This is a genomic window from Paenibacillus xylanivorans (assembly GCF_001280595.1).
Taxonomy (GTDB): Bacteria; Bacillota; Bacilli; order Paenibacillales; family Paenibacillaceae; genus Paenibacillus; species Paenibacillus xylanivorans.
This window is the reverse complement of sequence record NZ_LITU01000056.1, coordinates 17,742-75,412: the sequence shown is the minus strand read 5'-3', so window position 1 is coordinate 75,412 and position 57,671 is coordinate 17,742. Positions and strand designations below refer to the sequence as shown.

At 47.4% G+C, this 57,671-nt stretch carries 53 protein-coding genes and 1 riboswitch (1 of these 54 only partly in view); of the genes, 44 read left to right on the top strand and 9 right to left on the bottom strand.

Features of this window, described 5'->3' with window-relative positions:
- From AMS66_RS12965 to purF, 12 genes are all read left to right on the top strand, one after another.
- A protein-coding gene (locus AMS66_RS12965) for a DNA topoisomerase III (RefSeq protein ID WP_053781203.1) crosses the window boundary here: on the top strand, positions 1-1,048 show its 3' end. The gene continues 1,082 nt to the left of window position 1, outside the view; the window shows 1,048 of its 2,130 coding nt (coding positions 1,083-2,130); the start codon falls outside the window, past its left edge; it ends in the stop codon at positions 1,046-1,048.
- Between the two features lie 147 nt (positions 1,049-1,195).
- On the top strand, positions 1,196-1,333 hold the full coding sequence (locus AMS66_RS32965) for a hypothetical protein (protein WP_173405256.1): 138 nt from the start codon (positions 1,196-1,198) through the stop codon (positions 1,331-1,333).
- A 130-nt stretch (positions 1,334-1,463) separates the two neighbouring features.
- Positions 1,464-1,727 carry a DUF1294 domain-containing protein gene (locus tag AMS66_RS12960; protein ID WP_024633550.1) on the top strand — a complete coding sequence of 88 codons (264 nt, stop codon included), beginning with the start codon at positions 1,464-1,466 and terminating at the stop codon, positions 1,725-1,727.
- A 197-nt stretch (positions 1,728-1,924) separates the two neighbouring features.
- Positions 1,925-2,359, top strand: coding sequence for a universal stress protein (locus AMS66_RS12955; RefSeq protein ID WP_024633549.1), 435 nt, complete (start codon positions 1,925-1,927; stop codon positions 2,357-2,359).
- Positions 2,360-2,630: 271 nt separating this feature from the next.
- Positions 2,631-2,732: riboswitch (purine riboswitch) on the top strand.
- A gap of 188 nt (positions 2,733-2,920) precedes the next feature.
- Positions 2,921-3,406 (top strand): 5-(carboxyamino)imidazole ribonucleotide mutase, encoded by a 486-nt coding sequence (purE, locus tag AMS66_RS12950; RefSeq protein ID WP_053781202.1) that lies wholly within the window; start codon positions 2,921-2,923, stop codon positions 3,404-3,406.
- The gene (purK, locus tag AMS66_RS12945) at positions 3,403-4,605 is read left to right on the top strand and encodes a 5-(carboxyamino)imidazole ribonucleotide synthase (RefSeq protein ID WP_053781201.1); all 1,203 of its coding nucleotides are present in this window, start codon (positions 3,403-3,405) and stop codon (positions 4,603-4,605) included. The genes purE and purK overlap by 4 nt, the downstream gene beginning before the upstream one ends.
- Complete coding sequence (purB, locus tag AMS66_RS12940; RefSeq protein WP_053781200.1) at positions 4,602-5,900, top strand: adenylosuccinate lyase; 1,299 nt, start codon at positions 4,602-4,604, stop codon at positions 5,898-5,900. Before purK ends, purB begins: the two co-directional genes overlap by 4 nt.
- 231 nt (positions 5,901-6,131) lie before the next feature.
- On the top strand, positions 6,132-7,004 hold the full coding sequence (locus AMS66_RS12935) for a phosphoribosylaminoimidazolesuccinocarboxamide synthase (RefSeq protein ID WP_053781199.1): 873 nt from the start codon (positions 6,132-6,134) through the stop codon (positions 7,002-7,004).
- 598 nt (positions 7,005-7,602) lie between these two features.
- The gene (purS, locus tag AMS66_RS12930) at positions 7,603-7,848 is read left to right on the top strand and encodes a phosphoribosylformylglycinamidine synthase subunit PurS (RefSeq protein WP_053781198.1); all 246 of its coding nucleotides are present in this window, start codon (positions 7,603-7,605) and stop codon (positions 7,846-7,848) included.
- Between the two features lie 4 nt (positions 7,849-7,852).
- Positions 7,853-8,542 carry a phosphoribosylformylglycinamidine synthase subunit PurQ gene (gene purQ / locus AMS66_RS12925; protein ID WP_053781197.1) on the top strand — a complete coding sequence of 230 codons (690 nt, stop codon included), beginning with the start codon at positions 7,853-7,855 and terminating at the stop codon, positions 8,540-8,542.
- A complete protein-coding gene (gene purL, locus AMS66_RS12920; RefSeq protein WP_053781196.1) occupies positions 8,520-10,763 on the top strand; it encodes a phosphoribosylformylglycinamidine synthase subunit PurL in 2,244 nt (747 codons plus the stop codon). Before purQ ends, purL begins: the two co-directional genes overlap by 23 nt.
- Complete coding sequence (gene purF, locus AMS66_RS12915) at positions 10,748-12,226, top strand: amidophosphoribosyltransferase (RefSeq protein WP_053781195.1); 1,479 nt, start codon at positions 10,748-10,750, stop codon at positions 12,224-12,226. Before purL ends, purF begins: the two co-directional genes overlap by 16 nt.
- A gap of 232 nt (positions 12,227-12,458) precedes the next feature.
- Here the strand turns inward: purF and AMS66_RS34345 are convergent, their stop codons facing one another.
- A complete protein-coding gene (locus tag AMS66_RS34345; RefSeq protein ID WP_269084543.1) occupies positions 12,459-12,581 on the bottom strand; it encodes a hypothetical protein in 123 nt (40 codons plus the stop codon).
- 59 nt (positions 12,582-12,640) lie between these two features.
- On the opposite strand from AMS66_RS34345, the gene purM reads away from it, so the two are divergent.
- The 11 genes from purM to AMS66_RS12860 all read left to right on the top strand — a co-directional run bounded on the left by purM (position 12,641) and on the right by AMS66_RS12860 (position 25,556).
- A complete protein-coding gene (purM, locus tag AMS66_RS12910) occupies positions 12,641-13,681 on the top strand; it encodes a phosphoribosylformylglycinamidine cyclo-ligase (protein WP_053781194.1) in 1,041 nt (346 codons plus the stop codon).
- Positions 13,681-14,298, top strand: a complete 618-nt coding sequence (gene purN, locus AMS66_RS12905) for a phosphoribosylglycinamide formyltransferase (RefSeq protein WP_053781193.1) — start codon at positions 13,681-13,683, stop codon at positions 14,296-14,298. The genes purM and purN overlap by 1 nt, the downstream gene beginning before the upstream one ends.
- A gap of 143 nt (positions 14,299-14,441) precedes the next feature.
- On the top strand, positions 14,442-15,989 hold the full coding sequence (gene purH / locus AMS66_RS12900) for a bifunctional phosphoribosylaminoimidazolecarboxamide formyltransferase/IMP cyclohydrolase (RefSeq protein WP_053781192.1): 1,548 nt from the start codon (positions 14,442-14,444) through the stop codon (positions 15,987-15,989).
- Between the two features lie 119 nt (positions 15,990-16,108).
- Positions 16,109-17,380 carry a phosphoribosylamine--glycine ligase gene (gene purD / locus AMS66_RS12895; protein ID WP_053781191.1) on the top strand — a complete coding sequence of 424 codons (1,272 nt, stop codon included), beginning with the start codon at positions 16,109-16,111 and terminating at the stop codon, positions 17,378-17,380.
- Between the two features lie 612 nt (positions 17,381-17,992).
- Positions 17,993-19,330, top strand: a complete 1,338-nt coding sequence (locus tag AMS66_RS12890) for a hemolysin family protein (protein ID WP_053781190.1) — start codon at positions 17,993-17,995, stop codon at positions 19,328-19,330.
- An 82-nt stretch (positions 19,331-19,412) separates the two neighbouring features.
- On the top strand, positions 19,413-20,495 hold the full coding sequence (locus tag AMS66_RS12885; RefSeq protein WP_053781189.1) for a hemolysin family protein: 1,083 nt from the start codon (positions 19,413-19,415) through the stop codon (positions 20,493-20,495).
- Between the two features lie 295 nt (positions 20,496-20,790).
- Positions 20,791-21,741, top strand: a complete 951-nt coding sequence (locus AMS66_RS12880) for a ring-cleaving dioxygenase (protein WP_053781188.1) — start codon at positions 20,791-20,793, stop codon at positions 21,739-21,741.
- Between the two features lie 14 nt (positions 21,742-21,755).
- Complete coding sequence (locus AMS66_RS12875; protein WP_053781211.1) at positions 21,756-22,361, top strand: alpha/beta hydrolase; 606 nt, start codon at positions 21,756-21,758, stop codon at positions 22,359-22,361.
- Between the two features lie 343 nt (positions 22,362-22,704).
- On the top strand, positions 22,705-23,595 hold the full coding sequence (locus tag AMS66_RS12870; RefSeq protein WP_053781187.1) for an alpha/beta fold hydrolase: 891 nt from the start codon (positions 22,705-22,707) through the stop codon (positions 23,593-23,595).
- Between the two features lie 66 nt (positions 23,596-23,661).
- The gene (ilvA, locus tag AMS66_RS12865; RefSeq protein ID WP_053781186.1) at positions 23,662-24,954 is read left to right on the top strand and encodes a threonine ammonia-lyase IlvA; all 1,293 of its coding nucleotides are present in this window, start codon (positions 23,662-23,664) and stop codon (positions 24,952-24,954) included.
- Positions 24,951-25,556, top strand: coding sequence for a GNAT family N-acetyltransferase (locus AMS66_RS12860; protein ID WP_236703371.1), 606 nt, complete (start codon positions 24,951-24,953; stop codon positions 25,554-25,556). Before ilvA ends, AMS66_RS12860 begins: the two co-directional genes overlap by 4 nt.
- 132 nt (positions 25,557-25,688) lie before the next feature.
- On the opposite strand, the gene AMS66_RS12855 is transcribed toward AMS66_RS12860, so the two are convergent.
- Positions 25,689-26,657 carry a hypothetical protein gene (locus tag AMS66_RS12855; protein ID WP_053781185.1) on the bottom strand — a complete coding sequence of 323 codons (969 nt, stop codon included), beginning with the start codon at positions 26,655-26,657 and terminating at the stop codon, positions 25,689-25,691.
- A 286-nt stretch (positions 26,658-26,943) separates the two neighbouring features.
- Between AMS66_RS12855 and AMS66_RS12850 the strand changes: the two genes are divergently transcribed.
- Together AMS66_RS12850 and AMS66_RS12840 are read left to right on the top strand one after the other, a co-directional pair.
- The gene (locus AMS66_RS12850) at positions 26,944-30,096 is read left to right on the top strand and encodes a copper amine oxidase N-terminal domain-containing protein (RefSeq protein WP_053781184.1); all 3,153 of its coding nucleotides are present in this window, start codon (positions 26,944-26,946) and stop codon (positions 30,094-30,096) included.
- Positions 30,097-30,529: 433 nt separating this feature from the next.
- Entirely contained in the window at positions 30,530-31,447 is a 918-nt protein-coding gene (locus AMS66_RS12840) for an AraC family transcriptional regulator (protein ID WP_053781182.1), read from the top strand.
- 317 nt (positions 31,448-31,764) lie between these two features.
- Here AMS66_RS12840 and AMS66_RS12835 read toward each other — a convergent pair whose 3' ends face one another.
- Positions 31,765-32,601: a DUF1129 family protein gene (locus tag AMS66_RS12835; protein ID WP_053781181.1), complete on the bottom strand. Its 837-nt coding sequence runs from the start codon at positions 32,599-32,601 to the stop codon at positions 31,765-31,767.
- Between the two features lie 413 nt (positions 32,602-33,014).
- Between AMS66_RS12835 and AMS66_RS12830 the strand changes: the two genes are divergently transcribed.
- The 3 genes from AMS66_RS12830 (at position 33,015) to AMS66_RS12820 (ending at position 35,286) form a co-directional block, all read left to right on the top strand.
- Positions 33,015-33,251: a hypothetical protein gene (locus AMS66_RS12830; RefSeq protein ID WP_053781180.1), complete on the top strand. Its 237-nt coding sequence runs from the start codon at positions 33,015-33,017 to the stop codon at positions 33,249-33,251.
- Between the two features lie 239 nt (positions 33,252-33,490).
- Positions 33,491-34,321, top strand: a complete 831-nt coding sequence (locus tag AMS66_RS12825) for an alpha/beta hydrolase (RefSeq protein WP_053781179.1) — start codon at positions 33,491-33,493, stop codon at positions 34,319-34,321.
- Between the two features lie 179 nt (positions 34,322-34,500).
- Complete coding sequence (locus tag AMS66_RS12820; protein ID WP_053781178.1) at positions 34,501-35,286, top strand: DODA-type extradiol aromatic ring-opening family dioxygenase; 786 nt, start codon at positions 34,501-34,503, stop codon at positions 35,284-35,286.
- A gap of 180 nt (positions 35,287-35,466) precedes the next feature.
- Here AMS66_RS12820 and AMS66_RS12815 read toward each other — a convergent pair whose 3' ends face one another.
- Both AMS66_RS12815 and AMS66_RS12810 read right to left on the bottom strand, forming a co-directional pair.
- The gene (locus AMS66_RS12815; RefSeq protein ID WP_053781177.1) at positions 35,467-35,679 is read right to left on the bottom strand and encodes a hypothetical protein; all 213 of its coding nucleotides are present in this window, start codon (positions 35,677-35,679) and stop codon (positions 35,467-35,469) included.
- A gap of 157 nt (positions 35,680-35,836) precedes the next feature.
- Entirely contained in the window at positions 35,837-36,376 is a 540-nt protein-coding gene (locus AMS66_RS12810) for a DoxX family protein (RefSeq protein ID WP_053781176.1), read from the bottom strand.
- A gap of 338 nt (positions 36,377-36,714) precedes the next feature.
- Here AMS66_RS12810 and AMS66_RS12805 point away from each other — a divergent pair, with 338 nt between their 5' ends.
- The 4 genes from AMS66_RS12805 to corA all read left to right on the top strand — a co-directional run bounded on the left by AMS66_RS12805 (position 36,715) and on the right by corA (position 40,932).
- A complete protein-coding gene (locus AMS66_RS12805) occupies positions 36,715-37,782 on the top strand; it encodes a DUF3048 domain-containing protein (RefSeq protein ID WP_053781175.1) in 1,068 nt (355 codons plus the stop codon).
- 216 nt (positions 37,783-37,998) lie between these two features.
- Complete coding sequence (locus AMS66_RS12800) at positions 37,999-38,616, top strand: DUF47 domain-containing protein (RefSeq protein WP_053781174.1); 618 nt, start codon at positions 37,999-38,001, stop codon at positions 38,614-38,616.
- A 14-nt stretch (positions 38,617-38,630) separates the two neighbouring features.
- Complete coding sequence (locus AMS66_RS12795; protein WP_053781173.1) at positions 38,631-39,620, top strand: inorganic phosphate transporter; 990 nt, start codon at positions 38,631-38,633, stop codon at positions 39,618-39,620.
- 352 nt (positions 39,621-39,972) lie between these two features.
- Positions 39,973-40,932, top strand: coding sequence for a magnesium/cobalt transporter CorA (gene corA, locus AMS66_RS12785; RefSeq protein WP_053781171.1), 960 nt, complete (start codon positions 39,973-39,975; stop codon positions 40,930-40,932).
- A gap of 377 nt (positions 40,933-41,309) precedes the next feature.
- Here the strand turns inward: corA and AMS66_RS12780 are convergent, their stop codons facing one another.
- Positions 41,310-42,401, bottom strand: coding sequence for a DNA alkylation repair protein (locus AMS66_RS12780; RefSeq protein WP_053781170.1), 1,092 nt, complete (start codon positions 42,399-42,401; stop codon positions 41,310-41,312).
- 180 nt (positions 42,402-42,581) lie between these two features.
- On the bottom strand, positions 42,582-43,226 hold the full coding sequence (locus AMS66_RS12775) for a hypothetical protein (protein ID WP_053781169.1): 645 nt from the start codon (positions 43,224-43,226) through the stop codon (positions 42,582-42,584).
- Between the two features lie 449 nt (positions 43,227-43,675).
- Between AMS66_RS12775 and AMS66_RS12770 the strand changes: the two genes are divergently transcribed.
- The 8 genes from AMS66_RS12770 (at position 43,676) to bioC (ending at position 51,131) form a co-directional block, all read left to right on the top strand.
- Entirely contained in the window at positions 43,676-43,966 is a 291-nt protein-coding gene (locus tag AMS66_RS12770; protein WP_017690665.1) for a YerC/YecD family TrpR-related protein, read from the top strand.
- A gap of 2 nt (positions 43,967-43,968) precedes the next feature.
- Complete coding sequence (locus tag AMS66_RS12765) at positions 43,969-44,748, top strand: sirohydrochlorin chelatase (protein ID WP_053781168.1); 780 nt, start codon at positions 43,969-43,971, stop codon at positions 44,746-44,748.
- A gap of 462 nt (positions 44,749-45,210) precedes the next feature.
- Entirely contained in the window at positions 45,211-46,569 is a 1,359-nt protein-coding gene (gene bioA, locus AMS66_RS12760) for an adenosylmethionine--8-amino-7-oxononanoate transaminase (protein ID WP_053781167.1), read from the top strand.
- The gene (gene bioD, locus AMS66_RS12755; protein WP_053781166.1) at positions 46,566-47,300 is read left to right on the top strand and encodes a dethiobiotin synthase; all 735 of its coding nucleotides are present in this window, start codon (positions 46,566-46,568) and stop codon (positions 47,298-47,300) included. The genes bioA and bioD overlap by 4 nt, the downstream gene beginning before the upstream one ends.
- Positions 47,301-47,302: 2 nt before the next feature.
- Complete coding sequence (bioB, locus tag AMS66_RS12750; protein ID WP_053781165.1) at positions 47,303-48,301, top strand: biotin synthase BioB; 999 nt, start codon at positions 47,303-47,305, stop codon at positions 48,299-48,301.
- Between the two features lie 13 nt (positions 48,302-48,314).
- A complete protein-coding gene (gene bioF / locus AMS66_RS12745; RefSeq protein ID WP_082350678.1) occupies positions 48,315-49,493 on the top strand; it encodes an 8-amino-7-oxononanoate synthase in 1,179 nt (392 codons plus the stop codon).
- Complete coding sequence (locus AMS66_RS12740; protein WP_053781163.1) at positions 49,490-50,281, top strand: alpha/beta fold hydrolase; 792 nt, start codon at positions 49,490-49,492, stop codon at positions 50,279-50,281. The genes bioF and AMS66_RS12740 overlap by 4 nt, the downstream gene beginning before the upstream one ends.
- Positions 50,268-51,131, top strand: a complete 864-nt coding sequence (gene bioC / locus AMS66_RS12735; protein ID WP_053781162.1) for a malonyl-ACP O-methyltransferase BioC — start codon at positions 50,268-50,270, stop codon at positions 51,129-51,131. Before AMS66_RS12740 ends, bioC begins: the two co-directional genes overlap by 14 nt.
- 24 nt (positions 51,132-51,155) lie before the next feature.
- On the opposite strand, the gene AMS66_RS12730 is transcribed toward bioC, so the two are convergent.
- Positions 51,156-51,716: a TetR/AcrR family transcriptional regulator gene (locus tag AMS66_RS12730; RefSeq protein ID WP_053781161.1), complete on the bottom strand. Its 561-nt coding sequence runs from the start codon at positions 51,714-51,716 to the stop codon at positions 51,156-51,158.
- Between the two features lie 168 nt (positions 51,717-51,884).
- Between AMS66_RS12730 and AMS66_RS12725 the strand changes: the two genes are divergently transcribed.
- Together AMS66_RS12725 and AMS66_RS12720 are read left to right on the top strand one after the other, a co-directional pair.
- Positions 51,885-52,811: a ketopantoate reductase family protein gene (locus AMS66_RS12725; RefSeq protein WP_053781160.1), complete on the top strand. Its 927-nt coding sequence runs from the start codon at positions 51,885-51,887 to the stop codon at positions 52,809-52,811.
- Positions 52,812-52,886: 75 nt separating this feature from the next.
- The gene (locus AMS66_RS12720) at positions 52,887-53,303 is read left to right on the top strand and encodes a DUF4395 domain-containing protein (protein ID WP_053781159.1); all 417 of its coding nucleotides are present in this window, start codon (positions 52,887-52,889) and stop codon (positions 53,301-53,303) included.
- 143 nt (positions 53,304-53,446) lie between these two features.
- On the opposite strand, the gene AMS66_RS12715 is transcribed toward AMS66_RS12720, so the two are convergent.
- On the bottom strand, positions 53,447-54,163 hold the full coding sequence (locus AMS66_RS12715) for an NPP1 family protein (protein ID WP_053781158.1): 717 nt from the start codon (positions 54,161-54,163) through the stop codon (positions 53,447-53,449).
- Positions 54,164-54,775: 612 nt separating this feature from the next.
- On the opposite strand from AMS66_RS12715, the gene AMS66_RS12710 reads away from it, so the two are divergent.
- Together AMS66_RS12710 and rlmD are read left to right on the top strand one after the other, a co-directional pair.
- Complete coding sequence (locus AMS66_RS12710; RefSeq protein WP_053781157.1) at positions 54,776-55,657, top strand: diacylglycerol kinase; 882 nt, start codon at positions 54,776-54,778, stop codon at positions 55,655-55,657.
- 111 nt (positions 55,658-55,768) lie between these two features.
- Positions 55,769-57,406 carry a 23S rRNA (uracil(1939)-C(5))-methyltransferase RlmD gene (gene rlmD, locus AMS66_RS12705; RefSeq protein WP_053781209.1) on the top strand — a complete coding sequence of 546 codons (1,638 nt, stop codon included), beginning with the start codon at positions 55,769-55,771 and terminating at the stop codon, positions 57,404-57,406.
- The last annotated feature ends 265 nt before the right edge of the window (positions 57,407-57,671 follow it).

The following is a 57,671-nucleotide window of genomic DNA, read 5'->3' as shown; positions in this document are numbered from 1 at the left end:
CGATCACCACGCAATCATTCCAACAGAACAGACGGTTCTCCTCAATCAGTTGAATCCAGAGGAACGCAAGCTGTACGATCTCATCGTACGTCGTTTTATCAGCTTGTTCTATCCAGCAGCGAAGTACGATTCTGTCGCGATTACCGTTCAGGTCGGAAATGATTCTTTTCATGTCAAAGGTACAACGGTAAAAGAAAGTGGATGGCGCGAGGTGTACGGCGGAGATTACAGCGATGACGATGATGAACGTACTGACGATTCATCAGACCATGAACGTGCGCTTTTGCCAGACGTGCTGCAAGGACAGTCCGTGACGATTCAACGTTGTCATATTAAAAGTGGACGGACGATGCCGCCCAAACGGTACACCGAAGCAGCTTTGCTTTCCCAAATGGAGAAGCATGGATTGGGCACTCCGGCTACTCGCGCGGATATTATTGAGAAGCTGGTCAGTTCCGACACCATCGATCGTCAAGGCAACAGCATGCATCCTACGGGAAAAGGAAAACAGCTGATTGAATTGGCGGCTCCACAGCTCCGTTCACCTGAATTAACAGCCCGCTGGGAAGCTGAACTGGAACGGATCGCCCGTGGACAAGGGAAACCTGAGCCTTTCCTGGATAGCATTCGTTCGATGGCGAAAGAGCTTGTATCCACCGTAAAAGGCAGTAAAGCCGAGTACAAGCCGCATAATGTATCCAATAGTCACTGTCCGGATTGTAATGCCAGGTTGCTGGAGAAAAAGGGCAAACGCGGCAAATTTCTTGTGTGTCCTACAGAGGATTGTGGATATCGTCGTTCGGCAGAGAAAAGACTGTCCAACCGTCGCTGCGCGCAGTGTCACAAAAAGATGGAAATCAAAGAGGGTAAAGCTGGTTTATACGTGCAATGTCTGCCTTGCGGCATCACGGAAACGTTGGATAAAGACAAACAGCATGTGAACAAACGTGATCAGCAAAAGCTGGTCAAACAGTATGCCAAACAGGAATCGATCGGCTCCAACCTGGGAGATCTGCTGAAGGCGGCCATGGAGAAAAAAGGGGAATAGATGGCTCTTAATTTTAAGTGAAGAGATCCAATAGATTAACCCGCTGCATGTGGCAAGTCCCCAGAATGTGAATTGCCTGTTCAGGAACGATGTGCCGTATAAGAACCTCCTTTTTCAGGCAACGTAAGCCTAGGAGGTGATACGCAGATGCCGCATAACAAGCCAGAGAAAATTCACAACCAGCAAAACAATGATAGCATCCGGGAAGAGCATATCGCTGTACGCCCGGAGAAAGCAGCCAAAAGAGCACCCAATCTGAACGGTATTCCAAAACAGGAGTCCTAGGTTCAGGAAGAGTGTTTCTTTCCTTCTGAAATGATACGCGGTCCCTATCCATGCGTTGAACATGTCTCTTTGGAGGTCTATAATGGAGATATAGGGAGATGTCCCGGGATAGGGGGACCGCTAGAAATTTATGCAAACCGGATTGATACTGTGGTTTTTATTTATTAATGTAGTTGGTTACCTGGTGATGTCAGATGACAAGAAACGCGCACAGCGACGTCGAGACCGTACACCTGAACGAACGCTGTTCCTGCTGGCCTTTATTGGAGGGGCGTTGGGAGTTTGGGTCGCCATGTATCGTAAACGTCACAAGACAAAACATCCCAGCTTCACAATCGGCATCCCGTTGTTGTTATTCCTGAACGCGGTAATCTACGGTTATTTTTTGCAATAAAGTGGCGGTAACGGGATAAATTCATGTTAATCTGCTGTTTTATTGTGAATGTGGGCTATTATGATTATGTAAAATGTTTCGTATGATTGGTTCGTTTTGGTCCTGGTGCGTTTAAGGAGTTACATGGCTCTTGTATTTTATGTTAGACCGAAGCTGGCTTCGAATGTTCTACATATAAAGGAAGGGAAGGGATTTACATGTTATTCTCCAAAATACTAGTTGCTTATGATGGTTCGAAAGCTTCAAATAAAGCACTCGATCGTGCGATTGAGTTAGCCAAAGTTTCTCCAGGCGCTGTACTGGATGTTATTCATGCCTTTGACTTTCCGCGTGTATTCATCGGGGAAGGATTGGCACCATTGCCACCTTCTTTGAATAATGACTACTATAATCTGGCGGTGCAAACGACAGATGAGGCGAAAGAGCGGATTCAGGCTGCAGGCGTCACAGCGAACGTGGATCTGATTCAGGGGGCTGCTGCCGAGGTCCTTCTCGATTACGCCAAAGAGAACGGGTCGGACATCATCATTATTGGTAGCCGCGGCCTTGGTGGAATCCGGGAATTTGTCTTGGGCAGCGTCAGTCACAACGTGGTGCAGCATGCACAGGTTCCAGTACTAATCGTGAAATAATTATAGAATGTGTGTATACACATGAAAGAGCAAGAGCCGGCTGTCTTCGATGTGTTGAAGAGGGGCCGGCTTTCTTTTTTGGAATAAAAGAGATGAAGTCTCTCTAAATGATCGGTCATTTCCGAACATTAAATTTGTCAATATGTTAAATGTTCGTCTTTAAGTTGACATTAGCTGTAGGGGATTGTTAGAATGTTAGATGTGTCGATCAGTTATAGATAAGGTCGAGTAGGTTCGAAAGATGTGGAATCTTCATTATTATTGAAATAATTTGTTGAAATAGATATTTGCTCGTATAACGCCGGGGATAGGGCCCGGAAGTATCTACCCGGGAACCGTAAATTTCCGGACTACGAGGAGATACGGCTGAGAGTCGCATGAAATCAGATGCGGACAGCAAGCCCACCTTTGGCATGCCCAAATGCGGGATACGTATTTCTTGGAGTCCGGTGTCCGGAGAAAATGTGATGTTTTCGCGGGTAGCGGATTTTTCTCATTTTACAATTAAACGATAAGCAACAGAATTAAACCAAAACGCTCAGACGGGAGTTGGATGTATTCATGTCAGTGCAGGTAGCTGTGATTATGGGCAGTAAGTCGGATTGGGAAACGATGAAGCATGCTTGTGAGGTGCTGGATGAGCTTGAGATTGGGTATGAAAAAAAGGTCGTGTCCGCGCATCGCACGCCAGATTTGATGTTTGAATATGCGGAGCAAGCGATTGACCGCGGATTCAAGGTTATCATTGCAGGTGCGGGCGGGGCGGCACATCTGCCAGGTATGGTTGCTTCCAAAACGATGCTTCCGGTCATTGGAGTACCCGTGCAATCCAAGGCGCTAAACGGTCTCGACTCCTTGCTGTCCATTGTTCAGATGCCTGGTGGAATTCCCGTCGCAACCGTAGCGATTGGCAAGGCAGGTGCAACGAATGCCGGATTGCTTGCGGCTCAGATCATCGGTGCTTTTGACCAGGATGTCCAACGTCGCAGTGAAGCCCGTAGAGAACGAATCAAACAAGAAGTGCTCGAAAGTAGTGATGAACTATGAGTCATACGGGAGTTCAATCCGGATCAGCGGGACAATTACAGCGTGTCTTGCTCCCAGGGAAAACAACCATTGGTATTCTCGGGGGCGGTCAGCTTGGACGGATGCTGACGTTGGCTGGAACAGCGATGGGTTATCGATTTGTTACTCTGGATCCTGCTGCAGATGCTCCTTGTGGACAAGTTGCTCGTCAGATTGAAGCAGGGTATGACGATGAGACGGCCGCGCTCGAACTGGCCCGGCAGTGTGACGTAATCACCTATGAGTTCGAGAATGTAGATGCCGATGTTGCTTCTCTCCTGGAACGGGAATCCTATGTACCGCAAGGAAGTGCACTATTGTACACAACCCAGCATCGTTTGCGCGAGAAACGGGCAATCGAAGCGGCGGGCGTACGCGTAGCTCCCTATCGTGAGATTACAAGTAAGGATACGATGCAAGCGGCAGTCAGTGAACTTGGTGTTCCTTGTGTACTGAAGACGGTGACAGGCGGATACGACGGCAAGGGTCAACGGGTTATTCGAGAAGCAAATCAGGCGGTAGCTGCTTATGCAGAACTCGCAGCTACTGGTGCGGAACTGGTTTTGGAGCAATTCATCAAGTTTGAATGCGAGATTTCAGTTGTTGTTGCGCGGAGTACAAATGGGGAGATTAAGACGTTCCCGCCTGCCGAGAACATTCATGTGAACAACATTTTGCATACTTCGATCGTACCGGCAAGAGTGCCTACTGGCATTCAGATTGAAGCGCAGAAGTTGGCGGCAGCAGTGGCACAATCGATACAGGCGGTGGGCTTGCTCGCAGTGGAACTGTTCGTTGCGGCGGATGGAAGACTATATGTCAATGAGCTGGCTCCAAGGCCGCATAATTCAGGGCATTATACGATGGAAGCCTGTGCGACTTCACAATTTGAACAGCATATCCGTGCCATTTGCGGATTGCCGCTCGGAGATACTTCATTATTGAGCCCGGTTGTTATGGTCAATGTGCTTGGAGAACATTTGGAAGGTATAATTGCCAGAACGGGTCAGGCTGACGCGGAAGCGTTGGAACTCGGTGTGATTCCCAAGCTTCATATATATGGTAAAACCGAAGCGAAGACAGGACGGAAAATGGGGCATGTCAATCTGCTCTGTCAGGACGTCGAAGAAGGATTACAATGGATTGAACAAACTAATCTTTGGAGGAATAAAAATTTATGATCGAACGTTATAGCAGACCCGAAATGAGAGCCATCTGGACGGAGGAGAACAAATTCAAGTCATGGCTGGAAGTTGAAATTTGTGCATGTGAAGCTTGGGCGGAGCTTGGAGTCATTCCTAAGGAAGAAGCAGCATTACTTCGTCAGAACGCTTCTTTTGACATGGACCGCATTTACGAGATTGAACAGGAAACACGTCATGACGTTATTGCTTTTACACGTACGGTATCTGAAAGTCTGGGTGCAGAGCGGAAATGGGTGCACTACGGACTGACTTCCACGGATGTCGTTGATACAGCTCTGGGATATGTATTGCGTCAGGCAAATGAGATCTTGGAACGCGATATTGTGAACTTTATCGAAATTTTACGTGAAAAAGCGCTGACTTATCAGCACACGCCGATGATGGGACGTACACATGGGGTACATGCGGAGCCAACGACTTTTGGTCTGAAAATGGCACTATGGCATGAGGAAATGAAACGGAACTTGGAGCGTTTCCGTCACGCGGCAGACAACGTACAATACGGTAAAATCTCTGGAGCGGTCGGCACCTACGCAAACATCGATCCATTTGTTGAAGAGTTTGTCTGCGAGAAGCTGGGCACGAAGCCTGCACCAATCTCGACTCAAACGCTGCAACGTGACCGTCATGCAGAATACATGGCTACACTGGCATTGATCGCAACGTCTTTGGACAAGTTTGCTACAGAAGTACGTGCGCTGCAAAAGAGTGAATTCCGTGAAGTGGAAGAAGCATTTGCGAAAGGTCAAAAAGGATCTTCGGCAATGCCGCACAAACGTAACCCTATCGGCAGTGAAAATATCTCCGGTCTGTCCCGCGTTATTCGCGGACATATGGTATCGGCTTACGAGAACGTAACACTTTGGCACGAACGTGATATCTCGCACTCTTCCGTAGAGCGTATCATTCTGCCGGATGCAACTATGCTGCTGAACTACATGCTGAACCGTTTCGGTAACATCGTGAAGAACCTGACGGTATTCCCTGAAAATATGAAACGCAATATGGAGCGCACCTTCGGCGTGCCATTCTCCGGTCGAGTGTTGACCAAGTTGATCGACAAAGGTTTCAGCCGTGAGCAGGCATACGATACCGTTCAACCACGTGCGATGCAAGCATGGGAAGAACAACGCCAGTTCCAGGATATCGTGAAATCCACGCCGGAAATCACTGAAGTATTGAGCGAAGAGGAAATCGCTGATGCGTTCAACCCATCATGGCACCTGAAGCATGTGGATACGATCTTCAAGAAACTTGGTTTGAACGACTAATTACTACTTAAATATAGGTTATTTATGTGATCACGCTTGGAACGAAGAAGGTAGAAAAAACCTGGAGAAGCGAATGCGCTCGCCTTTATTCCCGGATTTTCACTTTGGAAAAGTGGAATAAAAAAATCCGGGAATAACAGCGATCGAAAGGTTGTTCTGCATTCGGAGTGGTTAGCGTGATTAGGGAAATGGAACTTATATTTTACATCTCCTGAAAGAAGGTGAGCCTCCATGGCGCTGTCCACTGCGGCAGATCTCGTTAAAGCTCCTTTGTTATATAAGGGAAAAGTACGTGAGTTGTACGATCTGGGTGAACATTTTCTCATCGTGGTTACGGACCGGATTTCGGCGTTTGATTACGTGCTGGACCCGGCTGTTCCGGAAAAGGGCAATGTGCTTAATAAACTGAGCAGCTTCTGGTTTGAACTGACAGGCGACATGATGGACAACCATGTGGTGCATACGGATGTAAACCAACTGGGAGATATCATCACCGACCCTGCACTGCTTAAAGACCGCATCATGGTGACCCGCAAAGCCGAGCGCATTGATATTGAATGTGTGGTACGCGGATACATTACCGGAGGCGGATGGAGACAATATGAGAAAAGCGGAGAGGTCAATGGCATCAAGCTGCCGGATGGACTTCGCAAAAACGCCAAGCTCGATGTTCCCATCTTCACCCCGGCGGCCAAAAACGATGTCGGTCACGACGAAGACATCCCGATGGATCGAATGAAAGAACTCGTTGGGGATGCTCTCGCGATTGAGCTTCAGGAAAAGAGCCTGCGTCTCTACGAATTCGCTCGCGACTATTGTGATCAGCGCGGAATCATCCTCGCAGACTGCAAGTTCGAATTCGGTATCGTGGATGGCAAAGTCATTCTGATAGATGAAATCTTCACTCCGGATGCATCACGCTTCTGGGCCAAAGAGAATTACGCACTCGACATCGAGATCGACAGCATGGATAAAGAGCCGGTACGCACCTATCTGTTAGGTAGCGATTGGGACAAGAACAGTAAACCTGACCCGCTGCCACAAGAGGTTGTGGAGGCAACAACCGCAAGATATGTCGATATTTATAACCGTTTAACAAAGTAATAAGTTTGAGTAAGGGACGTTTGAGTGTAGGCTACGGGAAAGTTTGGCTTTCGATCGCTGTTGCCCCCGGAATGTTTTGATTGGAATCCTTTTTCAAAAGGAAACATTCCGGTTGCAAAGGCGAAGCACATGCTTACGAAGTAGCTTTCTTTCAGAAAGCTTTTAGCTTCGATTCTCCAGCTCAAATCTCTCCCTCCGCCAGTCTCAAACTGGGGGATGAGGCAATTTAAACCAAGACTTCTGTTATACAGGAAGTCTATCAATATAAAAAAGTGAAGTTACTAATGTAACTTGAAGACCATTTATTGTTTTAACGTAATGGTCAGGCTAGACCATTACACACCGTGCAACGTAAAAGGGTTTAGGCCTTTAAAAAAAACGTCGCATGGACTAGCGGAGGGGCGGAATTGTTCTTAAAGGAGCGACAGCGTTCGCCTTTGTCCCCGGGTTTTGACCGCACAGCGGTTCAAAACAATCAGAAAAACCCGGGGACAACAGCGACCGGAAGAACAATCCGCCCCGGAGCGAGCGCCCAAGCCACCTTTTTAACATCATAAAGCATTTATCCCGTTCATTACTGAGGAGGAACATAAGGATCATGATCAAAGCAACCGTCTATGTCACTATTAAGCAAAGCGTTCTCGACCCGCAAGGAGTAGCCGTTCAAGGTGCCCTGCACTCGATGGGATTCAATGAAGTGGAAAGTGTACGGATCGGTAAAATCATGGAACTGACTCTGGATACAACAGATCGTGCGGAAGCGGAAAAACGAGTGACAGTCATGTGTGAGAAGCTGCTGGCCAACACCGTTGTTGAAGATTACCGCTACGAATTGGAGGGTTAATCCCATGAAATTTGCAGTTCTTGTGTTTCCTGGCTCCAACTGCGACATCGACTGTTACAAGGCAGTAGAAGATGCGATTGGAGAAGAGGTTGATTACGTATGGCACACGGCTACAGATCTATCGGCTTATGATTGTATCCTTGTTCCTGGTGGTTTCTCGTATGGTGACTATCTGCGCTGTGGAGCGATCTCCCGTTTTGCACCCGTAATGAACGAGGTAGCGAAAGCTGCTGAACAGGGCAAATATATTCTTGGCATTTGTAACGGATTCCAGATCCTCACTGAGGCGGGATTGCTTCCGGGCGCATTGATCCGCAACATGTCGCTGAAATTCCGTTGTCACGATACGGTGTTGAAAGTAGCGAATGCAGATACTCCATTTACGCGTGACTATGCACCTGGGGAAGAGATTGTTATTCCGATTGCCCACGGTGAAGGCAACTATTATTGCGACGAGGAGACGCTCGCGAGTTTGCAAGCAAACAACCAGATCGTATTTACGTATGGAAGCAATCCAAATGGTTCCCTGGGGGATATCGCGGGAATCTGTAACGAGGGCGGAAACGTGATCGGCATGATGCCTCATCCAGAGCGCGCGGTGGACTCACTGCTCGGTTCGGAAGACGGCAAACGTATGTTTACATCTATTTTGAAAGCATGGAGGGATCGGCATGACGCAGCAGCTATCCGCTAAGGAACCGACGGCACAACAGGTCGCAGAACATAAACTTTACGCACAAATGGGCGTGTCTGACAGCGAGTATGAGCTGATCTGTGAGTTCATGGGGCGCAAACCAAACTACACGGAGATTGGTGTATTTAGTGTCATGTGGTCCGAGCACTGCGCGTACAAAAACTCCAAGCCGTTGCTGCGCCGTTTCCCAACCAGTGGGCCGCGTGTCCTGATGGGACCGGGTGAAGGTGCCGGAATCGTGGATATCGGTGACAATCAGGCCGTTGTATTCAAAATTGAAAGCCATAACCATCCTTCCGCGGTTGAACCTTACCAAGGTGCGGCAACAGGTGTGGGCGGCATTATCCGTGATATTTTCTCCATGGGTGCAAGACCGGTGGCGCTTCTGAATTCCCTGCGTTTTGGCAAGCTGGAAAGTGACCGTGTGAAGTATTTGTTTGAACATGTCGTATCCGGTATCGCTGGCTATGGTAACTGTATCGGAATTCCGACGGTGGCTGGTGAAGTGATGTTCGACGAAAGTTATGATGGGAATCCGCTCGTTAACGCGATGTGTGTTGGTTTGATCGATCATGACAAAATCCAGCGGGGTGTCGCCAAAGGTGTAGGCAACCCGGTGTATTATGTTGGACCGCCAACAGGTCGTGACGGGATTCACGGTGCTACTTTTGCATCGGTGGAGCTGACAGAAGAATCCGAATCCAATCGGACTGCCGTTCAAGTAGGTGACCCGTTCATGGAGAAACTCGTTATGGAATCTTGCTTGGAACTCATCGATACAGGGATCGTGCTTGGTATTCAGGATATGGGTGCAGCAGGTCTGACATGCTCCAGTGCGGAAATGGCAAGTAAAGCGGGGAATGGTCTGGAATTGTATCTGGATCAGGTGCCACAGCGTGAAGAAGGCATGACGCCTTATGAAATGATGTTGTCCGAGTCCCAGGAACGGATGTTGTTCGTTGTTGAGCCGAAGGATGAGGCGCAAGCGATGGAGATCTTTGAACGGTGGGGCGTTATCTGTGCAAAAGTCGGAAAAGTAACGGATGATGGACGTCTGAAATTGATCCACCATGGCGAAGTGGTGGGTGACATGCCAGTAACTGCACTGGTTGACGAGTGCCCGGTGTATGACAAACCATCTTCTGTACCTGCTTACTATGAGCAAAGTGCTTCTATCGACACCCTTCGTTACGATGAAGTGTCGGATCTCGGCGGAGCGCTGAAGCAAGTATTGGCATCTCCAACAGTAGCGAGCAAGAAGTGGGTTTATGATCAATATGATTACATGGTACGTACAAGTACTGCGGTTCGCCCAGGTTCGGATGCAGCGGTTGTAACGATTCGCGGCACACGTAAGGGTCTGGCGATGACAACAGACTGTAACGGACGTTATGTATATCTTGATCCAGAAGTAGGCGGACGAATTGCGGTCAGCGAAGCTGCCCGTAACATTGTATGTTCCGGTGCAGAGCCATTAGCGATTACGGACAACCTGAACTTTGGTAACCCGGAGAAGCCGGATATTTTCTGGCAGATGGAAAAAGCGGTAGACGGTATGGCAGAAGCTTGCCGCGTGCTGGATACGCCAGTTATCGGTGGTAACGTGAGTCTGTACAACGAAAATGCCAATGGCTCCATTTACCCAACGCCAGTTGTTGGTATGGTGGGTCTGGTACATGATACAGATCACATCACAACACAAGGCTTCAAAGCCGAAGGTGACGTTATCATCCTACTGGGTGAAACGAAAGCGGAACTGGGCGGCAGTGAGCTGCAATATGCCGTTCATGGCAAAACGGAAGGACGTCCGCCGCAGCTGGACCTGAACACGGAAAAAGCGCTGCTCAGTACGGTACTGGAAGCGATCCAAACGGGCCTTGTTCGCTCCGCGCATGATTTGTCTGAAGGTGGCTTGGCAGTAGCTTTGGCAGAGTCCTGCATCAGCGGCAATGTGGGTGCACAGGTCAATGTTGAAACGTCATTGCGTGGGGACTATGCACTTTTCAGTGAGAGCCAATCCCGTATTCTGCTGTCGGCTTCGCCGGAGCAAGCGGGTAAGCTGGAAGCTTTTGTACGTGAGCGTGGTGTGCCTGTAGCTGTGATTGGGCGTGTAGAAGGAAGTAATCTGACGATTGAATTGAACGGAACATCAGCCGTGAACGAACCCGTAGGAGGTTTGACACAGGTCTGGGAGGATGCGATTCCATGTCTCATGAACTGACGACAGGACCTTTGTGGACAGGCGATTATTATAATGAAGGGTCCGGCAAGGAAGGACTCGACAAATTAAAGGAAGAATGTGGCGTATTCGGGGTATTCAAACACCCTGACGCCGCATCGCTGTCCTATTATGGCCTGCATGCCCTTCAACATCGAGGGGAAGAAAGTGCAGGCATGTGTGTAAGCGACGGCAACGAGTTCCACTACCACCGTGGTATGGGTCTGGTGAAGGAAGTCTTCACCAAAGACCTGATGCAGACGTTGACCGGGGATATCTCCATCGGACACGTTCGCTATTCAACCAGTGGTGACAGTAAGCTGACGAACGCACAACCATTGGTATTTAAATACCGTGATGGTGATCTGGCAGTAGCAACTAACGGTAACATCGTCAATGCCCCAACAATCCGTCGTGAGCTGGAGCAGGGTGGGTCCATTTTTCAAACGACCAGTGATACCGAAGTTATTGCCCATTTAATCGCGAGATCGCCCAAAGGATTGGTGGAAGCCGCGAAGGATGCGTTCCAGCGTATTGTGGGTGGTTATGCTTTTCTGATCATGACCAACGACAAGTTGCTGGTTGCTTCTGATCCGCATGGTCTGCGTCCGCTCACAATGGGTAAATTGGGAGATGCGTATCTGTTCGCATCGGAAACATGTGCGCTGGAGACGATTGGTGCAGAGTTGATTCGTGATATTGAGCCAGGTGAACTGTTGGTGCTGGATGCAGATGGTCTTCACGAAGACCGTTTTGATCATCACAAACACCGTAAGGCACTGTGCGCGATGGAGTATATCTACTTTGCTCGACCGGACAGTGACATGAACGGTGCGAACCAGCACGCTGCGCGTAAGCGGATGGGTAGCCGGATGGCGATTGAGTCATTTGTGGATGCCGATCTGGTAACAGGTGTGCCGGACTCCAGTATTTCCGCGGCCATCGGTTATGCCGAGCAAACCGGAATTCCGTATGAGTTGGGCATGATCAAAAACAAATACACTGGACGTACGTTTATCCAGCCAAGCCAGGAACTGCGGGAGCAAGGCGTAAAGATGAAACTAAGCGCCGTGCGCCGTGTCGTCGAAGGCAAACGCGTGGTCATGATTGACGATTCCATCGTACGGGGAACAACTTCCCGCCGGATCGTGAACATGCTGCGAGATGCCGGAGCAACCGAGGTCCATGTGCGGATTACATCACCACCGTTCAAAAACCCGTGTTTCTATGGCATCGACACCCCCGACAGCCGCGAATTGATCGCCTCACAGCTGTCGGTGGAAGAGATCTGCCGCGAGATCAACGCGGACTCCCTGTCGTTCCTCAGCCCCGATGGGCTGATTACATCGATTCAGGGAGATAATCAAGATGACTACAAGGGCGGGCTCTGCCTCGCATGTTTTGATAATGATTACCCAACCCGACTCGACTTCGGTGGCGAAGAGAAATTCGGCTGCAGCTGCTAGCTGTTATGCGGCGAGACAAACTTAACTCGCCGCCCCGGGCACAGCCCGAGCCCTAGCCCCGCCTTGCGGAGCAACAGGGGCCAGGCAGCCAAGCGAAGCAGCTGCCGCCGGGCACAGCCCGAGCCCTAGCCCCGCCTTGCGGAGCAACAGGGGCCAGGGCAGCTAGGCGAAGCAGCTGCCCCAGCGGGCATAGCCCCGCAGCGCAGTCGAGCGGGGTTCGCCGACCGATGGCCTACGGCCATCGGGAACGGCGAACAAAAACGCGAGCATACGTACGAACCAACCATAGCAAGATCATACCAGCCACCCCTGCACCGCTTGTTTGGCGGGTGTCCAGAGGGCCTGCCAAGGTCATTTGGGGTCCTCCCGGGCGGGAGGATTTAGGAGGGGCGAAAAAAAAGGAGCTGATTCCACTTGTCCGAAGCATACAAAAACGCCGGCGTCGATATCGCGGCAGGCAACGAAGCGGTTGAACGGATGAAAAAACACGTGAAGCGTACCTTCCGTCCGGAAGTGATGACAGATCTGGGAGGCTTTGGCGCCCTGTTCGGTTTGAACAAAGATAAATATGATGAGCCGGTGCTTGTATCCGGTACAGACGGCGTAGGAACCAAGCTGAAAATCGCATTTGCCATGGACCGTCATGATACCATCGGAATCGACGCGGTAGCCATGTGTGTGAACGACATTGTGGTACAGGGCGCAGAGCCGCTATTCTTCCTCGACTATCTGGCGTGTGACAAAGTCATCCCAGAGAAAATCGAAGCCATTGTTGCGGGAATCGCAGAAGGATGTCATCAGTCGGGCTGTGCCCTGATCGGTGGCGAAACGGCTGAAATGCCGGGCATGTACAGTGAGGGTGAATACGATATTGCCGGATTTACTGTGGGTATCGTGGACAAAGCCAAAATCATTAATGGTACAACCATCGCCTCTGGCGATACGGTGATCGGACTTGCATCCAGCGGAGTGCACAGCAACGGCTTCTCCTTGGTACGCAAACTTTTGTTGGAACAAGCCGGATTGGGCTTGCAGGATGAAGTCGCTGAATTGGGTGGCAAGCTGGGTGACGCACTGCTGGAACCAACGAAAATCTATGTAAAACCACTCCTGTCCCTGCTTGAAAAGGTAAACGTAAAAGGCATGGCCCACATTACAGGTGGTGGCTTCATCGAGAACATCCCGCGTATGCTACCAAGCAGCGTGAATGTAGACATCGACTACGGTTCTTGGCCGATTCTGCCGATCTTCAACCTGTTGCAAGAAAAAGGCTCCGTTTCGAACCGCGACATGTTCACCACGTTTAACATGGGGATCGGACTTGTGCTGGTCGTGAATGAAGCAGATGCAGGTGAAGCATTGGAACAACTTAAAGCATCCGGTGAAGAAGCGTACATCATTGGACGTGTGACCGAAGGAGATGCGCGAGTAACCTTCACGGGAGCGGATGTTTAATGGCGAACTACCGTATTGCTGTATTTGCCTCTGGTGAAGGGTCGAACTTCCAGGCATTGGTTGATGCAGCACGGAACGGAGGGCTGGGTGCATCCATAGATCTGCTGGTATGTGACAAGCCGGCTGCACGTGTGGTGCAGCGGGCGCAGGATGCAGGCGTGGAATGCCATCTGTTTACTCCCAAAAATTATGATTCCCGTGAAGCCTATGAGGCTGAGATCATGGAAGTGCTTGAATCTAAAAATATTGACCTGGTTGTTCTTGCCGGTTACATGAGATTGCTGACTTCAGTGGTCGTGGATCGCTATGCAGGACGGCTGATTAACATTCATCCGTCCCTGTTACCAGCGTTTGCAGGCAAGGATGCGATAGGACAGGCACTGGAATACGGCGTTAAAATTACCGGAGTTACCGTGCACTTCGTGGATGGGGGCATGGATACAGGGCCGATTATTGCCCAGCATCCTGTTCCGATTTTACCAGAGGATACAGCTGAATCCGTCAGTCACTCCATCCATGCTGCCGAACAGCAGCTGTACCCTGAGGTTGTATCCTGGTTTGCTCAGGGATGGGTTCAACTCGAAGGACGCCAAGTTACCGTAAAAAAAGCGGACTGAACCCGATTCGGGCAGGAACTGTCGTTTGAAACAAGTATGATCGTCGAAAATTGGTACGCATTTTGTGATATTTCTCGGGAAATAAATCGGTTGTGTTTCGCCATGAAACGCGAAGCCATGGGACATTAAAGGAGGAGCATATTGTGAGTATCAAAAGAGCGCTGGTCAGCGTATCGGATAAAACAGGCATCGTGGACTTTTGCCGCGAGCTGTCGCAAATGGGTGTGGAGATTATTTCGACAGGAGGTACTAGCAGCCTGTTGTCGAAGGAAGGCGTACCTGTAGTCGGTATTTCGGATGTGACCGGATTCCCGGAAATCATGGACGGACGTGTCAAAACACTGCATCCCGCAGTTCATAGCGGTTTGCTTGCTGTTCGTGATAACGAAGAGCATACACGCCAAATGAAAGAACTTGGATTGGATTACATCGATCTGGTTGTCGTAAATCTGTATCCGTTCCAGGAGACCATTGCAAAGCCGGATGTGGCTTATGAAGATGCGATTGAAAATATCGACATCGGTGGTCCCACCATGCTTCGCTCGGCAGCCAAAAACCACGCCTTTGTTAGTGTCGTTGTAGACGCTGATGACTACAGCCATGTGCTGGAGGAAGTGCGTAACAGTGGGGATACCACACTGGAAACACGCAAACGGCTTGCGGCAAAAGTGTTCCGTCATACGGCGGCTTACGATGCACTCATCTCCGATTATCTGTCCAACGTGAACGGCGATCCTCTGCCAGAGCGTCTGACCGTGACTTACGAAAAACTCCAGGATTTGCGCTATGGCGAAAATCCACATCAGCAGGCGGCATTCTACCGCAAACCGCTGGCAGCCCAAGATACGTTGACAACAGCCGAGCAGCTGCACGGCAAAGAGTTGTCCTACAATAACATCAACGATGCGAACGCAGCCTTGCAGATTGTCAAAGAATTTGAAGAACCGGCAGTTGTGGCGGTTAAACATATGAATCCTTGCGGCGTAGGTGTTGGCGAAAGCATCTACGAAGCTTATGGCAAAGCTTATGCGGCAGATCCAACCTCTATCTTTGGTGGAATCGTGGCAGCCAACCGCATTATCGACAGCGATACAGCGGCTAAACTGAGTGAGATTTTCCTGGAAATCGTATTGGCTCCTGACTTTACACAAGAGGCACTCGATATCCTCACCAAAAAGAAAAACATCCGTTTGCTCAAAACGGGTGAACTGAGCGCTGCTCGCAATCGGGAGAGCCAATTCGTAGTAACTTCCATCGACGGCGGCATGATCGTGCAACAAAGCGATGTGCATTCCATTGAAGCGAGCGAGTTAAAGGTAGTTACAGATCGTGCGCCATCCGAAGAAGAACTGAAACAGCTATTGTTTGGCTGGAAAGTGGTTAAGCATGTGAAATCCAATGCGATCGTGCTTGCAGCAAACGACATGACTGTGGGTGTAGGCGCAGGGCAAATGAATCGTGTCGGCGCAGCCAAGATTGCTATTGAACAAGCTGGAGAACTAGCCAAAGGAGCCATTCTGGCATCCGATGCGTTCTTCCCAATGGGCGATACACTGGAACTTGCAGCGAAAGCTGGAGTTATAGCCGTTATTCAACCAGGTGGTTCGATCAAGGACGAAGAGTCTATCAAAGTAGCGAATGAATACGGTATTGCCATGGTCTTCACTGGCGTTCGTCACTTCAAACACTAAACGATAACTAAATTGCTTCCAAACGATGAACAAGCGAATAGGCTTGTTCATCGTCTTTTGAAGCTTTTTTGCCAAGAGAATAGAAAAAATCCTGAAATTCATGGAGGGGAACAACACTAATGGATATTCTGGTAGTGGGCGGCGGTGGCCGGGAACACGCAATTATATGGGCACTGGCGAAAAGCCCGAAGGCAGGCAAGATTCACTGTGCACCGGGAAATGCAGGCATTGCACAGCTCGCCGAGTGTCATCCGATTGCGGTCAATGAATTCGATAAACTGACGGCGCTTGCCGTGGAGCTTAACGTGGGATTGGTTGTTATTGGGCCAGATGATCCGCTAGCAGACGGGATTGTGGATGCTTTTGACAAGACAGGTATTCCGGTATTTGGACCACGACGCAATGCAGCAGAGATTGAGGGCAGCAAAACGTTCATGAAGGATCTGCTTCATAAATACAATATTCCGACTGCAGACTATGAGAAATTCGACAATTACGAGCAAGCGCAGGCTTATCTGAATGAGCAAGCCATTCCTGTCGTGATTAAGGCAGATGGACTCGCAGCTGGTAAAGGCGTTACTGTAGCTTACTCCCGTGAGGAGGCTGACCAGGCGCTCCGCAGCATTATGGTGGATAAAGTATTTGGAGAAGCAGGAGCCAAGGTCATCATCGAAGAATTCCTGGCGGGTCAGGAAATGTCGATTTTGGCTTTTGTCGATGGGGAGACCGTTCGCCCGATGGCTGCTGCACAGGATCACAAACCGGTATTTGACAACGATGAGGGGCCAAACACAGGCGGAATGGGGACTTACTCACCACTGCCGCACATCCCGGCATCCATCATTGAAGAAGCAGTGGAGACGATAATCAAACCAACGGCCAAAGCGATGGTATCTGAGGGACGTCCATTCCAGGGTGTATTGTTTGCCGGGCTGATGATTTCACCGGATGGCAAACCCAAAACGATTGAATTCAACGCCCGTTTCGGTGATCCCGAAACGCAGGTTGTATTGCCGCGACTGAAGAGTGATCTGCTCGACATTTTCTGGGCAACCGTGCACGGGAAATTGGCGGATATCCAGATTGAATGGAGTGACGAAGCCGCTGTATGTGTGGTGCTTGCTTCTGGAGGATATCCTGGTCCTTATGCAAAGGGTGTAGTTATTGAGGGACTGGAACAAGTCGACGAAGCCGTGGTGTTTCACGCGGGAACGGCACGCAATGAATCTGGAGAATGGGTCACTAATGGGGGACGGATTCTGGGCGTTGTAGGTCTTGGTGCCGATATCGCCGAAGCCAGAAACAAAGCCTATGCTCAAGCGGAACAAATCCGCTTTGATGGCAAACATCAGCGGTCTGATATTGCTGCCAAGGCTTTGGTTAATCAGTAATCAATCAACTATGGGCTCGTAAGATGCTCGCCTGAAAAAGGCGTTTGCATCCTGCGAGCCTTTTGTTGCGTATACATGACTATGGAATATAGGATAAAGCTTGTTTGAGCATTCTTAGCAGAGAGTAGTATTTTTGTAAAACCGTCTAGTCTAACGATTATGAACGAAATCTTCATACATAAAGACTATTTTGTGAACAATACAATATGTAGTGTTCCAAACCATGACGTGCAACTGGATGGTTTGGTGCAGATCGTGTTATACTTTTCTGAAACAGGAATGAATAAGTGGGGAGGTGGATATCTATTGGGAAGGCGATATTGTAAACTGTCCAAATGGAGAATTTTGGTGGAGTAAATCGGAGAAACAAGCGACCGCATGAGGGGTAACCCTGATTTTAGTGAAGTAGTTTCTGTAAGTGATTAACTTCATCCTGAATTCCTGTTTTGCAATTTTACAAGGTCAAAGTATAACCTACAAACTTTATCATTTATCGATTTCATATAAGGCATACCCATATTGAACGTCAATCAGTTGTTGAATGGTTAACCAAGTTAACGAATCACGCTGTAACTATCTCTGGAGGTGAATCCCTGAGAAGCGGGGAAATCATTGGACATAATTACCATATTAAATATTGTATTACTCATTATCTTGATTGCGTTGACCGCATTTTTCGTTGCATCAGAGTTCGCAGTGGTCAAGATTCGTACATCAAGAGTGGATCAACTTGTTGCCGAGGGCAATAAGAAGGCCATATTGGCCAAAAAAGTAGTCACGGATCTCGATTATTATCTGTCCGCCTGTCAGCTTGGTATTACCGTGACTGCCCTGGGATTGGGAGCACTCGGTAAGCCAACCGTTGAAAGGCTCTTATATCCGGTATTTGACTATCTAAACGTATCGGCTTCCATCTCATCCGTTGCATCTTATGCGATTGCGTTCATACTCGTCACGTTCCTGCACGTTGTGGTTGGGGAGATGGCTCCCAAAACGATGGCGATTCAATTTTCGGAAAAATTGACGCTGCTGCTCTCGCCGCCGTTGTACTGGTTCGGGAAAATTATGTATCCCTTCATTTGGGCGCTGAATGGTGCATCCCGGGTAATTCTTCGGGCATTTGGCGTGAAGCCTGCCGGACATGAACAGGCGTACTCGGAGGATGAGATCAAAATCATCATGAACCAGAGTTATGAAGGGGATGAGAACAACAAGACCAAGCTTTCGTATCTGGAAAACGTATTCGTGTTCGATGAGCGTGATGCCAAAGACATCATGGTTCCGAGGACAGAACTGGTAACACTAAATCAGAGTATGACCTACGACGATATCATCCCGATATTGGATGAGCATAATTATTCACGTTATCCCGTCATTGAGGATGGGGATAAGGACCGAATTGTCGGTGTAGTGAATGTGAAAAAGATTTTGCCTGATATGGTTGCCCTTAGGGAGCACCAACTTGTCGATTTTGTTCGTGAAATTCCATACGTTTCTGAAGTTACAAGTATTCAGGATGCCATGATCAAGATGCAGCAGGAACGTGTGCACATGGCCGTGGTCGTGGATGAATACGGAGGTACCTCGGGAATCATTACAATGGAGGATATTCTGGAGGAGCTTGTCGGCGAGATTCGGGATGAGTTCGATGCCGATGAAGTTGCTGACATTCAGGAAACCGGAGAGAACCAATATCTCATTAATGGTCGGGTGCTACTGGATGAGTTGGAACGGCAGTTTGGGCTTGTGTTTGAAGGTAATGAGGAGATGGATACCGTGGCCGGATGGATTCAGTTCCAGAAGGGTGTCGGTGTGGAACAAGGCGATACGGTAGAACACGGTGACTATGTCTGGACCGTTGTGGACACAGAGAATTTTCACATTAAGCAGGTTCTGCTTGAACGTGTTAACGGTGCTCAGGTCGATGAATCTGTCAGTGACCTGGCCTAATCTGGTTACCGGAGCGTCACTCGTGCATCACTTAATTAAAATGATCAACTTGGAGGTGAATCCCTCATATTGAGGGAAATCATTGGACGGAATAATAGCCTTAAACTTATTTTTAGTAGCCGTATTTATCGGTCTGACCGCATTTTTCGTTGGAGCGGAATTTGCAATTCTGAAAGTACGGATGTCTCGAATAGATCAGTTAATCCTGGAAGGTAACAAAAAAGCAGTATTGGCCAAAAAAGTGGCTCACAATCTGGATTATTATTTATCTGCATGTCAGTTGGGTATCACGATCACGGCGCTGGTATTGGGTGCACTGGGTGAGCCTACGGTTGAGAAAATGTTGCACCCGCTGTTTGAACGACTTGAGGTGCCAGCGGCTTTATCTACGGTACTGTCGTATGGTATCGCCTTGGCGATCATCACATTCCTGCATGTCGTGATTGGTGAATTGGCACCAAAAACGCTGGCGATCCAGTTTGCAGAGAAAATGACCCTTTTACTCGCACCACCGCTGTACTGGTTTGGTAAAATCATGAATCCATTCATCTATGCGCTGAATGGGGCTGCACGTCTGTTGCTTGGCCTATTTGGTATAAAGCCAGCAGGTCACGATACGGTTCACTCTGAAGAGGAACTGAAGCTGATTATGGCGCAAAGTTATGAGAGTGGAGAGATTAATCAGACAGAGCTTGACTATCTCAAAAACATTTTTGCTTTTGATGAGCGTTTGCTTCAGGAAATTATGATTCGCAAAGAAAAAATTGTTACGATTGATAAGGAAATGCCGCAGGATCGTATGATTGAGGTCCTGAAGCAGCATGAATATACACGTTTTCCTGTGATTAAAAAAGAAAATCCGGACCATTTCGTTGGATTTATCCATACGAAGGAAATGCTCACGAGTGTTGCCGCAGGTCGGGCTTTCAATATGGACACGTTTGTACATGACATGTTGAAATTCTCGGAGTTATCACCAATTAAGGATGTCTTGATCCAGATGCAGCAAAGTCGTTCCCATATCGCTGCGGTTCATAATGCGGAGGGGGCAACGGTTGGTCTGGTTACAATGGAGGATATCCTTGAAGAAATTGTTGGAGATATCAAGGATGAGTATGATGGCAAAGATCTGGTACAACCGCCTAAGCGATTAAAATTGACCTAAAGCGTAATGCGAAGTTATAAGGGTCGATGTTGTGTGGCGGCAATGGAATAAAATTAAAGGAAAACAGGTTTCCGAGTGATCGGGACCTGTTTTTTGTCCATGTCGGTATACTCAGGCGGCATTTCAGCAGGTCAAAGATAATTATCTTAATTTTAAAACAAAAGCTTGCATAATGAGAGCCAATGGATTAATATAAATTTAAAGAATCTTAATTTAAAGATAAATAACAAAAAGCAATGCATAACGAACTGCTAAATATAACAATGATATCAATAAAACTAAGGGAGTGGATATTATGTTCAGAACTTCAGGGATCCATCATGTTACGGCTTTTGTAGATGATGCACAGAAAAATGTTGATTTTTACGCAGGTGTATTGGCACTGAGACTGGTGAAAAAAACAATTAACTTTGATGCACCAGATGTGTACCATCTGTATTATGGCAATGAGGATGGGGCACCAGGCACCATTATCACCTTCTTCCCACAGCAGAATGCCAGAAGAGGTGTAATTGGATCAGGACAGACTGGCGTAACTGTATATGCAGTTCCGGTGGGCAGCCTGCCATTCTGGAAAGAACGGCTCACATCCTTCGATATTCCATTTGAAAATAAAACAAGATTTGGCGAGCAGTATATTCGCTTCTTCGATAAAGGCGGTCTCTTGCTCGAATTGGTCGAGCGTGAAGGAGGTCAGCCAAGTCAGTGGGCATTCAATGGTGTACCATCGGAACATGCCATCAAAGGCTTTGGTGGAGCTGTATTATTCAGCCATGTACCTGACAAAACAACGGATGTGCTGAAAACGATGCTCGGTCTCGAACTGGTAGGTGAAGAGGATGGAATCATTCGTCTGCAGGCTACTGGTGACATTGGTCAACTGATTGATATTCAATCCACCGGAATTCAGCGGGGAATTGGCGGAGCAGGTACAGTACACCATATTGCATGGCGTGCAAAAGATTATGTCGAGCACGAACAAATGCAGCAGGATCTTCAAAAAGCCGGCTACCATCCAACACCGGTCATTGACCGCCAGTACTTCAACGCCGTGTATTTCCGGGAACCGGGAGGTATACTGTTTGAACTGGCTACGGATCCTCCAGGATTTGCACGGGATGAACCACAGGAGAGCATGGGTGAGAAACTGATGCTGCCTGAGTGGTATGAACCACAGCGGGAGCAGATTGAACAGCTGCTGCCACCTATTCAAGTACGTGAATGGAAAGGAGAGTCCAAATCATGACTACTACCAATACAATGAAGCATATATATAAAGCAGGTTCTCAGCCAGATGCACCCACCCTTTTGTTGCTGCACGGCACAGGTGGAACGGAGAATGATCTGGTAAGTCTGGCCGAGATGATCGCGCCAGGAGCAGGTATTCTGGGGGTGCGTGGTAACGTATCGGAGAATGGAATGCCCCGTTTCTTCCGCCGTTTGGCGGAAGGGGTGTTTGACGAAGAAGATCTCATTGCACGGACAGCGGAATTGGGTTCTTTTGTGGATTCAGCAGCTGTGGAGTATGGCTTTGATCGTGCGAATGTCTATGCCCTGGGTTATTCCAACGGAGCTAACATTGCAGCAAGTCTGATTTTCCATCAGGCTGACGTATTCAAAGGAGCGATTCTGCACCATCCGATGGTACCGCTTCGCGGTTTGGAATTGCCGGACCTGAAAGGGCTGCCTGTGTTTATCGGAGCAGGAGAGAACGATCCAATCGTACCGAAACGTGAAACGGATGAATTAGCTTCACTGCTTAGCGGCGCTGGTGCCGATGTGCACATGCACTGGGAGCGTCAGGGTCACCAGTTGACCCGCACTGAGGCAGAAGCTGCTGCAGCCTGGTTTAAGACTCAGGCGTGATTGGTTGCCTAGAGTAGGAAGTCATAAATATCGAAGTCACAGTCTGATTTGTAGGCTACGTGCTTTGCTTTTAGCGTAAATCAATAAATAATGAATGAAGTAAATTTGGTACACTGTTTATACAGTCTGTTTAACTGCCCGATCCTTGAATGGATCGGGTTTTTGATCTGTTTTTCGGGGAGAAAGCGTTGATGTGGATGTGAAATAATGAAGATTGATGAGGCCAGCAAATCTGACACTATGCCTTGTCCAAAAGTGTGGAATAATCTATAATCAAGTAATTGATAATCATTTTCAATTAGATTCGGCTATTTATGATGATACGTGTAATCAGGAGGGGAAGATGAAGCCTAACCATAGCTCACATTCTTTTGGTTCAAGTGCGTTTATTCAGACCCGGGATGGTCGAAAACTACATTATATGTCCAGAGGAACAGGTGATTTGACGGTTGTATTTGAGTCCGGTATGGGCTTCTCGCGATCCACTTGGGGATTGGTGGCACCGGCTGTTGCTGAACATGCACGTGCCGTAGTATATGACCGGGCAGGTTCGGGACGAAGCGAGGTCGATTCGGCTCCCCGCAATCTCCAACGAATAGCAGAAGATCTTAGTGATTTACTGACTGCACTGGGGCAGGGTCCTTTCATCTTGGTCGGACACAGCTGGGGAGGGCCTATTGTTCGTGCGGCTGCGGCCTCGAATATGTCCTGTATAAGCGGCGTTGTGCTGGTTGATCCTTCAGACGAGCATTGTGAGCTGTATTTCTCCAAAGCTGCCAAAACAAATTTTGCCTTGAACCGTTACCTTATTCCATTCATGGCACGTACGGGGATATACAGGTTACTAGGCAGGAGACCGGGAAGTGTACAGCCTGACGACGTTGTCAGGGATCACCGCGCAGAGGATTTCACCGTACAGGCGGCCAGGACAATGGTTAAGGAGTCGAAACCTTTTCTGGAAGACTTGGCTTCGCTGTTGGTTAACCCTCTTGATCTTGGTAATCTAGAAGTTAGCGTCATTTCAGGTACGAAAACAGGTATGGGAGAGCGTAAAATAAGGCCCGCCATTATGCAAGCACATCGTCAAACCGTAAACTCACTGACGAATGCCAAGTGGATCGGAGCCGATCAATCCAGCCATATGGTCATGTTTACGGATCCTCAGGTTATTATTAATGAAATTGTGCGAATGGTACATGAGGCGAGCTCAGGCGCAAGAATAGAACAAAAGTGATACAATAAAGAGAGAAAAAAGCAATGCTTGCATTGCCAACCAAGATAAGCGGAGTGTGGAGAAGAGATGAAACCAGTGGAACAGGAACCAACGGGAACTACCAATTCCGGCCGTGCCAGTGTTGGTATGGAAGATATCGTGCGCGCACATCATGTGCTGAGAGAAGTCATTGTAAGAACGCCGCTGCAGCGGGATGCTGTATTGTCGGCCAAATATAACTGTAATGTGTATCTTAAACGGGAAGACCTGCAGGTGGTACGCTCGTTCAAAATTCGTGGAGCCTACAACATGATTCGTAGTCTGGCTCCAGCTGAGCTGGAGAAAGGTATTGTCTGCGCGAGTGCGGGCAACCATGCGCAGGGGGTTGCTTTTTCCTGTAACGCGCTGGGTATCCACGGAAAAATCTTCATGCCGAGCACAACTCCAAATCAGAAGGTGAAGCAGGTACGTCGATTTGGTGGAGATAATGTTGAAGTTGTGCTGACAGGTGATACGTATGACGATGCTTATGAAGAAGCTATGCGTGCGTGTAATGAACAGGGCATGACGTTTATTCATCCGTTTGACCAGCCGAAGATCATTGCGGGTAATGGTACGGTGGCGATGGAAATCATGGAGAGTCTGGATGAAAAAGCAGATTATGTATTCGTCACAATTGGTGGTGGCGGTCTGGCTGCCGGTGTTGGAACCTACATGAAGACGGTTAGCCCGGAAACCCGCATTATTGGTGTAGAGCCACTTGGCGCGGCTTCCATGAGTGAGGCCATGTTCCGCAAGCAGGTTGTCACGCTGGATGATATTGATAAATTCGTGGATGGTGCTGCGGTGAAACGTGTTGGTGACCTGACCTTCGACATCTGTAGTGGAACGTTGGATGACATTGTGAAGGTGCCTGAAGGCAAAGCCTGCACCACCATTTTAGAGCTATATAATGAAAATGCGATTGTTGTGGAGCCTGCTGGTTCACTGGCGGTTGCTGCACTGGAGCAGTATCGCGAGCAGATTGCTGGCAAGACGGTTGTCTGTGTGATTAGCGGCGGCAACAATGATATTGACCGGATGCAGGAAATCAAAGAACGTTCTTTGATCTACGAAGGTCTGAAATATTATTTCATGGTCAATTTCCCACAGCGTGCGGGAGCTTTACGTGAATTCCTTGTGGAAGTGTTGGGACCCAATGACGACATTGCCCGTTTTGAATATACGAAGAAGCATGATAAGGAAAATGGGCCTGCCTTGGTGGGCATCGAGTTGATGTACAAGGAAGATTACCAGCCGCTGATTGAACGCATGAATCGTAAAGGCCTCGCGTATACCGAGCTGAACAAAAATCTGAATCTGTTCAACATGTTAATATGATGAATCATTCCAATGTAAAGTCGGACCGTAGTGAGTCACAGCCTCTGTTGAGACCTGCTCGTAAGGAAGATGCCACACAAGTGATTCCTTTACTCCATCAGGCGATTGATGATATTGTCTATGCTCTTGCTGGTGAAGGAGATCATGAGAAAGCGATGCAGATTTTACAGCAATTCTACGTGCAAGAAGACAATCGAATCAGTTACCGGAACATAACGGTCATGGAACAGGATGAGCAGGTTGCGGGAATACTGGTGGCTTATGATGGAGGCGAGGCAGATCGTTTGGATCAGCCAATTCTGGATCGGCCTGGTCGGAGTACAGATGAGAAATATACGTTGGTCAAAGAAACCCGTCCCGGGGAGTATTATCTGGATACTCTATCGGTAAGCGAAGCATATCAGGGGCAGGGTATCGGCAAGGCATTGATGGCTGCTTTTGAGCAGCAGGGAAGGGAACTTGGACACTCGCAGGTATCCCTCATTGTTGAACGCGACAATGGCCGGGCCTTGATGTTGTACGAACGGCAGGGCTATATCAAGGATGAAGTGATTGTCATTGCTGGACATGAGTATAACCATATGGTCAAGCCAATTCTGTAGTTCTTAACTCTGAGTTAGCCTGGAGTAGGAGATTCAATTCATCGATAGAATCAAAGAAAACCGACATGGGAGCGAATCCTATGTCGGTTTTCTTTGTGTTTTTTATGTGCTTTAGGTGATTAATATAATGAATTATTTAATAGCCGCATCCGCCCCGGTCGGAACGTTCTGTTCTAGCCATTTCACCACTGCAGCTGTTTTCTCATACTTTGCTTCCTTAACCACATCCATAAAGGCATCCAGCTTGGTGAGGAATTCACTATCGACGGATACAAGACGCTGCAAGACGCCGTTGTAGCCTCTTTGGGCGTTCGCAACCATTTTGTTCGTGTCATAATCAAACAGCGGCGTATTGTTCAGCCCATAAAAGGTATACAGGGTATAACTGTTCAACAGATCCCGCACCTGTTTGGCCCGATTCGATTTCGGATAGAGTTCCAGGAATCTTTCCTGGCTGAGTGCTCGAAGGAGTATTTCCTGATAGCCAATGACCAGAGCTCCATCATCCGCAGGCAAGTTTTTTGTTTCCTGCGTCATGATGTTGATGTAGCTTGAGATATCCTCTTTAATTTCAGAGTTATATTTCACGAGTGCCGCATAATTCATAATGGGATAGAGGGAGCCTTCGAGCATGACGAGGCGATAGCCGCTGTCCCGGGCTTCTTTTAACAGTGCACGCAGATCTGAGTCCTGGGTACGCTCCATGAGTTTGGTGAAGCTGTCGTTCAATTGGTATGCCTTGAGCATCTTGTCCTGAACGTTAGGCACGAGCAAGCGGTCCGTCATGGCGGTTAGAGCCTTCAGACGCGCACTCTCCAATTGAAGGACCATCAGGGTAGCGTGGTGCGTTGTTACTTTTTTGATATTGGATTCCAGATAAGTGTCAGCGGCGGGTAAGCCGTTCTTTTTCTTGAGCATGGATTGAAATGTTTTATATATGGCGGTTGAACTGCTGGTGGTTACTTTGGTATCCGGGCTCGAAGGGGCGGCAGCAGCGATTCCAGGTGTAGCTGCGGTTCCTGTAAAGATTGCAACAATGGCAACGACTGTTATGAAGAATCGCATCCCTTTGCGTTGACCAGATAAATACGATGATGTCATCTGTGTGAACCTCCCGTAATTTTAAAGATAATAGGTTGTTATTCACTATACATTAAACGAATTTAGGAAGGATGTTGTTGCGGAATAATGACAAATTCTTCTGTTATTTTTAACCTTTGGAGGGTAGATGGTGGGAGGACATTTCTGCGAAAATATTTTTTGTGGGATTGGAAACTTTTACTGATGTTCATACGTCTTAGATATGCACAGGAAATTACAGGAATAAAATAAAATCAACAACGATCACATTTTAACTTAAATAATGAAGAGAATGGGGATATTGGATATGAGGAAAGCTGGAGGACGTCAAGTGAAAAAGGTGATGTCAGCACTGGCCGTATCGGCTATGTTGATGTCTGCACTACCAACGTCAGTTATGGATGCAGCTGCAAGAATTAGCATTTATATTAACGACGCGGAGCTGTCGTCCGCTCAGGCACCTGTCATGAAAGGTGGACGCGTATTGGTTCCATTGCGCTCCATTTTTGAAGGACTGGATGCCACGGTAAAGTACACCAATAAAACCAAAACGATCACGGCGAACCGGGGAGATCAGGAAGTATCGCTAAAACTGGGTTCCAAAACGGCTTACATCAACGGAGAAGCGGTAGCGCTAGATGTACCTGCAAATACCATCAAGGGAAACACAATGGTTCCAATTCGTTTTGTTAGTGAAGCTTTTGGAGAGAAAGTATTCTGGAATTCTCGCAATCAGCGGGTAGATATCAAAACAACGTCCACTCCTCCTGTGGATGAGACCCAATATGCAGCATGGAACATTTACGGTTCTGTGTCTGGAAGCAATGGGGATGGTCGAGATCTGACTGTAAGCTTCACACGTCCGACTTCTGAGAAGGCTGTGTCAGCATATCGGATTATGCTGGTAAAAACACGTGATGTGAGCAGCTTTACGGAGTCTGCGGCATCGGCTGTGCCAGCTTCGAACTATACATCCGTTACTCCAAATGGCGGTAATCCTAGACTGACACTTAATGCACAGACCCGTGACGTGAACGGGGATCTGTTGAATTCTAATGAGACGTATCGTCTATATGTACTTACGGTGGGGAACAGCAACAACAGCTACAAAAATCTGTTGGCCTGGTCTTCCCAGTCCTTGAAACTAAACAATGTGAAAACGACGGTTCAACCTGTCACAGGCCTGCGGATCGCAGATATCAGTGACTATGGGGATGGCCGTGACCTGGAAATTAACTTTACACAGCCGAGTACAACGTCCAATATTACGTATTACCGTGCTTTTGTAGTCAAGGCGAAAGACGCTTCTTCATTCAATCTGACTACGGCAAATAATGTGTCCAGTTCTAATTCAACCATTATTTATAAAGGTAACAGTACAACAGTCAAAAGCCAGCTAAGTTCCTCGACGCGTGATACATCAGGGGAATTGATCAAAAACGGCACATCATATGTCGTGTACATTGTATCAGTGAGCTCCAATGCGGCAACAGCAGACAATAAATTGTCCACAGTATCCTCTTCACTTACGCTGGGCGTAAACACAGCAACAGCGCCAGTCATCACGCAAGTGAAAGACAATTCGGATTATGGAGACGGTCGTGACATTCAGGTGAGCTTCAACCGTTCATCGGATGAATCCAAAGTGGCTAATTATCGAATTTTCGTAGTGCGGAACTCGGTATCCAGCAGCTTTAATCTGACTACGGCGAGCAATCTGTCTTCCAGCTTGTACTATAACGTGAACAAAACAGGCAACAATATTACAACCACACTGCCATCCTCCATGAAGGACACAAGTGGCTATAACGTAACGAATCTGCAAGATTATCGGATCTATGTTATGGCTGTAGGCAACCAGCAGAACGGCTATACTAATGCGCTGTCTTCCTCGTCAACACTGTTGAGACTGACAACGAACAGTAATGCAGGAGTCGCAAGTAACATTGGGGTTGCTGATGTGAGTGACTACAACGATGGACGTGACCTGAAGGTTTCGTTTAATAGAGCTTCGGATGAAACTAACGTTTCAGCGTATCGGGTATATGTGGTCCGTTCCGGCAATGCAGGCAGCTTCACACTGAGCGCAGCTAATGCATCCAACAATTATTATCAGGTGAGCAAGACGGGTGGAAATCAGTCATTTACTCTTCCTAGCAATGCAGTCGATACTAATGGCTACAGAATTACTAATAATGAAGGCTATCGTGTATTCGTCCTGTCGGTAAGCACAAGTGGAAATTCCAGCCAAAATGCATTGTCTTCTTATTCTTCACAAATTACGCTGACTGCCAATGCAGCTGTGACTGCACCAAGCAATGTGGCAGCAACAGATATTGGGGATAACTTAGATGGACGTGATCTGCGTGTGACGTTCAATCGTTCAACGGATGAGACGAATGTGAATCACTATCGGGTGTTTGTGGTGAAATCGAATAGCACTTTCAATCTGACTACAGCCAACGAAATTAATAATTATCTAAATTATACTTATGTAGGAAAAACAGGAAATAACCAGACTGTGAACTTTATAAGTAGTTCGAGAACAGCGGATGGTGAATTAATTCGTAATGATGTGAGTTATAAGGTGTATGTAATGGCAGTGAATAATAACGGCTCTCTTGCCAATGCGTTGTCTTCGAGCTCAAATGTCATTACATTGGCTTCCAATACGGCTGTAGCCGCAGTGAGTAATGTAACTGCAACTGCGAAAGACGCAACGCAAGCAGCAGGAAATGCAACGGATGTGACGGTAACATTTACGGAGCCTGCTTCTAAAACAGGGATTGGGCGTTATGTGTTAATGGTTGTACCTGCCGAAACGGTGTTTGATCTGAATGCGGCTAAAAACACTGCGAAATCCGGTAATGCAACAGTAGTCACTACAAGTCCAACTAACTTGCCACTTGTGCTGCCGGATTCTAACGGTAATGCGATCGAAGCAGGTAAATATAAGGTGGTTATTTTATCCGAATCATTAGACAGCAAACGTGAATCCAGCATAGCTTCATCGCCTGTATTCACGATTAATGCCAAGAAACAGGCACCAGTGCCTGTTGAAAAAGTATCGGGCGTGACAGCGACAGCGAATGATTCTTCCGTTGATGTCAGCTTCACCAAGCCTAGCAATGAAACTGGAATTGCAGGCTATGATGTTTACATTGTCCAAGATACGAGTAACACAATCGATAACGGTCTTGGTAGTCGAGTAGGAACTGTGAATAGTGGGGCTGGCAATCCATCAACAGCGAACGTTAACATTACCGGTAATTCAACGGATTCAGATGGGTTTGCTTTTAAATCAGGAAAATATAAAATCAGAGTGGTTTCCGTGTCTAGTGACCCTGCGAAATATGCAACTACGAGGTCAGATATAGCTACATTTACTATTCCGGCAGCTCCTACGTCCAATCCGGATAATGGTAGTCAAACTCCTGCTGTAGAGACCCCACCTCAATAATTGTGAAGAGAAGAGTTTGATGCTTTGATGAGTAGTTCGTTTTGATGAGCTCCAGAAGTAGTAGAGGTGACGGAATCGATTCTGAAGAAGCGGCAGCGCTAGCCTTTGTCTCCGAATTTAAACCTTATAGAGGTGGAATCAGATAAATTTGGAGACAACAGCGATCGAAAGAACGATCCGTAACCGGAACGGTCACTCCAAGAACCAACAATCTTATCAATCAGTTTTGTTAACAAACCAGGCTCCCCTTCCAAAAGTGAAGGGGAGTTTTTCTTGGTCTTAAAAGTTGTTCTGCCGATGTAGTAAATTTTCTGAATCAAGCATACTGCACTTGTAAATCCTGTCACCAAAAAGGTTCCTTTGGCGTTGTTGCAACGGGGCAAACAGATGGATAATAGGAGAAAGAAGAGCAAGATCCGAAAGGAATGATGAAATGCTTGCATTTCGCTTGACCGGCCTGCCGGATTCCCGATTGTCTCTGTATCTGTATTGTGTGGGGACACAAGAAGAGAAAGTTCAGTTTAGACCGGATGGATTTCCGGTGTATCAGCTTTTTTTATTACGCAGCGGCAAGGGGGAATTTAAGGTTCCAGGTGAAGGAGCGTGGACAGTATCGGCGGGTGAACTGTTCGTGATGGAACCTGGGGTGGCCCATGAGTATATTCCGCATTCCAAAACATATGGGGAGCTTGGATATATCGGTATTGGTGGAGAGGCGGCGGGTGCGGTGCTTCGGTCAACGGGACTGCTGCCGATGGGGCCACGGAACTTGTCCGAATTTGAACAGTTCTGGTCACGAGTGACGGACATCTGGTACTCGCTGGACCATGGGATGACTGAGATGTGGAACAGCTCAACGATCATCTACCAGCTTATTCTGGATATGTCACGATTCATCCTCCCGCTGAATGATGAGACAGAAGAGCGAGAAGCGCGGAGTGGGTCATTAACACGTTCAGAGCGCGAGTCGGAATCGGCAAATGAAGCATTCACCCGAGCTGTGTCGCTGATGCACACGCACTACCAGGATGATCTGCTGCTGAAGCATGTAGCTGAAGCTGTTGGTTATTCGGTGCAGCACCTGAACCGATTATTTCATCAGAGACATGGGGTGACAGGACATCAGTACATGCAGCGATTACGTTTGCAGAAGGCGTCCGAATGGCTGGACAAGCACCCACGGGCAAGTGTAAGAGAGGCGGCGGAGACGGTTGGTATGGAAGTGAACTACTTTATCCGTATGTATAAGCGAGAATTCGGAGAGACTCCGGGCAAGGAGATCAAGCATCGCATTCAGCTCAAAATGGAGAGAGACTCTACGGGCCCTGTGGATCATCTATATGAAGTATGACAAGGCCATTCCTTTTGGAGGCGGAAGCAGTTTCAAACGAGCTACTGGCCGTAATATAAGGTTACTTATAAGGTGTGGTAAGTGATTACCTTTACCTATGCTAGATAAAATGCATTATGGAATTTTACCTGAACGGTCTGAAAATAAAAATAGCTGTCGAGAATTTCTCAACAGCTGGCTAGGGGCCATTATGGCCCCTTTTTTGACACTTGATATTCTATCTCATCACCGAATTGTCGTACTTCACTCGTACTTCATCTTCGAACATCACATAACTGTACGATATACCCAATGATGCTGCCCACAAAGGGCAATCCTTACGCTTTCTTTTGTCCGAAAAGTGGTCTCAACGTAGCCAATCCCACAATTCCGATCACAAGACTAATCCATGGAGCCAGCGTAAATACGGGAAGGCTGTCACGCAGCGGATATCCTACAAATAAGACAACCACAACGATAACGATATAGATGGCGATCCCGCGAAGATTGACCTGTGGTCTGGCAGTCTTGTCTGCTCCCTGATCATCCGGCCGTTCTGCCAGACGACGAAGCATTTCAACCAGTGCAATCCCGCCAACCGCCGCAACGATAAGTGAGAAAAGGCTAATGTGGCTAAACGGTTCCGTATCTCCGCCGGTCCAGCCAATAAATAGCCCAACAGCCCCCTGAATCAGCATGACAAAAGACAAAGCTGCCCAGGAGATCATGAAGTACCATTTGGGCGTTCGTTTAACCTGATCCGGAGAGTCCGTTGGTTCGGCTTCAACTGCTGTTGCCTTCTTGGTGGGCGTACTGCGTTTGTTGGTTTTGCTTCCGGAGCTCGATACAGCCGTACTTGAAGTTGTGGATGGGCCGATATTAGATTCAACAGGATCAGCATCCTCATTATTAGTTGTCACGCCTAGCTGTGAATAGATATCCTGTTGCATATCAGGTCCATATAACTCGCGAGCAGGCTTGCCGTCACGCTGAGCTTGTACAATGGCTCTTCCAGCAGAGAGAATCCATTCTTCCTGCGTTCTCTCATCGGCAGGTGCTTGGCGCGCAATGGTGCTGATCTGATCGAACAGTTTTACATGTTCCGGTGTCATCTTACTCATTTCGGTCATTTGCCGATTCTGTATTTCTTTCAGTTTCTTATATGAAATCCCCAATGATTGCTCCCCCTGTCTACACACGTTCTGATCCCCAGTGATCTGGAGACCCTGACGGTATTTTAGTATACGGGAAGGGCTCTCGTTTCGCAAAGTCATTCCTTATAAAACAACTGTTTACGATTCGACCATAGCCCTGCGCAGGCCAGAATGACACAGGTGCATAGCAGTACCAGTTTTCCGTGAATACGAATCCATTCCAAGATGTGTTCCATGAATTCAACCCTTTCGCCAGAAGGAATCGGAGGCAAATGTTGGCTATGATATATTGTTTAGATTCTCCGTGGTTCGCCGTTAATATACGTAAGTGCTCGTCCAGTTCTAACGATTGTGTGAAGAATGAATAAATTACAGCCGATTCCACCACAATAGTAGCATTTCCAACAGAAACCAGGGATTGGAGTGTGGCAGGTATGGATCAACAAACGGATAAATTAACAAGGAAGCTGCTGCTGAATAGCAACTCCCGCGGAGTAGCGGATGAGGTTGTGCCAATGGATGGGACGTTGGAGGATACTGAATATGCGGAAGTGTATACAGATGGGACCTTTCAGTCAGGGAGCTTCTGGGGGATCTCGAATACGGTCCATGAACATGAATGGCAGGGTCGAGTGGAGACTCATGAGATGTTCCGTCGCAGTTATGAGTAATGGCTTCAAGTATTAGGAATTATTCGAGTCAGCTGTTATCAGCTTGGCTCATTTTTTTTGAGTAATTACCGATAAAATCTAGACAAGGTACGTCTAGAAATGGACATTTCCTCACGTTGACTTGAGGTTCACAGGATGATAATATACTAATATCATCTTAATACACATTAAACTTATCGGATTTATATATAATTAACAAAATGAACAAGAGCAGGGAAGAATGGAAAGGGGAAATGGGCATGGAGCGTCAGATCAGTATTCGTCATAGGCAGGAAGAATTAACAGCCACGATTCATTATCCGGTCGTCAAAGACATCAAGGAGGGAAATCATCAACAGCGCGTTCCTCTTGCTGTCATCTGCCATGGATTCGTAGGAAGTCGGATCGGTGTGGATCGTCTGTTTGTGAAAACCGCCCGTGAGCTGGCCGAAGATGGGTATTTGGTGCTGCGCTTCGATTATATCGGCTGCGGGGAGAGCAGCGGTGAGTACGGAGCTGAAGGGCTTGAGTCCATGATTACCCAAACACGTTCTGTGCTGGACTATGCAGTAAATTGCAGTGATGTAGATCCAACCCGTGTAACGCTGATAGGTCATAGTCTGGGTGGAGCTGTTGCTCTGCTGACTGCTGTCCGTGACAAACGAGTCAAGAATCTCGTCATGTGGTCATCTGTGGGATATCCGTTCAATGATATTGTGAAGATTACGGGACGTAATGTGTACGATGAAGGGGTGAAACTGGGATCTGCTGATTATCTCGGCTACAAGTTTACTCCGGCATTCTTTGAATCATTGGCTGAACATCAGCCATTCCAGGAAGCTGTTAAATTTAACGGGGATGTTCTGGTGGTGCACGGCACGTCGGATGAGATCATTCCTGTAGATTACGCGTTCCTGTATCAAAAGGTATTCTGGATGCGCCAGGAAGGCCGCTGCGACAAGGAGATTATTTTCCAGGGCGATCATACCTTCTCTTCCGGTAAAGAGCGTGAACAGCTGATCACGCGTACGAGAGAATGGCTGGGAGAGCGTCAGAAGATCGAACAGGATTGGCAGCATTGGATGATCTAAGAGTGATTATATCTCAATCTTTTTCGTTAGGTAGGAACATCCATGTCCAATATGGATTAGTCCATAAGGCAACATGCGCGTCCAGATTGCATCTGATTGGGATGTTAGCTTGGAAAAGCGCCTTCTTCGGGGTAAAATAGAAGGGTAAGCATCCTATCCGTGTCTGGAGGTTGGCAGCAATGACATTACCCGCATTATTCATTGCGCATGGTTCTCCCGCTCTGGCGGTGGAGAGCAATGACTACACTCACTTTTTGAACCAGCTTGGAGACAGGCTGCCGGCTCCGAAAGCCATTGTTGTATTTACGGCGCATTGGGATTGTCCCGAACCGTCCGTGACAATGGATGATACACATCAGACCTTGCATGATTTTTACGGATTTCCCTCTAATATGTATACAATGAAATACCCTGCATCGGGTCAGCCAGACCTGGCGAATGAGATCTGCGCCTTGTTCACTCGGAGTAATCTTGCACATCAACCGGTTCGTGGCCGAGGCCTGGATCACGGTGTATGGGTACCGCTATTACACATGTATCCAGAGGCCAATATTCCTGTTATTGCAGTATCTGTCGATTCGTTGCGTTCCCCGCAGGAACAGTATGATATTGGCCGGATGCTGGAACAGCTGCGTCATGATAATGTGCTGATCATTGGCAGCGGTGGAACGGTTCATAACCTGCGCATGCTTGGCAGCAATGATGAACCGCAAGACTGGGCAGTGGAATTCGATAACTGGATCGGCGAGCGGCTTGAGCAGTGGAACACGAGAGAGCTGTTTCAATATGACAAGAAAGCTCCCCATGCCCGCACGGCAGTTCCATCTTATGGAATGGAGCACATTGCGCCCTTGTTCTATGCCATGGGTACGGCGGACATGTCCCGATCTGCCAAACGTCTATTCCAGTCGTATCCATACGGTACGCTCAGTTTGAACTGCTGGCAGTTTGGTGACGGCGTATAACTTGGAGCAGACAACAGAACGTCAACAGGTCTGTGGCTTTTATTTCGTTAATGCGTGTGTGGTCAATCTACAAGACAGACATTAGCTATTAAATAGTTGAACAAAAAAAGGTTTCTGCGGCCAGCATGATGGGCTTCAGGAACCTTTTTCTATGACTCGAGCATCTGCAAGATTGTGTAGCTACTTACGAATTTCGAAAAGCTCACAAGCTGTACGCGAATGATAAGCCAGATCACTTACGCTGGACTGCACAACAATGGTATTGTTGTCGAAACGGATAATGATGCCACCGGAATCAATCTGGTGGTTATCTTTAAAAACACGAACCTTATACTTCATTTCCATGGCTTCCTGGAAGTCGGCATCGGTTTCAAGACGGCGCTGGGTTGGCATGTTATGTACTCCTTTGATTATAATCGATCGATATGTTCATCATAATACGTGCTTCTGTAGATGAGCAAGTCAGATGAATGTACAAGCTGATCAGAGAACAAAAAAAGTCCTGCTCTCCAGGGGGAGGGGAGCAGGACCGCGAATACCTATTTAATTTTTAGGCTGTTTTGTGCGTATGATTTATCGTTGGTGTGTCTTTATGCTGGCTGCCTTTATTGCGAGTGAACAATCCGCGGAGGTAAGGCATTACCCAATGATCCAAACCGATTTTACCAGCGTTCGCACCAGCGACTACAAGGAAGACTTCCATCAGAACCAGTTGAGCATTCGTGCTTACTGTTCCCGAGAAGAGGAACGCGAAGTTCATGACCATTGCCATCAGTGCTGCCAGTGTTGTAAAGCATCCAAGAACGAGACCCAGACCTACAAGGAATTCACCCAGAGGGATGATGAAGTCGAACAGTCCCGCATTTGGTACCGCGAAGTTCTCAAGGAATGTTCCCCACCATGCCTGAACGGTTGGATTTTCACCCGTTGCTTTTCCTACTGCCCCTGCAAGGAATCCTCCAGCCTGGAATCCGCCTGTCAATTTGCCCCAGCCGTGTGTCATCCAGTCGTAACCGATATACACCCGAAGTACTGTCAAAATCCACATTGCCACTTTGTTTTCTCTAAGCCATTGGTTGAAGCTGAACATATAAACCACTCCTTCATGGAATTTAGTGTGTGTTGTGTTTTTCTTTTTCTAAGTGATCACCTTTGATGTCTTTATTGTATAGTTCAAAAGTCATCTTGTTTGTGATTATTATCACAATCTAGTTCAAATTTTAAGTAAGGTTTGAGAAGTTCACATTTAGGACATATTTTTCAGCCTATCCTAAGTTTCAAACGTAAAATGCAGGGTAGGAAATGCTCTTCTTATCGAAGACAAATGGTGCTGTGTGTGATTAAATGGAAAGAAATACGTGAAATGGTCACCTACATAAGAGCAACTACAGCCTAGATTTCAGCCATATCGTCCAGGAGGTACATATATTGAAGCAATTGAAATGGAACAAAACGACGTCAGCGGCGTCGCTGCTTATTCTGGCCCTAAGTCTGGTTGCTTGCCAGAGTAAGGAGATGGTCCAGATTCCGAAGCCAGAGTCCGTTCCTACACCTGTACAGGAAGAACAAGTGACGGAAGAACCCGCCACGTCGCTCTACACCGCACCACTGACGGGCCTGCCTGTTGATGAAGCAATTACACGCCGCCCACTGGCGGTCATGATTAACAATGCTCCTGCAGCGCGGCCCCAATCAGGTCTGAGTGCGGCAGATATTATTATCGAAGTGCTCGCTGAGGGAGGAATTACTCGTTTTATTGCCATCTTCCAGAGTGAAGGCGGGGCAGAGACGGTTGGACCCGTGCGCAGTATCCGCCCTTATCTAATCGAGCTTGGTGAGAGTTATGATGGTGTATTGGTTCATGCGGGCGGCAGCCCGGATGCTTATTCCATTTTGCAAAAGCAGCAGAAACAGCATATGGATGAAATATCGAATAGCGGCCCTTATTTCTGGCGTTCATCGGATCGTAAAGCCCCACATAATCTGTACACTTCGGCGGACAAGCTGAGAGAAGGCGCGAACACCAAAGGGTATAGTCACGACTTCAAATCCCCTGTGTATACGTATAACGAAGAAGGAGCCACATCCGCTGGAGAGTCAGCGAAGCAATTCGATCTTCATTATTTATTGGAGAGTTACCGGGTAACGTATGATTATGATGAAGTTAGCGGACGATATATGAGATTAGTGAACGGAAAAGCAGATCAGGATTTGGATAACGGCAATCCCATCGGAGCGGCCAACATTATTGTAGCGGGTGCGAATCACAAGGTGCTCGACAACGTGGGCAGACTGTCCGTTAATCTGGAGCAGGGTGGTGAAGCGATGCTGTTTCAGAAAGGTAAAATGATTCGAGGGCAGTGGGTCAAGAAACCGGGTGATATTATTCGATTTGTGCAAAATGGGACCGAAGTTGCTCTTGTTCCTGGCAAGACTTTTATAAGTATCGTTCCGAATCAGCCTGACTTTGCAGGGCATATCAAAATTCAAAATTAATCCAATTTGAAGAGAAATGTAAACGCAGTGTAAAATTTCATCATCATTTTTCCAGCCATTCCAAATAATTAAGATTCATTTCAGATTTATGTGATAAGAATATAAAAAAGGATCATGCCTTATGTACAAACCGTGAAACATTTATGATAAGATATCAAAGGTTGTCATTTCATGTTTCATCGGTTATCGGCAATTTCTCGTAAAGGGGATAGAGCTATGAAGCTTAAGAAGAAGAAGGATATATTTTTTGAGACACTAGAGAACATGGCAGATACGGTCGTGCAAGCGGCAGATTATTTCTCCCAACATGTTTCCAACCTTCAGGATGTGACTCTTTTTGCCAATGAAATGAAGAAGTACGAGTCCCAGTGTGATGATTATGTTCATACCATCATTACAGAGCTCAACAAGACATTTATCACGCCGATCGAACGCGATGATATTATGGAACTGACAACAACACTTGATGACGTATTGGACGGACTTGAAGCAACGGCTTCCCGTTTCTATATGTACCAACTGACTGAACCGGACGAATTTATCGTGCAGTTCTCTGAAATTTTGCGCCAATCGGCTTACGAAATTCAGAAGGCCATTCATCTGCTGTCTCAGAAAAAATTGCTGGCGATCCGCGAGTACACGATTCGTCTGAACGACCTGGAAAACCAGGGTGACGAAGTGCTGCGCATGTGTATCAAACATCTTTTCGCTACTGTGTCTGATCCGATTGAGTTGATCAAACGCAAGGAAATTTACGAGCGTCTTGAGACGACAACGGATGCTTGCGAAGACGTAGCGAATGTGCTCGAATCCATCATTATGCGTAATTCTTAAGGAGCCAGAGAATAATGGAAACAACGATTTGGGTATTGGGTATAGTCGTCTTCCTTGCACTGGCGTTTGACTTCATTAATGGTTTTCACGATACGGCGAATGCCATTGCAACTTCGGTCTCGACACGGGCACTGACCCCGCGCCGGGCGATCCTTATGGCTGCGGTGATGAACTTTGTCGGTGCCATGATGTTTACTGGAGTAGCGAAGACGATTGGGGGGAGTGTAACAGACCCCACCACGCTGGATAATGGGATCGAGGTCGTCATAGTCACCTTGATCGCCGCGATTATCTGGAATCTTGTTACATGGTGGTTCGGTATTCCTTCTTCATCCTCGCATGCATTAATTGGTGCTCTTGCTGGAGCAGTACTTGTTGGCGCAGGGGCTGATAAAGTCAAATGGAGTGGATTTATTGACATCGTCGGAGGATTGTTAATATCACCTCTGATCGCATTTGCCATAGGTTATGTGGTCATGACCATTCTAAAATATATTTTTGCCAAACGCAGTCCACATAATGTGAACAAAGGTTTCCGTACGGTACAGATTTTCACAGCAGCGCTCCAGGCGTTTACACATGGTACCAATGATGCGCAGAAGGCAATGGGGATTATTACTTTTGCACTGGTCGCAGCAGGCGTACAGGATCATCTGGATGTTCCGCTTTGGGTTAAAATCTCCGCGGCAACAGCGATGGCTCTCGGTACTTCCATCGGTGGATGGAAAATCATCAAAACGATGGGAACCAAAATTTTTAAAATTGAACCGATTAACGGGTTTGCAGCTGATCTGTCAGCCGCATCTGTTATTTTCACGGCAACATTGCTCCACCTGCCGGTGAGTACAACTCACGCAATCACATCTGCCATTCTGGGTGTTGGTTCCGCGAAGCGTTTCTCAGCCGTCAAATGGGGACTTGCTGGACGTATTATTATTACGTGGTTTATTACGATTCCGATTACTGGGGCGCTGGCAGGATTATTGTACTGGATCATTTTCTAATTAGAAGAAGTGTTCCGGAACAAATTCGGGGTTTCAGACAAACTGTTCATAACTATGTGAATATCGGGATATGTGGACAATTATACAACCAAAATGAAGAGACGCCTGTGCATGAACGTGTGGACAGGCTGGATATGTGGATAGCCATCCGTGGAATGATAAACCAAAAGAAGATATTCCTGTGGATACAGGAAACTGTGGATAGGGAAATGAGAGAAGCCAACAGGGTTGGCTTTTTTTGTTGTCGCGTTCGCAGGATAACGTGTGTACAATGGGCTGTTGCAGGAGACGGTTCGGTGGTTAAAGTTGTACAATAACGTAAAGGATACAAGACAAGGACGTGGTCTAATTTATGATTCGTACACTCGCCATCTCACGGGATCATCAGGTATCTGTAAATGTACCACTTACACAGCTGGATCTGCAGGATTATGCCTGGGTTTGGGCAGATTTCAATCAGCCTTCGGAAGAGGAAAGCCGGTTACTGGATACATATTTTCATTTTCACCCATTAGCCATTGAGGATTGTATGCATGTGTTGCAGCGGCCCAAGCTTGATTATTATGACAACTTGCAGTTCCTTGTGCTGCATGCGCTGAACCCTACCACATTGGAAGCGGAAGAGGTGGACCTGTTTCTGGGTTCGAACTTCCTGGTTTCGTTTCATCACGGGATACTGGAAGAAGTCGATGAAGCGTGGGAGAGGTTGCTGCATCATGCGCACGAACGAACCATCTGGGCTCGGGGTCCAGTGGCAGCGGCGTATACAGTGATGGACAAGCTGGTCGATCATTATTTCCCGTCTCTGTTTGCCATCGAGGATGAGCTGGCTGAACTGGAGAACAGGGGCGGCAAGGAGTCGGTGGAAGACCTGATGAATCAGGTGTTCGACCTGCGCAGTCGATTGCTGAAGCTTAGACGAACGGTAGTGCCCATGCGGGATCTGCTCTATCGGGTAGTCAATTCTCAGCATGTGCAGCGAACAGGAGAGCATACCGTATATTTTACCGATATCTATGACCATTTGTTGAAGCTGACAGACATGATTGAAGCCGATCGGGAAATGACGGCAGACCTGCGCGACAGTTACATTTCGCTGAATTCGAACCGGATGAATGCTATTATGAAGACACTCACGGTGATTACAACAGTCTTTATGCCACTGACGCTGATTGCAGGGATTTATGGCATGAACTTTGCCTATATGCCTGAGCTGCAATGGAAGTTTGGGTATGGGGCAGTGCTGCTGTTAATGTTTGTTCTGGGTGGAAGCATGGTGGCCTGGTTTGTGAAGCGGGGCTGGTTTAAGTAAGGAAGAATAGAAGCTAAGCGGGATAACAAGAAAATAGTAAGATAAAAGTTAGCGATCTGCAAAGATCGCTTCTTTAACCTGTGTATGATGTGCATAAGAGGGCAAATAGGAGTACATATAGATTCGTTTTCGGAATAGATGTCCACATGTGGATAAGATAAATGAAGAAGCATCATGTGCATAACTTGATTTTGATGGATATTTAGCTGTTACGAACAGGGTGAAAATAGTAAAAGGCATCTTCAGTACTGAAGATGCCTTGGGGAATCTCTCAAGGAATGAACTCCATGAGCTGAATTTTAACATGGGATTCTTATCATACAATGAACCGTGCTACGTTTTCATGATAAGTTGGATGGCTACATGCATAGTGTAGGTTACTCTGTTTGCTCCAATACAAATGTGGCCGTAGCGGCAGGTTGTCCATTAACGACAATCGTTAGTGTATGCAAACCAGCGTAATGTTTTCTCGTCGTAATAACTTTGAACGACTGCTTCGTTGCAACTCTGGTTCTCCCGGTAGGGAAATTCTTGTCCGAGCATTTGAAACGTTTGGGTGCTTGCTTGCCATTCGCTTTCATATATCCAATTTCATATTCGATCCGCAGCATCTGGGACTGACCACTCTCATTCACGACATCAAAGGAAAAATGAAGATCTTCACCGATGGCTACGGTATCACTTACAAGCTGAAGATGCTCGATATGTGTCGCATCCTGCTCGACATAGCCAAAGAGACTCAGCGCCTTCGGATGCCCCTTTTTCAGCAAAGAGCGGCTTGCATGACGAACAATCCAGTCAGTATACTCATGTTGTCCATACCAGCTGGAGGCCAAATCCAGGACCAGTTCCGGATGGTCTTTCGAGATGTCGTTCAGGTGATTGGCTACACTTTTACGGACATACAGGGACTCGTCCTGCTTCAATTCATGCAGAATTGGAAGTACTGGCGTTGGTTCGGTGATGAATCCTCGTAATTTAGAGCCCCAAGGAAGACGCGGACGACTGCCTTCACTGGCAAGTCTGCGAATATGCTCACTGGGACTGCTTGTCCACTGCATCATTCGTTTCATCGTTTCAATGGGGTAGCGTTCAATAAACGGGCGTACCGCGAACTCGGAACTGGAATAAGGTGTGAAGACAGTCAAGTACTTCATGGATAGTTCGTAGTTTTCCGGCGCAAGTCCGTTCACTTCAATAAAATCCGGTACGAATAAATACTCGACCCCTCGCATCTGTGGTGCTGCCTGCTCAATCACGTGCAATGCCTCTTCATAGTTGTCAGGGAGCACTTGAGTCAATGCCAACGTGATGCGGCGGATCCTAGCTTTGAATTCCAAATCCCCCCAGCCTTCGGCAAATACAAGTTCACGAAATTGTTGTGTGTCCAGCTTGGGGTAGAATTGGTGTAACCGTTCTCCCGTCCGTTCGATTAATGCGGGAGTATATTTGTCTTTAAACAGTTCCATAGTCCGCCTCCTTTAATTATTATCCAGTATACCTCAAATCATAGATATAAGAACATAAGTTCTTAAAAATATCTATTATGATTATGTTCTTACTATGAAAGAATGAGTGGATTGAAGGGGAAGAATAAGGTTGAAGTGAATTAAGCACCCCCTAATGAAAGAGGGCGCCTGGGAAAAGAATTAGAGTTTTTTGCTTCTTTTGGGACGACGTTTCGTAGAATTGGATTTATTACGGCCGGTTTTGCTATTCGTATTACGTTTGCGCGGAGCAGCAGTCGTTTTCTTACGGCGTTTGCGTGAGCGAGGTGGCGAATACTCTTCATAATCTTTATCCGCTGCACTGCCGCTTTTTTTTCCTTTTCCAAAAGGCAGAATCCCCATCACCAGTTTCATCATGGGTGCCATCTGCTGGAAGCCGCCAACGACCTTTTGCATTTTGCCGATTCCACTCATGATGCCATCAATTCCACCGAAGCGGTCAATCATTCCTTTCAGTTCTCCGATGTTAGCCAGGGAAAAGCCTGAGGAAGACGCAGGCGCTTCCACCGAAACAGGAGGAGCAACAGGAGCTCCCCCGCCGAAAAAGTTTCCACCAGGTCCCCCCGGACCACCTGGACTATAAGGTACAAGTCCCGATGCTTCGACTTCTTGAAACTGAGGGTAGTATGGATCTACTCCAGGATACATGGGCTGAACCTGGCCTTCATTCAATGACCGCGGGATCGCCCCAGGCGGCATATAGGCAGAAGTATGGGGCTGCCGATGCGTATGGGAAGACGGACGCTGCCGTGGAGCGGGCTGACGGTGATAATAATGCTGTGGCATGAACTATCACGTTCCTTCTATGTTGGATTTCGGAATTGCGTTCCTTCAGCTGCTGGATGTGTATAACAGACCGAGATGGAACTCCCTTTTGATATACTGTATGTCATTAGCGGAGATACGGCGTAGGCGAGTATCCCGCAAAACGGGATATTTGCGGATTTGGGCGCAGGAGAGGATGAGAGGTTCACAGTGGAATTATATGTTTTAGACACAAATTTGTCACATTTAAAACGAAATAATTCCTACATATTTAATCGGAAATATATGTGGGAAAAGGGTGAAAAACGTGAGATTGAGGGGGTTTGTGCGCGCAGGGAGGACATTAATACGCTATGAAAGCGGTAACATGTATTTTTGTTCTGTAGTGCGTGAAATCGTTAACGCTTGAAATACCAACTCAGGGTGAGTACAATGAAGGTACACAGTAACCGCTAGGGGATGATGATGAAATGCAGCTGAAAAAGCTAAATGATAAAAGCATTGAACAATTATTTGAGGCTATTTTGACTCTAAAAGATATTGAAGAGTGTTATGTGTTTTTTGATGACCTCTGCACCGTAAACGAGATCCAATCCATGTCCCAGCGGCTGGAAGTAGCACGTATGCTTGGCAAAGGAAATACCTATAACCAGATTGAAGCTGAGACAGGTGCAAGTACAGCCACGATCTCTCGTGTAAAACGCTGCCTGAACTACGGCAATGACGGTTATAAAATGACACTGGAACGCCTGGGACGTTAAGAATGAAGAAACCGGGTGTACTCATCATTAGTCACGGTTCTCAGGAGAAGACCTGGGTAGAATCCGTCGATGACGCGGTCTCCCGGTTGAATCTGCCTGAACCATTGCCCGTTGAAGCCGGGTTTCTTGAACTTGTGGAAGGACGCCTGATCCAGGACGGTATCAACCGACTGGAAGCACAGGACGTAACCGATATATTGGTCGTACCTCTGTTTGTTTCGTCCGGCAGTACACATGTGGATGAGATTGAGTATGCCATCGGTGCCAAAGATGCTCCGGAGCGAGAGACGGATCTGGAGCCATTCAACGTAAAAGCACAAGTCCACTTCGGTTATCCTGTGGATAATGATCCGGATATTGCGGTCATGGTGTGGGACAAGGTAAAGGCCCTTTCGCAGCAACCGGAGCAGGAAACGATTCTGCTCGTCGGACATGGGAGCATTCACGATGGATTCCGTCAGCGCTGGGAAGCGGGGATTTCTTCACTCGCGCAGCGAGTACAGGAAGTCAGCGGTGTCGCTCATACCGATTATGCGCTGCTTAATCCGGATAGTGTGTACGACAAGGCGAAATACTGGAATGAAGAGCGGGGGAGCCGAGTGATTGTGGCGCCGCTGTTTTTGAGTGCCGGTTATTTCACGAAGAACGTAATCCCGGGCCGACTGAAGGAGCTGGATTATGTGTATACTGGCGAGACGCTGCTTCCACATCCGCTGTTGGGCCATTGGCTGGAGCGCCAGATTCAACTTTTACTGGAAAAATGCAATCAGGTTAAGGTTTAGTTTAGGGAAAGCAATTCGCTGCCAGCGATCATTTTCGGTAGCTTCTAACTTCAGCATAAACAATTAAACAAAAACGGCAGAGATGCCGTTTTTTTGGTGCACTTTAGACATGTAGAGTGCTCAGTTTGAATGCTGCGAAATCAATCATGAGAAACGGCATATACCATGATCCTTCAATAATCTCCTAAGTTATAATCAGGATGCATACCTCCCGTTCAATTTCTACCAAACACTAAAAAAACACGCCGAATCAGGCGTGTTTTTTTGTATTAGACAAAGCCCTCTACGAGGCGGAATTTCGGATTCATTCCGGCCAGACAGAGTGGAGGATCAGGGTCCTAACTCTGAAATGATTCTCTTTACAGGAAAGTTTTTGTCTGATAAGATGTCAACATTCAATTGTTAACCCAAATAAATAATTTTGGTTAACAATTGAAATGATCTAACGGAAGGTGATATCTTATGACACATTATGAACGGCTGGCAGCTATAAATAAGGCTCATCTATGGAACCCTTTTACGCAGATGAAAGATTACAATAATTCCGATCCTCTCATTATTGAACGAGGCGAAGGCGTCATGCTGTATGACGTCAAGGGACGTGCTTATTATGATGGCTTCTCCTCGGTATGGCTTAACGTCCACGGACATAACGTACCCGAGCTGAACCAAGCCATAACGGATCAGTTGGAACGTGTCGCACATGCTACGCTACTCGGAATGGCTAATGTGCCTGCGATTGAGCTTGCAGAAAAACTGGTGGAGATTTCACCAGAAGGATTAAATAAAGTATTTTATTCCGATTCGGGAGCAACCGGTGTCGAGATTGCAGTAAAAATGGCGTTTCAATACTGGAAAAACCGAGGAGAAACAGGTAAAACGAAGTTTATTACGATGAATCAAGCCTATCACGGAGATACGATTGGTGCGGTTAGTGTCGGTGCAATCCCGTTGTACCATGACGTGTTCCGTCCGATGCTGTTTCCTACTTATGTCATTCCATATCCTTACGCTTATCGACATGAGGACGACGAACGGGAAGCAACGGAAGCTACGTTAACCGCATTGCGTAATGTACTTGAAACCAGTGCAGATGAAATCGCGGCTATTATCGTAGAACCGATTGTGCAAGGGGCTAGTGGCATCCTTATTATGCCAGATGGCTGTCTACGCGAGATGGCAGCACTTTGCCGCACTTATGGCGTACTGTTCATAGCTGATGAGGTGGCGACAGGCTTTGGTCGGACAGGCGCTATGTTTGCTTGTGATCTCGAAGAAGTATCACCTGATTTGATGGTGATAGGCAAAGGCCTTACAGGCGGCTATTTGCCTGTGGCAGCGACGCTTGCAACGGATGAGGTGTACAACGAATTTTATGCAGATTATGAAGAGCAGAAAACATTTTTCCACGGTCATTCCTTCACAGGTAACCCGCTCGGTTGTGCTGTTGCTTTGGCTAACTTGAAACTATTTGAAGAGCGCAACTTGGTAGAAGGTGTAAGAGCCAAGGCGACTTTTGTGGAACGCAAGCTCGCAGTGCTTAAAGATTCCCCGCATGTCGGTGATATCAGGCAGAAGGGATTGATGATAGGAATTGAGCTAGTACGGGATAAGGAGACTCGTGAACCTTACGATTGGGCCGAACGCATCGGCGTTCGTGTAACCGGGCGGGCCAGAGAGCTTGGCATGCTTACGAGGCCGCTTGGTAATGTTGTGGTGTTCATTCCTCCTCTTGCCAGCACCGAGGCTGAGCTTGATGCAATGACCGATATCCTGATGAAATCCATTCTTGATGTCACCGAAGGTGGTTTGGAAACATGAATGTAATTCGCGGATTATTCGTAACAGGCACGGACACCGATGTTGGAAAAACAATTGTAACAGGAGGTCTTGCTGCTGCGCTTCGTGCTGAAAATCTGAATGTAGGCGTCTGGAAGCCCGTGCAGTCCGGTACACTTCTTGGCAGCGGAGAAACCGATGCAGAACGTCTATTGCAATACACCGGAATTCATGAACGTGCCGAGGATGTGGCGCCATTTACATTCCAAGCTCCTCTTACCCCGATGCTCGCTGCCAAGCAGGATGGGGTGGATATTACGTTACAGGAGATAATCAGCGCTGGTCAGCCGCTAATCAATCGATACGAATCGGTACTCATCGAAGGGGCAGGGGGCGTCGCTGTTCCACTGACCGAAGACTCTCTTGTAGTGGATCTGATCTCGGAGCTTCGGACACCGGCTTTGATCGTTGCGCGCACAGGTCTAGGTACAATTAATCACACACTTCTTACGGTGTCATACCTGCAGCAGCATGAGATTCCGATCGTAGGTTTTATTCTGAACGATGGGGAATCTGACGAGATTTATAACGACTCCAGCATCGCAACGAACGCGGAGCTGATTGAACGTTATTGCGGCATATCCTTTCTTGGACGCATTCCCCGCTTCATGGACGAAATAAATACGGAATTGTTGATCCAAGTGATTCGAGAAAAGATCCATTTAGCACCAATCAGGCAGGCATTAACAGTTCAATCCATGGAGGATGAATGAAGATGAAAACAACGGTAACTAATCTAGAATGGTCGTCGCTTGCGAGTCGATCGTTGAATGGCGAATGTTTATCAATTGAAGAGGGACTTGCCGTGCTTGAAGCAAGCGACGATGAGGTACTGCCGCTAATGCAAGCGGCTTTCCAAGTGAGGCAATATTTTTACGGCAAGAAAGTGAAGCTGAATATGATTATCAACGCCAAAAGCGGCTTTTGTCCCGAAGATTGCGGTTATTGCTCACAATCCATCGTATCAACCGCACCCATCCAGAAATACAGCTTGCTCGACAAAGAAACGCTGCTTGCAGGAGCACATGAAGCTATGGCGCGTAAAGCCGGAACTTATTGCATTGTAGCATCAGGGAAAGGTCCGACCAATAAGGATCTGGATCAAGTTGTAGAGGCGGTAAAAGAAATCCGTGAAACGATGCCACTTAAAATCTGTGCCTGTTTAGGAATCTTGAAAGACGGTCAAGCAGAACGTTTGGCTGACGCAGGCGTACACCGATACAATCACAACCTGAACACAAGCAAAGCCAATTATCCCTCGATAACCACAACGCATACCTATGACCAGCGAATTGAAACCGTGGAAAAGGTAAAAGCATACGGTATGTCCCCTTGTTCCGGTGTCATTATCGGTATGGGGGAGAGTAATCAGGAGATTGTCGAGATGGCTTTGGCACTCCGTGAGCTTGATGCAGATTCGATTCCGATTAATTTTCTCAATGCGATACCGGGAACTCCTCTGGAAGGCGCGGGTCGCACTCCGGCGATGAAAGCCCTCAAGGTATTGGCACTGTTTCGGTTCATCTGTCCATCCAAAGAGATTCGTGTTGCGGGCGGACGTGAGATCAACCTTCGTACACTGCAACCCTTGTCACTGTATGCGGCAAATTCACTCTTTGTAGGTGATTATCTCACGACGGCAGGTCAAGAAATCTCCAACGATCATCAAATGATTGAAGATCTGGGCTTTGAGATTGAGCTAAATGCTCTTTAAGTCGGTACAGACTATGAACTGGATGGAAAAAGAACTTGCGTTATTGGCGGATGCTTCCAATGAACGTTACTTACGTGACAGTGCCACGGTTCCGGATGGTCCGGGTTATACGGTGCGAGGAGGACGTACGCTTCTCAACCTGGCCTCCAATGATTATCTGGGACTTGCACAACATCCCGCTATCATCGATACGATTCGTGAGACGCTTCTTACCGAAGGAGGAGGTTCGGGGGCATCTCGCCTTGTCACTGGGAACCGACCGCTGTATGGCCATCTGGAAGAGGCGCTGGCTACTTGGCAGCATAGTGAAGCAGCGCTTGTTTTTGCAAATGGCTATATGGCTAATTCCGGTGTTATTCGTGCACTCGTGGGGCGAGGCGATGTGGTCTTCAGTGATCAATTAAACCATGCGAGTATAGTGGATGGGATTGTACTGAGCCGCGCAGAGCATGCTCGATATCGACATAATGATATGGAGCATCTGAAGCTATTATTGAACAAGCATCGGGATAAACCACGGAAGTTGATTGTTACGGATGCCGTCTTTTCCATGGATGGGGATCAAGCACACTTGCGTGAACTCGTTGCGCTCAAACAGGAGTATGGAGCGATTCTGATGGTGGATGAGGCGCACAGCGGGGGGATTTATGGGGAACGGGGTGAAGGACTATGCTCTAAGCTTGGTCTGCAAAATGATGTGGATGTGCATATGGGGACATTTAGCAAATCGTTTGGTTTATATGGAGCTTATGTCTGCGGTAGCCGTACATTAATCCGCTTTCTCATCAATAAAGCAAGGCCGCTCATCTATTCAACGGCATTGCCGCCTTCTTTTGTCGCCGGTATTTCAACAGCGTTAACCTTGGTACAAACGGACCATTGGCGTAGGGATCGTCTTTACTCAGCCAGCAAGTCATTTCGTTCTTCGCTTAGTGATGCTGGATTTAACGTTGGCTCCGGGGATTCTCCTATTGTTCCAATAATCGTCGGTGATAACGAAAGAGCTCTTCGTTTCAGTGCGGCCCTTGAAGAAGGCGGTATTGCCGGAGTTGCCATTAGACCGCCTACCGTTCCTGATGGCACAGCGCGAATTCGCTTCTCTTTATCAGCCGACCATACCCCTAAGGAACTGAGCGATGCTGTGGCGCTAATCGGCAAGATCGGGCTTCAGTTAGGGGTGCTGAGATCATGAATGCATCGGATAATAATCCGCTGCAAATAGAGCGAGAGACAAGCGGAACCATATTATGGCTAACGGGATGGAGCATGCCAGATACAGTGTTTGACCGTCTTCGCCTGTTACTGCCTGATTTTCGTCATTTTTCTGTAGATTACAGTGCTGCCGATTCTCCAGAAGACATGCTGTGCTTAACTGAAACAGCAGTGAGGGACATGTTATTTATTGAAGGATCAGCTTGCAGAGATAAGGCGCTTCACGGTCCACTTCTGATATCAGGCTGGTCGCTTGGAGGTTTACTGGCGCTCAGACTAGCGGCAAAAGGTTACGTGGATGGCCTTGTTTTGTTCGGTGCAACGGCTCGTTTTACCCGCTCAAAAGAAGAGTTTGACTGCGGCTTAGCAGATGCATACGTTAGGCAGATGATCAAAGGAATCTCAAGGGATCGACATGTAGTTGAAACCAATTTTCGAAAGATCATGTTTACGGAGCAAGAATGGGAGACAGGCCTTGCTGAAGGTCTACCCCAAATGGGTAGCTGGACAACTCAAGCACTACTAGCAGGCCTTCAGATTTTGAGAAGCGAGGAATGCTTGTCTCAACTGCCGAGTATGGATTGTCCTGTTCTTCTTTTTCACGGGACTGAGGATAAGGTTTGTCCTTACGGTGCTGGCTTGGAGCTTATGGCTCAATTACCTCAAGCCAAGTTAATTACATTAACCGCCTACGGGCATGCACCTTTTTTGGGAAGGGAAGCAAACATAGCTGATGAATGGAGGAGATGGTGGCATGACCATTGGTAGAAATAGTGCTGTTCAACGCCAATTTAATCGTAGAGCCATTTCTTATGATGCACATGCACATATTCAGCGTTCTATGGCTGATCATTTAGCAAGATCTCTCGCAGGATGGAAAGGAAAAGATTTCCTAAGTAATACGAGCATTCTCGAAATCGGTTGTGGCACAGGGGCTTTGACTCAAATTCTAGTGAATGAATGGCCTAATGCGAACATTACTGCACTTGATATTGCTCCCGAGATGATCGAAGTGGCTTCAAAACGGTTCCGATCAGCAGAGCATTCAGGCTCAAGAAATCGTGCAACGGATCGTTTGCGTTTTCTTCAAGCGGATATTGAGACATGGGCAACAACTGCTCCGGAATCCTCCATGGATATCATCGTCTCAAGTGCCTGTTTTCAATGGATAAGTTCTCCGCAGGAAACACTGGGTCACCTTCGGCGAATGCTCCGACCCGGAGGCTTGCTTATATTTACGACCTTCGGGCCTGATACATTCTGTGAGATGCATGAGGCATTTAATGAAGTTTATCGAGTTAACGGAATGGAACCACAGCGGCATGGACTTTCGTTTCCATCCCCTGTTCAATGGGAAAACATGCTCAACCAATCAGGCTATTCTAGTTTCAATTGTGAGCGTTCAATCCATAAGGAAAAGTATGCTTCCGTAAGAAATTTTCTGTATACCGTTAAAGGAATGGGGGCTAGCACTTCAGAAGCAGTAACAGTATCCGGGTACAGCTTGCGGCGATTGTTCACTGATATGTATAGGGAGTATGAGAATAGGTTTAGCATGCAGGGAGGAGTCGCAGCGACTTACGATCTCCTACTCATTCAATCATTGGCCCCTTATTAATCATGGAATAAAGCGATATTAACCCTAAACGGAAGAAGGAAGAATCAGATGAAGCTCCAGCATAGAGATTAATTCTTCGACGATCTCCTCTGCAGGATATGGCATGGAATTCATGATCCACCATTCCAGCAGCCCAGCGGAGGCAGAAGCCAGAAATTGCACAGTGATCTCCCTGTTGATCCCCTTGTGAATGCCACACGCATCAATTTGCTCTTCGACCCCCTGAATCAGGAGTGTCATCAGCCGGTTTCGGAAGGCAGGGATCCCTTTTTGGGTTAATAGCGTGGTATAGACGGGAGCGTGCTGCTCTAGGTAACGAAAGGTTCGGAGCAACGCGTCCTTGATGGTCATGGGAGTGGTAGGACTCTCCACCATACAGCTCTCTACCAATTGCTGCAAATACGTCTCGATGCTTTGATCCAGCAGATCAAACTTGTCCGTGTAGTGCAAATAGACGGTACCACGGTTCACATTGGCCCGATCAGCAATGTCATTAATCGTAATTTGCTCGAAATCCTGCTCTTCCAACAACCCGATAAAGGCATCGGTTATGGCTTTTCTTGTTTTGACAACTCGTCTGTCCATGGCTCCTCCTTTGATGTTTTCAACAATATGGATCAATTCGTTGATTATTCAACAATAACGGATATTTTAGCGATTGAAGCGTTGCAGATGCTTTGTTACTCTTATTTTATCAACAAATGTTGATAAAGCAACGAATATCCATAAAATTTTGAAATAGAGGGATAACCAATGAACATATTAGTGTATGGCGCAGGTGTTCTGGGTAGTCAACTTGCTCACGTTCTGGTGCGCGGGGGAAATAACGTCACCATTCTGGCTAGAGGAAAGAGGGCAGAGGAACTGGAGAGAGATGGCATCGTCATTCGTCATGTGTTCCAGTTTAAAACGACCGTTGATCCGGTTCGGGTAACAAGAACGTTGGAAGAGAATGATCACTATGATCTTATTTTCGTGGTTATGAAATATAACGATTTTCCAACGGTGCTTCCCATTCTGGCGGCCAATCAGAGCAGTAACATGGTGATCGTTGGCAACAACGCAGATGCACGAAGCATGCAAATCTTTTTGGAGAAAAACAGCAGGGTGGAAAAAAAGGTCGCGTTTGGTTTTCAGGTCAGCGGTGGGCGGCGGCAAGAAGACCGCATGTTATCCATTGGTGGAGCAAGCGGGCAAATGGTGATTGGTGGGCTGGACGGTGAGATTGCCTTTAAATCCATACTGGATCAAGCTTTTGAAAAGGCGAAATACAAATTGAATTACCTGGACGATATCGATGCCTGGCTGAAAAGCCATATTGTGCCCATTCTGATGCTTAATGCGGTGAGCTTTAATGAGAAGCTTGAAATGATCAAGTTGGACGGGAACAGAAAACAAGTCCAGCATATGATTGGGGCGATGGATGAGGGCTTTAGCGTGCTTGAGGCCATGGGTATAACGATTATACCGGAGATTCAGGCGAAACTGATTCGCAAGCATCAACGGATGTTTTACCTTCTATTAAAGATTTATAGTATGCTTCCGATCCATAAACTGGTTGCGGGTTCCTTTGGGGAGATCGAGGCGTTAAATGATGCATTTACTGATTGGAAAAAGGCCACCCGTACGCCCACTCCTCATTGGGATGTGCTCAAAAAAGAATATTCTAATCTCAAATGAGATGACTATTGCTCAAAGTCCCGATATCGACTACAATTAAACCAACTAATAAAATGGGGATAAGGAGATATGCAGATGCGGGAAGTGCCTATGCGCTATGTCAAAGCGAACCAGATCGGGATTGTGCTATTTGTCGTCCTGTCGTTTCTGTTCAACCAGCCGTTAATTCTGGGAGCGTTATGGATCATCCAAGTCGTCGGTCTGGCATCTGGAGGAAAGCTTAATCTGTTTGTACAGATTGCGAAGGCCGTGTTAAATGGGAAAGGGACAGAGACACAGGCAGTAGAACTGCAACGCTTCAACAATATTCTGGCAGTATTATTTCTTACGCTGGCACTTATCTCGTTCGGCCTTGGCTGGCAGGTAGCAGGTTACATTTTCTCGTCGATGCTTCTCCTCGCTGCAAGTGCCGCATTGCTCGGTTACTGTGTGGGCTGCACCGTATATTTCTGGTATAAGCAATTACGTGCAGGCAGAAAGATTGGCTTTTAAACTATATATGATTGCAAAACAATCCCCTCCAAGTGCAGTGTCGACTTGAAGGGGATTTTACTTTTTTATAAGAGGATGGTGGTTAATTCGTTCTCTGCCCGAAGCATGTATTCAAATGGAGAGAAAGACTTTACATCTAAATTTTATCTAAACCACGCCTTGATTAAATTGTTTGTAAAATTATTATCGTTCAAAGGAACATTGGCACTGCCGAAATCTGTTGTATTCAGCGCATTACGCGCGGCAGACGTCAGATCATCCCAGCCGATCAAAGGCTGCATTCCACCCACGGTCCCCGTAACGCCAAGTTCATGATTTAGAGGCCAGGTACTATTATAGCTAATCAAAGGATTCGTACCGTTCAGGTTCGTGTTACTTGGTGCAACGTTTGTGAACTGCCCATGTCCTGAGTAGGCGATGGAGAGGATTTGAGGATTTTGTGCTGCGGGATTGTCTACCCATACAACGATACCTTCCCAGTCATGACGATGGCCGAGACCGGAGGAAGGAGAGTCTTTCGGGAAGTACCAGGCGTACATAATCGCCCATACGCCATTGTGCCATGCCGAACGGGAGTATACTTGCCCTGTGCTTGAACTGCAGTTACCATCTGATGCGCCTGAGGTTTGCAAGCCTGCGTTAGTATTGCCCTGTTGATCCACTGCGGGAAACGGCACGCATCCATGATAGACTTTTAAGTAGGGCTGGAAACGCTTTGCCGCTATTTGCGTAACTGTGACGGGGCCTACTTCCTGAAATCCTACAACCTGATCATGGTTAATGACCGCCGCTTCAACGGCTGTGACAAAGGAAATACAGGACAAGAGCGATACCATAAGCAATAATACGAGTTTTTTCATTCGGTGATCTCCTTCATGGGTATGATATTGGAATGTGTTGAGGATGCACTAAGACTATATTGGAAAAGGTTTCATTTTATTTGTCATCTCGTTCGGGAATTTTGTAAATTTTTTACAGGATATGTTGTCCTCATGATTTGAGAGGGTATAAGACTATTTCCGGCCCAAGCGGGCAGAATGGTGATGGATGGTTATAAATGACAGGAAATCCATAGGATTAGATTCAAGAGGAGTGCTAGAGGTTTATTTTGTATAGGATAGACAAGTTCGGAAGTGAACAGAAAGCATGCTCGTCATTGCTGGAGTGGGATAATTCTTTAGGTTTTATCGTTATTGTTATCCAGATGTAAAATTTCGCTATAATCAATATGAAAATAATTACTTATGTATCACAGGCTAGGACATCTTTACATTTGATGATATGATAGTACATAAAGGCTTTGGAATGAGACGGAATTCCTTATGCATATATATAAGTAGAGAAAAGTGTTGGGGCAGGATTAACGGACGTGAGTCATTGTGTAAAATGATGCCCGAATACGGTCACTCTCAGATAGTAAGAATATGAGGTCGTTCAGACTCATGGATAATGTGGAATAGGTGGCGTATGAGATGAAAAAAGCTCGCTTGATATATAATCCGACCTCAGGCCGGGAAGAAATGAAGAAACGTCTGGCTGATATTTTGCAGCGTTTGGATCAAGGTGGTATCGAAGCCTCGTGTCACGCAACAACGGGTGAGGGAGATGCAACCCGGGAAGCGGAGCTGGCGATTGAACGTGGATATGACATGATTATTGCTGCTGGCGGCGACGGTACGTTGTATGAAGTCATTAACGGTATGGCCGAGCGGGAGAATCGTCCTCCTCTGGGTGTATTTCCTTTGGGAACGACGAATGATTTTGCGCGTGCGCTGGGTATTCCGAGACAGTGGGAAGATTACGTGGATCTGGTCATTAACCAGCAGCTTCGTCCGCTCGATCTGGGCAAGGCGAATGATAAATATTTTATCAATATTGCAGGCGGGGGGTCGTTAACCGAACTGACCTATGAGGTGCCAAGCCGTCTGAAAACGATGATAGGGCAACTTGCCTACTATATGAAGGGTATTGAGAAAATGGCGAGCCTGTCTCCGCAGGAGTTGGTTATCCGTGCCGCGGGTCAGGAAGAAATTCATGATGAATTCATGCTGTTCCTTATTGCCAATACGAACTCTGTCGGAGGCTTCGAGAAGCTGGCTCCGGGTGCGACCATTGATGATGGTCTGTTCGATGTGATCGGTGTGCGCAAATGTAATCTGGCTGACATGATTCGCCTCGTAACCCTTGCGCTGCGTGGTGAACATCTGAATGACAAGAAGGTCGTTCATTTCCAAACGGATTATATGGAAGTGACATCGCCGGGCTATGTGCAGTTGAACCTGGATGGCGAGTTGGGTGGCACATTACCTGCGACATTCCAGAACCTGCGTCATCACCTGATGTTGTATCGTTAAGCTTGGTAGTATGGATCGAGGAGAAAATGTGATTTCCTGTTGCCGTGTGCAGTGGGATCACGTATAATCTCATGGTGCCTGAAAATGAATGGAATCTCCCTTGCACAAGGGATGAACATATATGAAGAAAGAAGTGAATGTACGTTGTCTAATACGAACCGCAGCGGTCGTGGAAAAAACCGCCGGAATTCGGCTGCCTCTCAGGGGCAAGGGAATGCTTCAGCGTCCCGTCAGCCGAGCAAATCATCTCGTCCATCATCACGTCAGCAAGGGAAAGAGGTGCGGCCACAAGGCGCATCTCTTTCTGCCATTCGTCCGAAGGGACGGGAACGTGAATCTGCACCAATCGAAGGACTTCCTGTTAGTAAAAATGAAGAGACCGTCATTGACATCATCGGCATGAACCATGACGGTGAAGGTGTCGGCCGTGCCAATGGATACACGCTGTTCGTGCAAGGCGCGCTTCCAGGCGAAACCGTCCGCGTGAGAGTGATGAAAACCAAAAAGCAGTACGGCTATGCGAAACTGCTGGAGATCGTGAAGGCCAGCCCGGATCGCGTATCTGCGCCCTGCCCGATCTACGATCAATGCGGCGGATGTCAAATCCAGCATATGAGTTACGCCGGACAGCTTGCGTGGAAACGCCAGCTGGTGGTGGATAATTTGCAGCGGATCGGTAAGCTGAATGTGTTGGTGGAGGATGCAGAAGGTGCAGTGAAACAAGGCATTCGTGTGTTGTCTACGATGGGTATGGACGAGCCATGGCGCTATCGCAACAAAGCACAGGTGCCAATCGGTGCAGCCGAGGGTGGCTTGGTGGGTGGTTTTTACGCCAAAGGAAGTCATCGGATCATCGACATGGACACGTGCCTCATTCAGCATGAGCATAACGATGAAGTGGTCGCCAAGGTCAAGGAATTAGGCAGCCATCTCGGTATTAGCGCATATAACGAAGAGACAGGCCGCGGTCTGCTGCGTCATGTGGTTGTGAAAAAGGCGTTCCGTACAGGCGAGATGATGCTCGTTCTGGTCACCAATGGCCGAGACATTCCACACAAGGATGCATGGATCGGCAGCATTCGTGAAGCGATTCCGCATGTGGCGAGTATTTGCCAGAACGTGAACAAGAAACAGACCAACGTGATTTTCGGCGATGAGACCCGCGTCCTGTGGGGCCGTGATGTAATCTATGATTATATCGGTGATGTGCAGTTTGCAATCTCGGCTCGTTCGTTCTATCAGGTGAATCCGGTGCAGACAGAAGTGCTGTACGGGAAGACGGTAGAATACGCTGGGCTGAGTGGCAAAGAGACCGTTATTGATGCCTATTGTGGCATCGGTACGATCTCTCTTTTCCTCGCGCAGCATGCGGATCAGGTGTACGGGGTTGAGATTGTGCCCGAAGCGATCGAGGACGCTCGCAGCAATGCGCTGCTGAACGAGATGAAGAACGTGAAGTTCGAAGTCGGTGCATCGGAAGATGTTATCCCTCGCTGGAAAGAACAAGGCATCGAAGCCGACGTCATCGTCGTCGATCCGCCGCGGAAGGGCTGCGACCCACGTTTACTGGATACGATTCTGGAGATGAAACCGGAGCGTGTGGTATATGTAAGCTGTAATCCGAGCACGTTGGCACGTGATCTGCGTGTGCTGGAGGATGGTGGGTATCGTACGGTTGAGGTAACGCCGGTGGATATGTTCCCGCATACGGTGCATGTGGAGAGTGTAGCGATGTTGGAGAGAAGCTAAACATAAACAGAAGGGGTTCGAGAATTGATACATGATTCTCGAACCCCTTCTTGTCTTTGTTTCGATACCATTCATTAATTTGTGAATAATTCTGGAGTGAGTTCATTAATTACAGTAGTCTAAAACTCCCATCATCCCAGGCGGTAGTTAATATACGTTCACACCCGTACCAAGCACGGATTTGTTTTGTACGGAATTACCAGATAGATATACCTTTTTCAGATTAGGCAGCTGGCTTAGGGTCTCTATATTGGAAATGGCATTG

Coding starts and splice junctions, on each gene's coding strand:
- AMS66_RS32965 (WP_173405256.1), top strand. CDS start 1,196: ATGCCGCATAACAAGCCAGAGAAAATTCACAACCAGCAAAACAATGAT.
- AMS66_RS12960 (WP_024633550.1), top strand. CDS start 1,464: ATGCAAACCGGATTGATACTGTGGTTTTTATTTATTAATGTAGTTGGT.
- AMS66_RS12955 (WP_024633549.1), top strand. CDS start 1,925: ATGTTATTCTCCAAAATACTAGTTGCTTATGATGGTTCGAAAGCTTCA.
- purE (WP_053781202.1), top strand. CDS start 2,921: ATGTCAGTGCAGGTAGCTGTGATTATGGGCAGTAAGTCGGATTGGGAA.
- purK (WP_053781201.1), top strand. CDS start 3,403: ATGAGTCATACGGGAGTTCAATCCGGATCAGCGGGACAATTACAGCGT.
- purB (WP_053781200.1), top strand. CDS start 4,602: ATGATCGAACGTTATAGCAGACCCGAAATGAGAGCCATCTGGACGGAG.
- AMS66_RS12935 (WP_053781199.1), top strand. CDS start 6,132: ATGGCGCTGTCCACTGCGGCAGATCTCGTTAAAGCTCCTTTGTTATAT.
- purS (WP_053781198.1), top strand. CDS start 7,603: ATGATCAAAGCAACCGTCTATGTCACTATTAAGCAAAGCGTTCTCGAC.
- purQ (WP_053781197.1), top strand. CDS start 7,853: ATGAAATTTGCAGTTCTTGTGTTTCCTGGCTCCAACTGCGACATCGAC.
- purL (WP_053781196.1), top strand. CDS start 8,520: ATGACGCAGCAGCTATCCGCTAAGGAACCGACGGCACAACAGGTCGCA.
- purF (WP_053781195.1), top strand. CDS start 10,748: ATGTCTCATGAACTGACGACAGGACCTTTGTGGACAGGCGATTATTAT.
- AMS66_RS34345 (WP_269084543.1), bottom strand. CDS start 12,581: ATGACCTTGGCAGGCCCTCTGGACACCCGCCAAACAAGCGGTGCAGGG.
- purN (WP_053781193.1), top strand. CDS start 13,681: ATGGCGAACTACCGTATTGCTGTATTTGCCTCTGGTGAAGGGTCGAAC.
- purD (WP_053781191.1), top strand. CDS start 16,109: ATGGATATTCTGGTAGTGGGCGGCGGTGGCCGGGAACACGCAATTATA.
- AMS66_RS12880 (WP_053781188.1), top strand. CDS start 20,791: ATGTTCAGAACTTCAGGGATCCATCATGTTACGGCTTTTGTAGATGAT.
- AMS66_RS12875 (WP_053781211.1), top strand. CDS start 21,756: ATGAAGCATATATATAAAGCAGGTTCTCAGCCAGATGCACCCACCCTT.
- AMS66_RS12870 (WP_053781187.1), top strand. CDS start 22,705: ATGAAGCCTAACCATAGCTCACATTCTTTTGGTTCAAGTGCGTTTATT.
- ilvA (WP_053781186.1), top strand. CDS start 23,662: ATGAAACCAGTGGAACAGGAACCAACGGGAACTACCAATTCCGGCCGT.
- AMS66_RS12860 (WP_236703371.1), top strand. CDS start 24,951: ATGATGAATCATTCCAATGTAAAGTCGGACCGTAGTGAGTCACAGCCT.
- AMS66_RS12855 (WP_053781185.1), bottom strand. CDS start 26,657: ATGACATCATCGTATTTATCTGGTCAACGCAAAGGGATGCGATTCTTC.
- AMS66_RS12850 (WP_053781184.1), top strand. CDS start 26,944: ATGAGGAAAGCTGGAGGACGTCAAGTGAAAAAGGTGATGTCAGCACTG.
- AMS66_RS12840 (WP_053781182.1), top strand. CDS start 30,530: ATGCTTGCATTTCGCTTGACCGGCCTGCCGGATTCCCGATTGTCTCTG.
- AMS66_RS12830 (WP_053781180.1), top strand. CDS start 33,015: ATGGATCAACAAACGGATAAATTAACAAGGAAGCTGCTGCTGAATAGC.
- AMS66_RS12825 (WP_053781179.1), top strand. CDS start 33,491: ATGGAGCGTCAGATCAGTATTCGTCATAGGCAGGAAGAATTAACAGCC.
- AMS66_RS12820 (WP_053781178.1), top strand. CDS start 34,501: ATGACATTACCCGCATTATTCATTGCGCATGGTTCTCCCGCTCTGGCG.
- AMS66_RS12815 (WP_053781177.1), bottom strand. CDS start 35,679: ATGCCAACCCAGCGCCGTCTTGAAACCGATGCCGACTTCCAGGAAGCC.
- AMS66_RS12810 (WP_053781176.1), bottom strand. CDS start 36,376: ATGTTCAGCTTCAACCAATGGCTTAGAGAAAACAAAGTGGCAATGTGG.
- AMS66_RS12800 (WP_053781174.1), top strand. CDS start 37,999: ATGAAGCTTAAGAAGAAGAAGGATATATTTTTTGAGACACTAGAGAAC.
- AMS66_RS12795 (WP_053781173.1), top strand. CDS start 38,631: ATGGAAACAACGATTTGGGTATTGGGTATAGTCGTCTTCCTTGCACTG.
- corA (WP_053781171.1), top strand. CDS start 39,973: ATGATTCGTACACTCGCCATCTCACGGGATCATCAGGTATCTGTAAAT.
- AMS66_RS12780 (WP_053781170.1), bottom strand. CDS start 42,401: ATGGAACTGTTTAAAGACAAATATACTCCCGCATTAATCGAACGGACG.
- AMS66_RS12775 (WP_053781169.1), bottom strand. CDS start 43,226: ATGCCACAGCATTATTATCACCGTCAGCCCGCTCCACGGCAGCGTCCG.
- AMS66_RS12770 (WP_017690665.1), top strand. CDS start 43,676: ATGCAGCTGAAAAAGCTAAATGATAAAAGCATTGAACAATTATTTGAG.
- AMS66_RS12765 (WP_053781168.1), top strand. CDS start 43,969: ATGAAGAAACCGGGTGTACTCATCATTAGTCACGGTTCTCAGGAGAAG.
- bioA (WP_053781167.1), top strand. CDS start 45,211: ATGACACATTATGAACGGCTGGCAGCTATAAATAAGGCTCATCTATGG.
- bioD (WP_053781166.1), top strand. CDS start 46,566: ATGAATGTAATTCGCGGATTATTCGTAACAGGCACGGACACCGATGTT.
- bioB (WP_053781165.1), top strand. CDS start 47,303: ATGAAAACAACGGTAACTAATCTAGAATGGTCGTCGCTTGCGAGTCGA.
- bioF (WP_082350678.1), top strand. CDS start 48,315: ATGAACTGGATGGAAAAAGAACTTGCGTTATTGGCGGATGCTTCCAAT.
- AMS66_RS12740 (WP_053781163.1), top strand. CDS start 49,490: ATGAATGCATCGGATAATAATCCGCTGCAAATAGAGCGAGAGACAAGC.
- bioC (WP_053781162.1), top strand. CDS start 50,268: ATGACCATTGGTAGAAATAGTGCTGTTCAACGCCAATTTAATCGTAGA.
- AMS66_RS12730 (WP_053781161.1), bottom strand. CDS start 51,716: ATGGACAGACGAGTTGTCAAAACAAGAAAAGCCATAACCGATGCCTTT.
- AMS66_RS12725 (WP_053781160.1), top strand. CDS start 51,885: ATGAACATATTAGTGTATGGCGCAGGTGTTCTGGGTAGTCAACTTGCT.
- AMS66_RS12720 (WP_053781159.1), top strand. CDS start 52,887: ATGCGGGAAGTGCCTATGCGCTATGTCAAAGCGAACCAGATCGGGATT.
- AMS66_RS12715 (WP_053781158.1), bottom strand. CDS start 54,163: ATGAAAAAACTCGTATTATTGCTTATGGTATCGCTCTTGTCCTGTATT.
- AMS66_RS12710 (WP_053781157.1), top strand. CDS start 54,776: ATGAAAAAAGCTCGCTTGATATATAATCCGACCTCAGGCCGGGAAGAA.
- rlmD (WP_053781209.1), top strand. CDS start 55,769: ATGAACATATATGAAGAAAGAAGTGAATGTACGTTGTCTAATACGAAC.